The 55,013-nt window shown below is 67.3% G+C and carries 57 protein-coding genes and 1 tRNA gene (1 of these 58 running past the window's edge); 14 read left to right on the top strand and 44 right to left on the bottom strand.

Features of this window, described 5'->3' with window-relative positions; all coding sequences use genetic code 11:
- Nucleotides 1–122 precede the first annotated feature (122 nt).
- From BMY69_RS07695 to BMY69_RS07815, 25 genes are all read right to left on the bottom strand, one after another.
- The gene (locus BMY69_RS07695) at nt 123–1,217 is read right to left on the bottom strand and encodes a flagellar hook-length control protein FliK (protein WP_090176726.1); all 1,095 of its coding nucleotides are present in this window, start codon (nt 1,215–1,217) and stop codon (nt 123–125) included.
- 45 nt (nt 1,218–1,262) lie between these two features.
- Entirely contained in the window at nt 1,263–1,697 is a 435-nt protein-coding gene (gene fliJ, locus BMY69_RS07700; protein ID WP_090176729.1) for a flagellar export protein FliJ, read from the bottom strand.
- Nucleotides 1,697–3,058: a flagellar protein export ATPase FliI gene (fliI, locus tag BMY69_RS07705; protein WP_090052101.1), complete on the bottom strand. Its 1,362-nt coding sequence runs from the start codon at nt 3,056–3,058 to the stop codon at nt 1,697–1,699. The genes fliJ and fliI overlap by 1 nt, the downstream gene beginning before the upstream one ends.
- Complete coding sequence (locus BMY69_RS07710) at nt 3,055–3,714, bottom strand: FliH/SctL family protein (RefSeq protein WP_090176731.1); 660 nt, start codon at nt 3,712–3,714, stop codon at nt 3,055–3,057. Before BMY69_RS07710 ends, fliI begins: the two co-directional genes overlap by 4 nt.
- A complete protein-coding gene (fliG, locus tag BMY69_RS07715) occupies nt 3,714–4,703 on the bottom strand; it encodes a flagellar motor switch protein FliG (RefSeq protein ID WP_254779213.1) in 990 nt (329 codons plus the stop codon). The genes BMY69_RS07710 and fliG overlap by 1 nt, the downstream gene beginning before the upstream one ends.
- A 13-nt stretch (nt 4,704–4,716) precedes the next feature.
- Complete coding sequence (fliF, locus tag BMY69_RS07720) at nt 4,717–6,426, bottom strand: flagellar basal-body MS-ring/collar protein FliF (protein ID WP_090052095.1); 1,710 nt, start codon at nt 6,424–6,426, stop codon at nt 4,717–4,719.
- Nucleotides 6,427–6,463: 37 nt separating this feature from the next.
- Entirely contained in the window at nt 6,464–6,793 is a 330-nt protein-coding gene (gene fliE, locus BMY69_RS07725; protein ID WP_090176733.1) for a flagellar hook-basal body complex protein FliE, read from the bottom strand.
- A 68-nt stretch (nt 6,794–6,861) separates the two neighbouring features.
- Nucleotides 6,862–8,280, bottom strand: a complete 1,419-nt coding sequence (locus tag BMY69_RS07730; protein ID WP_090052092.1) for a sigma-54 dependent transcriptional regulator — start codon at nt 8,278–8,280, stop codon at nt 6,862–6,864.
- A 287-nt stretch (nt 8,281–8,567) separates the two neighbouring features.
- Complete coding sequence (locus BMY69_RS07735; RefSeq protein WP_090176736.1) at nt 8,568–9,149, bottom strand: PilZ domain-containing protein; 582 nt, start codon at nt 9,147–9,149, stop codon at nt 8,568–8,570.
- Between the two features lie 29 nt (nt 9,150–9,178).
- The gene (locus BMY69_RS07740; protein WP_090052088.1) at nt 9,179–9,472 is read right to left on the bottom strand and encodes a flagellar protein FliT; all 294 of its coding nucleotides are present in this window, start codon (nt 9,470–9,472) and stop codon (nt 9,179–9,181) included.
- A complete protein-coding gene (fliS, locus tag BMY69_RS07745; protein ID WP_090176738.1) occupies nt 9,469–9,885 on the bottom strand; it encodes a flagellar export chaperone FliS in 417 nt (138 codons plus the stop codon). Before fliS ends, BMY69_RS07740 begins: the two co-directional genes overlap by 4 nt.
- 24 nt (nt 9,886–9,909) lie before the next feature.
- Nucleotides 9,910–11,283 carry a flagellar filament capping protein FliD gene (fliD, locus tag BMY69_RS07750; RefSeq protein ID WP_090176740.1) on the bottom strand — a complete coding sequence of 458 codons (1,374 nt, stop codon included), beginning with the start codon at nt 11,281–11,283 and terminating at the stop codon, nt 9,910–9,912.
- 143 nt (nt 11,284–11,426) lie between these two features.
- On the bottom strand, nt 11,427–12,854 hold the full coding sequence (locus tag BMY69_RS07755) for a flagellin N-terminal helical domain-containing protein (protein WP_090176742.1): 1,428 nt from the start codon (nt 12,852–12,854) through the stop codon (nt 11,427–11,429).
- Nucleotides 12,855–13,196: 342 nt separating this feature from the next.
- Nucleotides 13,197–14,393 (bottom strand): flagellar hook-associated protein FlgL, encoded by a 1,197-nt coding sequence (gene flgL / locus BMY69_RS07760; protein WP_090176745.1) that lies wholly within the window; start codon nt 14,391–14,393, stop codon nt 13,197–13,199.
- Between the two features lie 2 nt (nt 14,394–14,395).
- Complete coding sequence (gene flgK / locus BMY69_RS07765) at nt 14,396–16,270, bottom strand: flagellar hook-associated protein FlgK (RefSeq protein ID WP_090176748.1); 1,875 nt, start codon at nt 16,268–16,270, stop codon at nt 14,396–14,398.
- Nucleotides 16,271–16,297: 27 nt separating this feature from the next.
- Nucleotides 16,298–17,293 carry a flagellar assembly peptidoglycan hydrolase FlgJ gene (gene flgJ / locus BMY69_RS07770; protein WP_090176751.1) on the bottom strand — a complete coding sequence of 332 codons (996 nt, stop codon included), beginning with the start codon at nt 17,291–17,293 and terminating at the stop codon, nt 16,298–16,300.
- A 1-nt stretch (nt 17,294) separates the two neighbouring features.
- Complete coding sequence (locus tag BMY69_RS07775) at nt 17,295–18,410, bottom strand: flagellar basal body P-ring protein FlgI (RefSeq protein ID WP_090176988.1); 1,116 nt, start codon at nt 18,408–18,410, stop codon at nt 17,295–17,297.
- Between the two features lie 8 nt (nt 18,411–18,418).
- Nucleotides 18,419–19,099: a flagellar basal body L-ring protein FlgH gene (gene flgH / locus BMY69_RS07780; RefSeq protein WP_090052077.1), complete on the bottom strand. Its 681-nt coding sequence runs from the start codon at nt 19,097–19,099 to the stop codon at nt 18,419–18,421.
- A gap of 8 nt (nt 19,100–19,107) precedes the next feature.
- Nucleotides 19,108–19,893, bottom strand: coding sequence for a flagellar basal-body rod protein FlgG (flgG, locus tag BMY69_RS07785; RefSeq protein ID WP_090052075.1), 786 nt, complete (start codon nt 19,891–19,893; stop codon nt 19,108–19,110).
- 63 nt (nt 19,894–19,956) lie between these two features.
- On the bottom strand, nt 19,957–20,697 hold the full coding sequence (gene flgF, locus BMY69_RS07790) for a flagellar basal-body rod protein FlgF (RefSeq protein ID WP_090176753.1): 741 nt from the start codon (nt 20,695–20,697) through the stop codon (nt 19,957–19,959).
- Nucleotides 20,698–20,754: 57 nt separating this feature from the next.
- On the bottom strand, nt 20,755–21,981 hold the full coding sequence (flgE, locus tag BMY69_RS07795; RefSeq protein ID WP_090176756.1) for a flagellar hook protein FlgE: 1,227 nt from the start codon (nt 21,979–21,981) through the stop codon (nt 20,755–20,757).
- Nucleotides 21,982–22,000: 19 nt separating this feature from the next.
- Nucleotides 22,001–22,645: a flagellar hook assembly protein FlgD gene (locus BMY69_RS07800; protein ID WP_090052069.1), complete on the bottom strand. Its 645-nt coding sequence runs from the start codon at nt 22,643–22,645 to the stop codon at nt 22,001–22,003.
- Nucleotides 22,646–22,655: 10 nt separating this feature from the next.
- Nucleotides 22,656–23,069, bottom strand: coding sequence for a flagellar basal body rod protein FlgC (flgC, locus tag BMY69_RS07805; protein ID WP_090052067.1), 414 nt, complete (start codon nt 23,067–23,069; stop codon nt 22,656–22,658).
- Nucleotides 23,066–23,485 carry a flagellar basal body rod protein FlgB gene (gene flgB / locus BMY69_RS07810; RefSeq protein ID WP_090052066.1) on the bottom strand — a complete coding sequence of 140 codons (420 nt, stop codon included), beginning with the start codon at nt 23,483–23,485 and terminating at the stop codon, nt 23,066–23,068. Before flgB ends, flgC begins: the two co-directional genes overlap by 4 nt.
- Before the next feature lie 184 nt (nt 23,486–23,669).
- Nucleotides 23,670–24,587, bottom strand: a complete 918-nt coding sequence (locus BMY69_RS07815; RefSeq protein WP_090176759.1) for a chemotaxis protein — start codon at nt 24,585–24,587, stop codon at nt 23,670–23,672.
- A gap of 153 nt (nt 24,588–24,740) precedes the next feature.
- Between BMY69_RS07815 and BMY69_RS19760 the strand changes: the two genes are divergently transcribed.
- From BMY69_RS19760 to BMY69_RS07840, 5 genes are all read left to right on the top strand, one after another.
- The gene (locus BMY69_RS19760; RefSeq protein ID WP_090176761.1) at nt 24,741–26,048 is read left to right on the top strand and encodes a methyl-accepting chemotaxis protein; all 1,308 of its coding nucleotides are present in this window, start codon (nt 24,741–24,743) and stop codon (nt 26,046–26,048) included.
- Nucleotides 26,045–26,746, top strand: a complete 702-nt coding sequence (flgA, locus tag BMY69_RS07825; RefSeq protein ID WP_090176764.1) for a flagellar basal body P-ring formation chaperone FlgA — start codon at nt 26,045–26,047, stop codon at nt 26,744–26,746. Before BMY69_RS19760 ends, flgA begins: the two co-directional genes overlap by 4 nt.
- Before the next feature lie 106 nt (nt 26,747–26,852).
- Nucleotides 26,853–27,161, top strand: coding sequence for a flagellar biosynthesis anti-sigma factor FlgM (gene flgM / locus BMY69_RS07830; RefSeq protein WP_090052061.1), 309 nt, complete (start codon nt 26,853–26,855; stop codon nt 27,159–27,161).
- Nucleotides 27,158–27,601, top strand: a complete 444-nt coding sequence (locus BMY69_RS07835; RefSeq protein WP_090052059.1) for a flagella synthesis protein FlgN — start codon at nt 27,158–27,160, stop codon at nt 27,599–27,601. Before flgM ends, BMY69_RS07835 begins: the two co-directional genes overlap by 4 nt.
- Before the next feature lie 54 nt (nt 27,602–27,655).
- A complete protein-coding gene (locus tag BMY69_RS07840) occupies nt 27,656–28,930 on the top strand; it encodes an EAL and HDOD domain-containing protein (protein WP_090052058.1) in 1,275 nt (424 codons plus the stop codon).
- 4 nt (nt 28,931–28,934) lie between these two features.
- Here the strand turns inward: BMY69_RS07840 and BMY69_RS07845 are convergent, their stop codons facing one another.
- The 8 genes from BMY69_RS07845 to rsmD form a co-directional block, all read right to left on the bottom strand.
- Nucleotides 28,935–29,345, bottom strand: a complete 411-nt coding sequence (locus BMY69_RS07845) for an MAPEG family protein (RefSeq protein ID WP_090176767.1) — start codon at nt 29,343–29,345, stop codon at nt 28,935–28,937.
- Between the two features lie 11 nt (nt 29,346–29,356).
- Nucleotides 29,357–30,409 (bottom strand): TMEM43 family protein, encoded by a 1,053-nt coding sequence (locus BMY69_RS07850; protein ID WP_255364491.1) that lies wholly within the window; start codon nt 30,407–30,409, stop codon nt 29,357–29,359.
- A 10-nt stretch (nt 30,410–30,419) separates the two neighbouring features.
- Nucleotides 30,420–31,283: an MBL fold metallo-hydrolase gene (locus tag BMY69_RS07855; protein WP_090176770.1), complete on the bottom strand. Its 864-nt coding sequence runs from the start codon at nt 31,281–31,283 to the stop codon at nt 30,420–30,422.
- Between the two features lie 10 nt (nt 31,284–31,293).
- On the bottom strand, nt 31,294–32,994 hold the full coding sequence (gene ggt / locus BMY69_RS07860; protein WP_090176773.1) for a gamma-glutamyltransferase: 1,701 nt from the start codon (nt 32,992–32,994) through the stop codon (nt 31,294–31,296).
- 53 nt (nt 32,995–33,047) lie between these two features.
- A complete protein-coding gene (locus BMY69_RS07865; RefSeq protein WP_090055532.1) occupies nt 33,048–33,305 on the bottom strand; it encodes a YfhL family 4Fe-4S dicluster ferredoxin in 258 nt (85 codons plus the stop codon).
- Between the two features lie 97 nt (nt 33,306–33,402).
- Entirely contained in the window at nt 33,403–33,906 is a 504-nt protein-coding gene (locus BMY69_RS07870) for a hypothetical protein (protein ID WP_090052052.1), read from the bottom strand.
- 17 nt (nt 33,907–33,923) lie between these two features.
- Nucleotides 33,924–34,427, bottom strand: a complete 504-nt coding sequence (coaD, locus tag BMY69_RS07875) for a pantetheine-phosphate adenylyltransferase (protein ID WP_090052050.1) — start codon at nt 34,425–34,427, stop codon at nt 33,924–33,926.
- Nucleotides 34,428–34,454: 27 nt separating this feature from the next.
- Nucleotides 34,455–35,027 carry a 16S rRNA (guanine(966)-N(2))-methyltransferase RsmD gene (gene rsmD, locus BMY69_RS07880; RefSeq protein WP_090176776.1) on the bottom strand — a complete coding sequence of 191 codons (573 nt, stop codon included), beginning with the start codon at nt 35,025–35,027 and terminating at the stop codon, nt 34,455–34,457.
- A gap of 64 nt (nt 35,028–35,091) precedes the next feature.
- On the opposite strand from rsmD, the gene ftsY reads away from it, so the two are divergent.
- The 5 genes from ftsY (at nt 35,092) to BMY69_RS07905 (ending at nt 38,771) form a co-directional block, all read left to right on the top strand.
- Nucleotides 35,092–36,243 (top strand): signal recognition particle-docking protein FtsY, encoded by a 1,152-nt coding sequence (ftsY, locus tag BMY69_RS07885; RefSeq protein WP_090176779.1) that lies wholly within the window; start codon nt 35,092–35,094, stop codon nt 36,241–36,243.
- 12 nt (nt 36,244–36,255) lie between these two features.
- The gene (locus BMY69_RS07890) at nt 36,256–37,311 is read left to right on the top strand and encodes an AsmA family protein (RefSeq protein WP_090176781.1); all 1,056 of its coding nucleotides are present in this window, start codon (nt 36,256–36,258) and stop codon (nt 37,309–37,311) included.
- A complete protein-coding gene (gene mutY, locus BMY69_RS07895) occupies nt 37,308–38,354 on the top strand; it encodes an A/G-specific adenine glycosylase (RefSeq protein ID WP_090176784.1) in 1,047 nt (348 codons plus the stop codon). The genes BMY69_RS07890 and mutY overlap by 4 nt, the downstream gene beginning before the upstream one ends.
- On the top strand, nt 38,351–38,629 hold the full coding sequence (locus tag BMY69_RS07900; protein WP_090052042.1) for an oxidative damage protection protein: 279 nt from the start codon (nt 38,351–38,353) through the stop codon (nt 38,627–38,629). Before mutY ends, BMY69_RS07900 begins: the two co-directional genes overlap by 4 nt.
- A gap of 66 nt (nt 38,630–38,695) precedes the next feature.
- A tRNA-Phe gene (locus BMY69_RS07905) sits at nt 38,696–38,771 on the top strand.
- 328 nt (nt 38,772–39,099) lie between these two features.
- Here the strand turns inward: BMY69_RS07905 and BMY69_RS07910 are convergent.
- From BMY69_RS07910 to BMY69_RS07935, 6 genes are all read right to left on the bottom strand, one after another.
- Nucleotides 39,100–39,615 (bottom strand): nuclear transport factor 2 family protein, encoded by a 516-nt coding sequence (locus BMY69_RS07910; RefSeq protein ID WP_090176786.1) that lies wholly within the window; start codon nt 39,613–39,615, stop codon nt 39,100–39,102.
- Nucleotides 39,616–40,224: 609 nt separating this feature from the next.
- Nucleotides 40,225–41,046, bottom strand: coding sequence for an SDR family NAD(P)-dependent oxidoreductase (locus BMY69_RS07915; RefSeq protein ID WP_218143138.1), 822 nt, complete (start codon nt 41,044–41,046; stop codon nt 40,225–40,227).
- Between the two features lie 257 nt (nt 41,047–41,303).
- Nucleotides 41,304–41,486: a DUF3606 domain-containing protein gene (locus tag BMY69_RS07920; protein ID WP_090052037.1), complete on the bottom strand. Its 183-nt coding sequence runs from the start codon at nt 41,484–41,486 to the stop codon at nt 41,304–41,306.
- Between the two features lie 145 nt (nt 41,487–41,631).
- Nucleotides 41,632–42,099: an Hsp20 family protein gene (locus BMY69_RS07925; protein WP_090176993.1), complete on the bottom strand. Its 468-nt coding sequence runs from the start codon at nt 42,097–42,099 to the stop codon at nt 41,632–41,634.
- A gap of 249 nt (nt 42,100–42,348) precedes the next feature.
- Nucleotides 42,349–45,408: a TonB-dependent receptor gene (locus BMY69_RS07930; RefSeq protein WP_090176791.1), complete on the bottom strand. Its 3,060-nt coding sequence runs from the start codon at nt 45,406–45,408 to the stop codon at nt 42,349–42,351.
- 363 nt (nt 45,409–45,771) lie between these two features.
- Nucleotides 45,772–46,236: a hypothetical protein gene (locus tag BMY69_RS07935; RefSeq protein WP_090176794.1), complete on the bottom strand. Its 465-nt coding sequence runs from the start codon at nt 46,234–46,236 to the stop codon at nt 45,772–45,774.
- A 153-nt stretch (nt 46,237–46,389) separates the two neighbouring features.
- Between BMY69_RS07935 and BMY69_RS07940 the strand changes: the two genes are divergently transcribed.
- The gene (locus BMY69_RS07940) at nt 46,390–47,220 is read left to right on the top strand and encodes an endonuclease/exonuclease/phosphatase family protein (RefSeq protein ID WP_090176796.1); all 831 of its coding nucleotides are present in this window, start codon (nt 46,390–46,392) and stop codon (nt 47,218–47,220) included.
- Between the two features lie 84 nt (nt 47,221–47,304).
- Here the strand turns inward: BMY69_RS07940 and BMY69_RS07945 are convergent, their stop codons facing one another.
- The gene (locus tag BMY69_RS07945) at nt 47,305–47,835 is read right to left on the bottom strand and encodes a hypothetical protein (protein ID WP_090176799.1); all 531 of its coding nucleotides are present in this window, start codon (nt 47,833–47,835) and stop codon (nt 47,305–47,307) included.
- Between the two features lie 126 nt (nt 47,836–47,961).
- Here BMY69_RS07945 and BMY69_RS07950 point away from each other — a divergent pair, with 126 nt between their 5' ends.
- The gene (locus BMY69_RS07950) at nt 47,962–49,014 is read left to right on the top strand and encodes a proline iminopeptidase-family hydrolase (protein WP_255364492.1); all 1,053 of its coding nucleotides are present in this window, start codon (nt 47,962–47,964) and stop codon (nt 49,012–49,014) included.
- A 191-nt stretch (nt 49,015–49,205) separates the two neighbouring features.
- Nucleotides 49,206–51,446: a DNA topoisomerase IV subunit A gene (gene parC, locus BMY69_RS07955; protein WP_090176802.1), complete on the top strand. Its 2,241-nt coding sequence runs from the start codon at nt 49,206–49,208 to the stop codon at nt 51,444–51,446.
- Nucleotides 51,447–51,790: 344 nt separating this feature from the next.
- Here parC and BMY69_RS07960 read toward each other — a convergent pair whose 3' ends face one another.
- Nucleotides 51,791–52,279 (bottom strand): NUDIX hydrolase, encoded by a 489-nt coding sequence (locus BMY69_RS07960; protein WP_090052025.1) that lies wholly within the window; start codon nt 52,277–52,279, stop codon nt 51,791–51,793.
- Between the two features lie 106 nt (nt 52,280–52,385).
- Here BMY69_RS07960 and BMY69_RS07965 point away from each other — a divergent pair, with 106 nt between their 5' ends.
- Entirely contained in the window at nt 52,386–53,201 is an 816-nt protein-coding gene (locus BMY69_RS07965; RefSeq protein WP_090176804.1) for a phosphodiester glycosidase family protein, read from the top strand.
- Between the two features lie 13 nt (nt 53,202–53,214).
- On the opposite strand, the gene dapE is transcribed toward BMY69_RS07965, so the two are convergent.
- The 3 genes from dapE to dapD form a co-directional block, all read right to left on the bottom strand.
- Nucleotides 53,215–54,348 (bottom strand): succinyl-diaminopimelate desuccinylase, encoded by a 1,134-nt coding sequence (gene dapE / locus BMY69_RS07970; protein ID WP_090176807.1) that lies wholly within the window; start codon nt 54,346–54,348, stop codon nt 53,215–53,217.
- Between the two features lie 94 nt (nt 54,349–54,442).
- On the bottom strand, nt 54,443–54,796 hold the full coding sequence (locus BMY69_RS07975; RefSeq protein WP_090052019.1) for a Spx/MgsR family RNA polymerase-binding regulatory protein: 354 nt from the start codon (nt 54,794–54,796) through the stop codon (nt 54,443–54,445).
- A gap of 3 nt (nt 54,797–54,799) precedes the next feature.
- Nucleotides 54,800–55,013, bottom strand: partial view of a 2,3,4,5-tetrahydropyridine-2,6-dicarboxylate N-succinyltransferase gene (dapD, locus tag BMY69_RS07980; protein WP_090055529.1) — the 3' portion only. It continues 614 nt past the right edge of the window; the window shows 214 of its 828 coding nt (coding positions 615–828); the start codon falls outside the window, past its right edge; the stop codon is at nt 54,800–54,802.

Here is a 55,013-nt window from a genome sequence, read left to right on the forward strand (position 1 = left end):
CTGTGGGAGCGGACCTGGCCGCGACGGCTCTTCGCCGAACGCCACAGGCCCTGTTGCTCTTCGCGAAAAGATGTCGCGGCCGGGGCCGCTCCCACAGCGTCCGGGCGGGCCCGGTGCTCTGGTCATGCCACCTCGTCGACCAGGCCACGCGGCGAGATGCGCGTGGTGGTGACGACGTCGGGAGCGGAACCCTCGATATCGCCGCCCTGCCCAGCCGCGCCATTCTGGCCGTCGGCGCCCTGCCCCGCCTGGCGCTGCCCGACGTCGGCCTGGCCGAGGGAGAGCCCGTGGTGCGCGAGCATGGTGTCGAGATGCGACAGCGTCTGCTGGACGGCGTGAACCGCCGCCGGATGCTGCGCGATGATCGCGACGTTGACCTTGCCGCCATCCATGTTGACGCGCACGTCCATGCTGCCGAGCTCCTCGGGATGCAGCTTGATCCGCGCCTCCTTCACCTGGCCCGAGCCCATCCACGCGATCTGGTCGCCCAGTTCCTGCGCGAACTGCGGCGATGTGGCCGCCTGGGTGGCCTGCATCTGCACGACGGGCGCGGCGCCATGCGCCATCGGCTGGCCATGCACGAGCGGCATCGGGCTTCCGTTCGCCATGTCGATCGCCGAACCGGGATCGTCCTTCCCGATGGCGGCACCGCTCGCCTGGGCGGCCATCAGCGCGTCGAAAGGCGATGCCGTCGCCGCCGGCGCCACGGCAGCCGCCGCGAGCGCACCGCCCGCGTCGGCCGCCGTCGCCAGAAGGCCGGCCTCGGCGTTCTGCGGCTTCGCCGCGTCGCCGGGCAACAGCGCCGCAAGGGCAGCCGTCGCACCCAGGGCGCCGTCCACGGGACCTGCGGTCGCGCCCTTCACGGCGCCCAGGACGCTCGTCGCGGCCTCCGTGACCTTCACGGGCACGCCGATGAGCGAAAGCATCGTCGCGGCGATCGACGGGTCGCCGGTGACCGCGGTGTCGTCTTTCTTGTCGGCCGCCTTTTCGTCGACGGCGGCGTCCTTCGCGGGCGGCGCCTTCGGCGGAGGAGCCGCTTTATCGGTGCCCGTCGCCGTCGACGGATGCTGCGTCTGGCGCGCGTCCGCGTGAGCGGCGTCGAGGGCGGCGTCGAACCGCTTCGACGGTGCCGCGTCGTCCTGCACGCGCGGGCCCGTGGGCGTCGGGGACGCAGCGGCAGCGTGTGCGGTCTGGAGGGCGAGCGTGGCGTTGTTCATGGGGGGGGTGATCCGTTCGTTTCGTTCGGTGATGGGCCAGGCGCGTCAGCCGTCGTCGCGCGGCGCGCGACGGTACTGCGAGCGCTCGTCGGCCTGCTCCTGCTCGCGGCGATCCTGCTGCTTGCGCTCCTGGTCCCGGTATTTCGTGGCGACGGAATCCAGCGCCTTCGCGCGACCGCGCGCCGTCGCCCAGTCGTCGCGCGCGCGCTCGAGCGCCTTGCCGCGCCGTTCCACTTCGCTCATCTGCTGGACGATGGCCATGTCGATCTTCTGCAGGAACTGCTGCCGGTTGAGCAGCGCCGTGACCCCGATGCCGTCCGGCATGCCCGCATACTCGTTGCGATAGCGGCGCAGTTCCGACAGCTGGTGCTCGGCATCCGCCACGGCGCGCTGGTGGGTGGCAAGCGCGAGCGTCGCCTTCTCCGCGCGCTCGGCGGCGAGGTCGACGACGGGTTGCAGACGGTCGGCGCGGGAAGGCATCAGCCGGCCTGCGTCGTTTCGGCGAGACCCGCTTCGGCCTCGTCGAGATTCACGGGCACGTCGGTCTCCTGCTGCAGGAACGCCGACAGACGCGGATACAGCGCGATGGCCTCGTCGGTGCGGGGATCGCTGCCCTTCTGGTACGCGCCCACGGCGATGAGGTCGCGCTGCTGGCGGTAGGCCGAATAGACCTGGCGGAAGCGCTGCGCAGAGCGCATGTGCTCCTTCGACACCACCGCCGGCATGACGCGGCTGATGGAGGCCTCGATGTCGATCGCCGGATAGTGTCCGGCCTCGGCCATGTCACGCGATAGCACGATGTGGCCATCGAGGATCGCGCGCGCGGAGTCGGCGATCGGATCATGGCGATAATCGTCGCCCTCGGTGAGCACCGTGTAGAACGCGGTGATGGAGCCGCGGCCCTCGGCGTCGTTGCCGGCACGCTCGACGAGCGCCGGCAGCATGGCGAACACGGACGGCGGATAGCCCTTGGTCGCAGGCGGCTCGCCGATCGCGAGCGCGATCTCGCGCTGCGCCTGCGCGTAACGCGTCAGGGAGTCCATCAGCAGCAGCACACGCTTGCCCTGGTCGCGGAAATGTTCCGCCACGGCGGTCGCCACCTGCGCCCCGCGCAGGCGGGACAGCGGCGGCGCGTCGGCCGGCGCGGCGATGACGACCGCGCGGCGGCGGCCTTCCTCGCCCAGCGTGTGGTCGACGAATTCCTTCACTTCGCGGCCGCGTTCGCCGATCAGCCCGACGACCACGACATCCGCGTCCGTGAAGCGGGTCATCATGCCCATGAGCGTGGATTTACCCACGCCGGAGCCGGCGAACAGGCCGATGCGCTGGCCGCGACCGACGGTCAGCAGCGAGTTGATGGCGCGGACCCCGGTGTCGAGCGGCGTGTCGATCGGCTGGCGCAGCATCGGGTTGATCGGATCGCGGCGCAGCGGGACGCGCTCGCGCGCGTGGAGCGGCCCCTGTCCGTCCAGCGGCGCGCCATCCGGACCGATGACGCGTCCCAGCAGCGAATCGCCCACCGGGATGCCCGAGACGGCCGCGACCGGCGTCACCCTGGCGTTCGGCAGGACGCCGTGCATTTCACCCGTGGGCATGAGCAGGAGACGGCCGTCGGAGAAGCCGACGACCTCGGTTTCGAGCTGCTTGCCATCGGCGCCGGCGACCATGCACCGCGCGCCCACCGGGGCTTCACAGCCGACGGCCTCGAGCGTGAGGCCCACCACGCGGCGCAGCTTGCCTTCGGCCTGCATCGGCCGGACGTGCTCCGCGCCGGCGCGCTGGGCGGCGAGCGTCTCGCGCCAGCGCGCGTTGCGCGACGCGACGTGCTGCTCGGCGTTCACGGAGCGACGACCTCGTCGTCGTGGAGTTCGGGCTGCCCCTGCAACACGCTGTCGATGACGGCAGCCATGCGCGTGCGCACGCGACCGTCGAGGCGCGAGTGTCCGCTTTCGAGACGCACGTCGCCACGCGATAGCGCGGCGTCGTCGACGACGGTCCCTTCGTGATCGAGCGACGAACGATGCTCGCGAACCAGCGCCGCGTCGGCGGGATGCAGGTGGATCTTCAGGTGTCGGGTCGCCGCCGGCAGCGCGTCGACCGCCTGGCGCACCACGTCCACGATCATCTCCGGTCGCGTCGCGATCTCGTAGCCGAGGACGCGCTCGGCGATCACCGTCGCTAGCTGCGCGAGGTCGCCCGCCACCTCGTCGTCGAGGTCGGCGAAGGGACGCTGGACCGCAGCGACCAGCGCGTCGAGGCGCGCGACCTGCTCGGCGAGCTCACGCTTCGCCATCGCGCGGCCTTCCGCGAGGCCGGCGCTGAAGCCCTCCTCGCGCGCCTGCCGTTCGATCGCCTCGATCTCGGCGACGGTGGGCCGATGCGGCCCCTCGTCGTCCTGCCCCGCGGGATCGGGCGCATCGACACCGCCGACGACCGGGAGCTCCCAGCGCTCGAACTGTGCGACGCTCTCGCGGGCGAGGATCGAGGTCAGGCTCATCAGACGAATTCTTCCCCGCCACCGGCGAGATTGATCTGGCCGGCGTCGGCGAGACGCCGCGCGGTGGCCAGCACTTCTTTCTGCGCCGCATCCACTTCGGACAGACGCACCGGACCCTTGACCTCGAGGTCGTCGCGCAGCATGTCGGCGGCACGCTTGGACATGTTCGAGAAGATCTTCTCGCGGATGGCGGCCTCCGCGCCCTTGAGCGCGGTGATCAGCCGTGCCGACGGCACTTCGCGCAGCAGCGTCTGCATGCTGCGGTCGTCGAGATCGGCGAGATCGTCGAAGACGAACATCAGCTCCTCGATGCGCTCGCCCAGGCCCGAATCGATGCCGCGGATCGACGCCATCAGCTCCGCCTCGCGCGAGGTCTCCATCGCGTTGAGGATGTCGGCGGCGGCCTTGAGGCCACCCACGCTCGCGGATTTCAGCTTGTTGGAATTGCCCGAGAACTGGCGCTCCATGATCTCGTCGAGTTCGTTCAGCGCGTGCGGTTGCACGCCGTCGAGCGTCGCGATGCGCATGACGACGTCGCTGCGCGTGCGCGCCGGCAGGTAGCCAATGACTTCGGCGGCCTGGTCGGACTCGAGGTGCGCCATGACGAGCGCGATGATCTGCGGATGTTCCTGTCCGATCATCTCGGCGATCGCGCGGCTCTCCATCCACTTCAGCGACTCCAGGCCCTTGCTGCTGCGGCCGAGGAGGATGCGGTCGATGAGGCCGCCGGCCTTGTTCTCGCCCAGCGCGTTGACCAGGATGCGGCGGATGTATTCCTCGGTGCCGACACCGATGGAGGTGTGCTGGCCGACGTCCTCCTGGAGGCGCGTCAGGACCTGATCCACCTGCTCCTTGCTCACGTTCTTCAGCGCGGCCATCGCCGTCCCCACGGCCTGCACGTCGCGTGCGCCGAGGTGCTTCAGGATCGATGCCGCGTCTTCCTCACCGAGCGTGAGGAGCAGGATCGCGGCGCGCTGCGCGCCCGTCAGGGCTTCCTTCTGCTCAGCCGCCATCGTCGGACACCCAGCTCTTCACCACTTGCGCCACCTGCTTCGGATTCTCGGCGGCCATGCGCTTGGCGAGGCCCACCTTCTGTTCATAGGCCAGCAGCGCGGGCGAACCGAGCTGTGCCTGGGAGCCCGTGCTGACGCGATCGGGCGTCATGTCGTCGTCGTCGACCATGACCGACACGGTCGGCATGGGGCCGGCGAGCGCGACATTGTTCATGGCCAGCGGCGCCGGCTTCAGCAGGCCCTTGAGGATCGGGCGCAGCACGAAGAAGCCGACGATCAGCGCGATCATCACGCCGAGGCCCTGCTTGATCAGGTCGAGCATGCCCGGGCGTTCCCAGAACGGCGTGCTCTGGGGCGCCTCTTCGGCCACGTTGCCGTGGAAGGCCTCGTTGATCACGCTGACGCTGTCGCCGCGCGCCGCGCTGAAGCCGACGGCATTCTTGGTCAGCTCGGTCAGGCGCGTGAGCTCTTCGGGCGTGAACGGCACGCTCTTCGTCTTGCCGTCCTTGTCGGGCACCTGTTTGTTGTCCACCACCACCGCGACGGAGAGGCGCGCAACCTTGCCGGCCGGATCGGTGACATGGCTGACGGTGCGGTCCAGCTCGTAGTTGCGTGTCGCGTTCTGCGTCTGCTGCGTGGGCGTCTGCGTGGCCTGCGTGCTGGCCGTCTGCGCGCCCGCCTTGCCACCGGCGGCGGGATTCGCCGCCGTGGCGTTGGCGCCGGTGTTCGGCGGCTGGTTGCTTAGCGCGCCCGGCACGCCGCCGTTGTTCGCCGGCTCCGTGCGCGTGTCGCTGCTGGTCTGTTCGCTGCGCAGCGCGGGATTGTCGTGGTTGAACGTTTCGCTCGCCTTTTCGGTCTGCGAGAAATCGAGATCCGCGAATACCTGCGCGCGCACCTTGCCCGCGCCGACCAGCGGCGTCAGGAGGTCTTCGACGCGCTGGGTGTACGTCGCTTCGATGCGGTTCGACAGGCGCAGCCGACTATCGCCGATCGCCGAGGCGCTGTCGGGATCGCTGACGGTGAGCAGGTTGCCGGCCTGGTCGATGACCGACACCTGGCGGGTGTCGAGATCCGGAACGCTGGCCGCGACCAGATGGACGATCGCGGCGACCTGGCCCTGGTCGAGCTGGCGACCGGGATACAGCGTCACGACGACGGACGCGCTGGCGGGCTTGTTGTCGCGGATGAACGCCGACGGCTTGGGCAGCGCGAGGTGGACGCGCGCCGCACGCACGGACTGCAGCCCGGCGATGGTGTTCGAAAGATCGTTTTCCAGCAGCGACTGGTAGCGGGAGCGCTCGGCCATGTCGCTCATGCCGAACGGCGAATCCGTCTGCGGCACGGCGCTGGCCGCGCTGCCCTGCGGGAGGCCCTGCCCCGCGAGCTTCAAGCGGACGCCAGCGACGTCGGCCGCGGGCACGAAGATGGAACTGCCGTCGGTGCTCAGGGTGTACGGGGTATTGCCCGCCTGGAGCGCCTGCGTGACGGCGGCGGCGTCCTTCTGCTCGAGGCCGCCGTAGAGCAGACCGTAGTTCGGAGCGCGGGACCACATCACCGCGGCGATGCCGATCGCGACGGCGCCGGCGATGCCGGCCAGCATGAAGAGCTGGCGGGCCGCCGGCGTCTGCGCCAGCGACTTCAGCGAATCCATGCGTGACGCCGTGTTGCTATCCGTGGTGGCTACGCCGTTGTCTGCCATGGTTCGGGTCGAATCCTGTCGGTGGGATCAGCGTCGATCAGATCGACATGTTCATGATTTCTTTGTACGCATCGACCATCTTGTTGCGCACCTCGGTGAGGGCGCGGAACGAGAGGTCGGCTTTCTGGCCCTGGATCATCACCTGCGCGAGATCGATGCCGGGATCGCCGCGCTCGAACGCCATCGCCATGTCCTTCGCCTTGCCCTGCTGCTGCGAGACGCCTTCGATCGACTGCTTCAGGAGGTCGCCGAAGGCACCCTTCTCGGCCGCCGCCGTTTCGCCGACGCCCCGGATCGCGGGCATCTCGGTCTGCGCGCTGATGCGGCGCATCTGGAGCAGGAGGCTGTTGACGTCGATCGTGGTCATGACGGTTTTCCAACGCTTGCATCGGGTTTACGACACACGATGCACGACCTGTGCCAACCGACGCGGCATCAGCCCGCCTGCACGGTCTCGGACAGGCCGTACTTGCGCAGCTTCTCGACCAGCGTCGTGCGCTGGACGCGCAGCAGCTTAGCCGCGTGGGCCACGACACCATTGGCGGAGTTCAGGGCCTGACGAATGAGACCGATCTCGATGCCGGCGAGGTGATCCTTCAGATCGAGACCGCCCTGGGGAAGGACCGAGGGATCGCCCTCGCCGATGAAGGCGAAGGACTCCGTGACTTCCGGCTCGGCCTCCATCATGGCGATCAGTGCGGCGCCGGAGACCTCTTCCACCGGCAGCGCGCCGCGGTACTTCTCCGGCAGGTCGGCGGCGCGGACTTCGCCGTGCGGCATCAGGATCGCCATGCGCTCCACGAGGTTGGACAGCTCGCGGACGTTGCCCGGCCACGAATAACGGCACAGCGCGCCCACGGCGCTCGGCGAGAAGCGCACCGAGGACAGGCCGCGCTGGACGAGGCGGTGGTTGAATTCGGATACGAGGGCGGGAAGGTCTTCGAGGCGCTGGCGCAGCGGCGGCATCTCGAGCGGGAAGACGCTCAGGCGGTAGAAGAGATCCTCGCGGAAGCTGCCGCGCTCGATGGCGCCTTCGAGATCGCGGTGCGTCGCGGCGATGATGCGCACGTCGCAGCGCTGCGGACGGTTGCCACCCACGCGCTCGAAGACACGTTCCTGCAGCACACGCAGCAGCTTCACCTGCATCGGCAGGCTCATGTCGCCGATCTCGTCGAGGAACAGCGTGCCGCCCTCGGCCATCTCGAAGCGTCCCTTGCGGGTGCTGATGGCGCCGGTGAACGCACCCTTCTCATGGCCGAAGAGTTCGCTCTCGAGCAGTTCGGCCGGGATCGCGCCGCAGTTGATCGCGACGAACGGCTTGTCGCGACGCGGCGAGCAATCGTGGATGGTGCGCGCGACGAGTTCCTTGCCGCTACCCGATTCGCCCAGCACGAGCACACTGGAATCGAACGGCGCGACCTGGCGGATCAGCGCGTTCACGCGCTGCATCGGACCCGACTGGCCAACGAAGCGGCGGCTGGACGCCGGCGGCTCGATTCGCGACTGCAGGCTGCGCAGCGCTTCCGACAGGCGCTCGTAGCGCAGCGGCATGTCGATCAGTTCGACGTTGCTGCTGCGGGTGTCGTCCGCGATCAGCGAGGTGGCCAGCGGTGAATCCGCCGCGACCAGCATGGGAACGTTGCGGCCGCCGCGACCGAGCGACGCGAGGTGCGCTTCCAGCTCGTTCTCGTCTTCGACCGTGCCGACATACACCCCCCGCCAGCTCTCGGCGACTTCACCGACCGGCATGCGGCCGGCGACGACGGGACGGTAGCCCAGGAAGGCCAGCGCCGAGACGATGGTTTCGGCGCGCGTGGCGTCGGATTCGACGACAAGAAAGTGGGAAGACTTCACCTGGGATACCTCGCTTCATGCGTGTGATCGAAGTGCCTGGCAGGTTCCGCGATGGAATCCCGTCGGCTTCGTTGCAAGGTATCAATCAAGGAGCGTGCCAACGGCGGAATTCCGCCGCGCGAAGGCGGAAATTTACGTCGCGGTGCGGCGGAAAGGCGTCGCGGCCGGTCCCTACCGTCCGTGAGTGGAGCCCGCCGTGAAGGTCCGAAGCGTCAAGCGTGACGACAGGCGTCACGAATGTGACGCGGGGCGCCATGCGACGTTTCTACGTCACGTGACGTAAAAGGTCACATGCCTTCGGAAGAGCTTTCGACTGGCCGGGAATGTGCACGCGCTTCGGCCACCTGGCGCCGGTGCTGGCGGAAAACCAGGCGCTCGATGCCGTCGCGGACGGCCTCCGTCAGCCCTTCGAAGACGATGAACCCCTTCCCGTCCGTGGGGCCGGCGGTGCGCACGCCCGGCAGTTCGAGCGGCAGCGCCCGGCAGACGTCGAAATGGATCTTGAGCAGTACCGGCTGACCGACCGGCGGAAGGCCGGCCCAGGGCAGGACCGCGCCGATGGCGTTGAAGCGCAGGTTCAGACGCGAAGGCAGGCCCGCCTGCGGGAGCAGCAGCCGGTTCACTATCTCCATCAGAACGTTGAGCTTGGCGTCGAGCCGGGCCACTTCCTGGGTCAGCGGGCTGTCGTCCTCGGAGGTGTCGCTGCGCCGGTCCATCAGCGCCGACACCGCGACCAGCACGCTGGTGTTCCGGTCGTTGATCAGGGCGAGGGCCGCTCCGTCGGGTCTCGCGACGCTTTCGACGGTCGCGTGGAAGGCGGCATCCCAGGCCACCCGGTCGGAAAAAGCCTTCCAGCCGTCGTCACTCATGCGCCCTGCCCCCTGCCGAGAGATTGCGGTCAGAACGAACTATACGCGGCCACGGCGCGACGGACGCGACGCGACGCTTCCCAGGCGATCGCCGCTTCGTCGCGGGCCACGGCGACGAGGTCCTTGATCAGGCCGTCGAGGAGCATGATCGACTTGAGCGACTCCAGCGTTTCGGGCGCCGGCCGCATGGTTCCGGTGCGGAGCACGGGGTCGCGCTCTGCTTCGAGCTCGACCAGGTCGTCCCAGCGCGAATCGCTGGCCGCGGCGTGCATCGACTCGGTCAGAGCCAGGGCCCGCGGCAGGTCGCACCAGACGTCGGTCATGCGCCGGCTCCGGCCACCTGGCGCGCCGCGACGGGAATCGCGACCCAGCTGTCACGTACCTGCCCGAGCAGGCGGGTGACCTCGTCGAGGGCCTCGGTGTCGTTGTTCAGGTTGGCGTGCAGGAGACGACGGCTCAGGTAGTCGTACAGGCCATCCAGCTGACCGACCAGCGGCGTCTCCACCTCGTGGTTCAGGCCCGCCTGGAGCGCGCCGACGATCTCGATCGCCTTGGAGATGGCCTCGCCCTTGGAGGCGACGTTGCCCGTGGCGATGCACGCCTGCGCGAGGCGGATGCGCTCGAGCGCACCGTCCATGAGCATGGTGACGAGACCGTGCGGATCGGCGGTTTCGAGGCCGCCCTGCGTGCGGATCTGCTGGTAGGCGCCTGCGCCCTGGGAATATCCGAGTGCCATGTCTGCGTGTCCTGGAGTCGTGCGTTACTTGCTGGCCGTCAGCGCGTCGAACTGCTGCTGGAGGTAGCTGCTGGTCCCGGCCAGCTTGGTCATCATCGCGTCGAGCGCGCTGTACTGTTTGGTCAGGCGCTTCGAGTAATCGTCCATCTGGACGTCGAAGGCGGCCATTTCGTCCTTGATGTCCTTGGCCTTGTTCTGCAGGTTGGCCGTGCGCTGGGTGAGGATGCCGTTCGAAGCCGTCCACCCCGCGATCAGCTTGTCCAGTTTCGGCGCGACACCGTTGTCTCCGCTCAGGAGGCTCTGCGCCTCCTTCGGGTTGTTCGCCATCACCTTCGTGAGCTTGTTGGTGTCGAGCTTGAGCGTGCCGTCGGTCTGAAAGGCCACGCCCAGGTCGCTCAGCGAACGCGGCCCTGACGTGTTCCCCGCGAACTGCGAGCCCAGCACCGTCGCCACCTGGCTCTTGATCGAGTTGACCGTGGCGTCGCCGATCAGGGCGCCGACCTGCTGGTTGGTCTGGTCGTACTTCGTGAGCTGCTTGTAGGTCGCGATGAACGAGTTGTAGGCCGTGACGAGCGAGTTGAGCGCGGTCGTGACCGCACCGGGATCGTTCGTGATCGTCAGCGTCGTCGGCTGGTCCGGATTCGTGGGGGTGACCGCCGTCAGCGAAAGCGTCACGCCATCGATCGCCGACGTCGCCGTATTCGACGCGCTCGTCGCCTTGACTCCGTCGACCCAGAAGACCGCGTCCGCCGCGGGCGTCTGCGCGGTACCGGTGGCCGGATCGAAGTCGAGCTGAGCCAGGCCGCCATCACCGCCGCTGGTCGTGACCGTGAACGCGTTGGCGGCGCCGGTCGACACGGACGTCAGCACCAGGTGGGCGCCGTCCGAACCAGTGACGATGCTGGCGGTGACGCCAGGATTGTCCTTCGCCTTGTTGATGGCGTCGCGGACGTTCTCGAGGGTGTTGGCGCCGGAAGCGACATCGAGACTCATCGACTTGTCGCCGATCGCGATCTTGAGGGTGCCCGTACCGATCGCCGTCTTGCTGTCGCTGAACGCGCTCGACATCGTCTTTTGCGCGGTCGCCAGCTGATCGACCTTGATCTTGTAGGTGTTGGGCTGCGCGGTCGAGTCGACCGTCGCGGTGAGCGCCTTGCTGTCGCCCACGCTGACTTTCTGCGTTTTGAACGCCGTGCCGTCCGTCAGCGCCTTGATGGCGCTCTGCAGGCTCGTCAGCGACGAGGTGAAGTTACCGACGGCCGAAATCTGGGTGGTGTTCGCCTGCGAGTCCGCGGCGTATTTCGCGTCCTGCGCCTTGCGCTTGTTCGCGACGAGGTTCGTGACGATCGACGCGACGTCGATCGAGCTGGAACCGATGTTGACGGGACTGGTGGCCATGAAGCTCTCCTGGAAGACGCCTCACTGCCCTGGGCGCCAATTTGTCGACGGCTGGCCCCCTTTCGAGAGCCAGCCGTGACAACTAAGCAATTACCCTGCCAAACCCCGGGAAATCTCCCCGGGGTCCGGTGAGCCCTTCCCCGTTACTGGAGGAGCTTCTGGACGATCTGCTGGCTCTGGTTCGCCTGGGCGAGGACCGAGACGCCGGCCTGCTGCAGGATCTGAGCCGAGGACATGTTCGCCGTTTCCTGGGCGAAGTCGGCGTCGGTGATGGCCGACTTCGAAGCCGTCAGGTTCTGCGAGATGTTCTGCAGGTTCGAGATCGTGGACTCGAAGCGGTTCTGCACCGCGCCGAGGTTGGAGCGCAGATCCGAGATCGACTGCAGGGCGGCGTCGACGCGATTGATGGTGTCGTTGGCGCCATCGACCGTCTTGATGCTCGAGTCGGCGAGCGTGGACGTCGTGGAGACGTCGATCGCACCGGCCGTCAGGCCCGTCGTCGTCAGGTCAGCCGCCGCGCCGGACACCGTGATGGTGGAGGCCGAGGCGAACTTCACGGCGCCGTCGGAACCGACGTAGGCGTTGATGCCGTCGCCCGACTTGGCGTTGATGGCGTCGGCCAGATCCTGCGCCGTGTTGAACGTGCCACTGAGCTTGAACGCGGTGCTGCTGCCGACCTGCAGCGAAACGTCGGTCAGGGTGAGCGGCGCGGTCGAACCGGCGTCCACACCGGCCACCGTCTTCAGCTGGCCAAGCTGGGCGGCGCCCGCACCGGCGATCAGAGGAGCGGCCGAGTCCTTGCCCGTAGTGCCGGCGGTGAACACGAGGTGGTTCGTGGCGTCGAAGCTGGCGGTGACACCCGAGGTACCGGCGTCCAGCGACGTGTTCAGGGCGGCGAGGAAGCTCGTCTGGTCGGTCGCGCCGGTGACGCTGGCAGCCTGGCCACCGACCGTGATGTTGAAGTTGGCCGTGTAGTCGGCGATGACGCTGGAAGCGGTGGTGACGCCCGCCGTGTCGGCAGCAGCCTTGAAGCCGCCGATCGAGCCGGTGGCCAGCTGACCGACCTGGTTCGCCTTCACGCCCTTGTCGAGGCCCACGGTGATGACTTCACCGACGTTGGCGCCGACCTGGAAGCTCAGTTCCTTCGCCGAACCGTCCAGCACCTTCATGCCGTTGAAGTTCGTCTGCGTGGCGATACGCGTGACTTCCGACAGACGCTCCTGCACTTCGGCGTCCAGAGCGGCGCGGTCGCTGGAGGAGTTCGACGCGTTGGTCGACTGCACGGCCAGCTCGCGGATGCGCTGCAGGTTGTTCGTGACTTCGTCGAGGGCCGACTCGGTCGTCTGCGACAGCGAGATGCCGTCGTTGGCGTTGCGCACAGCCTGGTTCAGGCCGTTGATCTGCGTGGTGAAGCGGGTCGAAATGGCGAGGCCGGCGGCGTCGTCCTTCGCGCTGTTGATGCGGTTACCCGACGACAGACGCTCGATGGCGGACGACAGCTTCGTCTGCGAGGTGCCCAGGTTACGCTGAGCATTCAGCGACATGATGTTGGTGTTGATGGTCAGAGCCATGGGATTGATCCTTGGTAAGCGGAACCGAAATGCCGGATTGATGTGCGGCGTAGTCCGGCGGGGTTCCGTTAGGAAAGCCTTCCGCCTCAGAGAGGTTTACGGCACGCCGGGGAGAAACTTGAGGACTTTTTCTACCTGTCAACCACTTTTCGATCAGCGCCCGCCCCGAAAGCCCGTGCCGGCCGCTGTCAGGGTTATTTATCGGCACACCCGGCGAGGGGTTTAGGCCTTTTTTCAAGGAATGCAATGCCGCAATACGGCAAGGTCGAGGCCTACCCGGCGCCTATAAAAAAAGGCGGCCCTAAGGCCGCCCCAAGCACGTCGCCGCGCGTCTCGACGTTCTTATTTGAGGTAATTGAACAGCGTGAGGCCCTGCATCTTCACGAAGGCCTGCTGCGCGGCATTGAGTGCCGTCTGCTGCTGCGCGAACTTGCTCGACGCACTGGCGTAGTCGAGCTCGGTGAGGTTCGACAGCGTGCTGGCGTACTGCAGGCTGACGTCCGCGCCGATCTGCGTCTGCTGATCGAGCGTGTTCATGCGCGCGCCGATCTTCGTGCGCGTGTCGAGAAAACTCGTCGCGGCCTGATCCAGGTTCTGCAGCTGCGCGTTGATCTGGTTGTTCATCGGGGCGCCACCACCCGGTGTCTCGAACGCGGCGATGATGCCAGCCACCGTCGAGAAGACGTCCTGCGATGACGACGGCGCGACGGCGAAGGTATCGCCCGTCGCGGGCGTGCCCGTGAGGTTGAGCTGCGTACCCTTGAAATTGATGGTGCCGGTTTCGCCGGTGTAGGTGCCGGTGGAGACGGGTGGCAGCGTCGCATCGGTCGCATCGCGCACTTCGTACGTGGTCGGCGACGTGAACGTGATCGAATACTTGCCGCCATCCCACGCGGAGGCGTCGGTCACCGATGTCGCGCCCACCACCGCGGTACCGGTATTGGCCGCGCCCGCCGACGTGATGAAGGTGCCGTTGCCGCCACGGATCTGCATGAAGACGTCCGAACCGCTGTCGCCCGTCGCCACCTGCATGCCGGCCGCTGCGGCGACCATGCGCTGGTTCTGGTCGCCGCCATAGCTGACGCTGAGGTCGTCGATCGTGAAGGGCTGCGTACTGGTCCGGCTGCCGGCGAAAATGTACTCGCCCTGCCCGTCGCGGGTGTTGGCGAGGGCCACGAGTTGCTTGAGCGTCTGGCGCAGCTCGGTGGCGATGGACTGACGCGACTCGTTGGTCTGCGTGCCGTTCATGCCCTCGAGCGTGATCGAGCGGATGCGATCGAGGATGTCGCCCGCGGAGTTCAGTGCCTGCTCCTCGGTCGACAGGCGCGACGTCGCGGACTGGATGTTGCGCGTGTACTGGTCGTTCTGCGCGGCGGCGGAACTGGTATCCACCGCGCGCGCGGCGGCGGCGGGATTGTCGGAGGGCGACTGGATGGCCTTGCCGTTGCCGAGCGCCAGCTGCGTCTGCGACAGCTGGTACTGGCGATCGAGCATCGTGTTGACCGCCTGCTGCTGGCCCCAGGACGTTGAAATGCGCATCGTCAGCCTCGTACCGCGCTCAGGAGGGAATCGAAAATGGTGTTGGCCGCGTTGATCACCTGCGCCGACGCCGCGTACGCCTGCTGGAAACGAAGCAGGTTGGAGGCCTCTTCGTCCAGGTTGACGCCGGAAAGGCTCTGCTGCGACGCCATGGCCTGATCGAGGATGCTCTGTTGCGCGTCGAGCGCGGTGTTGGCCTGCGCGCCTGCCGTGCCCACCTGGGCGATCAGCTGGCTGTAGGACTTGCCCACCGTCGTGACGCCGTTGTCCAGCACGCCCTTGTTGGCGACGTCCGCCAGCGCGAGCGCGTTCCCGTTGTCGCCGCTGGCCGAACCCGCCGGCTTCACGGAGAACGTGTCGTTAGCGGCAGGAACACCCGACAGCTTTAGCGTCCAGCCGTTTCCGGTGATCGTGTCGCCGTCCGTGTAGTTCTGCAGTGGGCCTCCATTGACCCGGTAGGTGGTGGGCGATTCGAAGACGATATCGACGGGCGTCCTGAAGTTCGGATCCGCGACGTCCGTCACCGTCAGCTTGCCGGGGACGCCCTTGCCCGTATTGGTCGATGCCTTGGTGGCCGCCAGCGGACCGGAGGCCGCGATCTTGTTGGTATCGGACACAACCACGCTGATCGTGGAGGCCGCGTTGCGCGTGGGCTGGATCTGCACGCTGTCGCCGGCCTGCGGGGTACCGGAGGGCACCGTGATCGCGAGGCCGTCGATGAGGATCGGGTCGCCGGGCGCGCCGGTACCCGTGGAAGGCACCGTGACGCCCGCGGTGGTCGACACCACCCACTTGGCACCGTCGTAACGCACGATGTAATCGGAGGCACCGAGCTTGCCGACGTCGGTGACGGTGGCCGTGACCTGCGCGTTGCCCTTGTTGTTGCTGTTGTTGAGCACCGCCGGATCGGCGATGTCGAAGAACTTGCCGCCGGCGTCGCCATTGAGGTCGATGCCCTGCGCGTGCTGCTTGTTGAACGCGTCCGTCATCGCGATCGCCGCGCGCCCGAGCTGGTTCCTCGCTGGATCCAGCACGTTCGTGCGGAAATCGAACGTGGCGCCCAGCGAGCCGGAACCGAGCTGGCTGCTGATGATCGAACCGCTCGGGCCGACCACTTCGAGGCGGGACGCGTCGTACGGGTTGTTGGCGGTGGAGAGCTGGGTGGACGCCGTGCCGTTCACGAGCGGCAGGCCGTTTCCTACCGAGACGGTGACCATGTTGTTGCCGGCATCGCTGACGTTGACGCCGACGATCTGCGAGAGCTGCGAAATCGCCTGGTCGCGCGCGTCGAGAAGGTCGTTCGGCGCCGCGCCGCCGACGGACGCGCGCTGGATCTGGCCGTTGAGGTCCGCGATGCTCTTGGCGAGGCTGTTGATGGAGTCGACGGACGTGCTGATCTGCTGGTTGGTCTGCTTGTCGATCTGCTGGAACTGCGACGACAGCGAGCGGAACGTGGCCACCAGCGTGTTCGCCTTGCCGATCAGCGCCTGGCGGCTCGCCGTGTCGATGGGCGCGTTCGCGACGTCGCTGACCGCGCCGAAGAAACCATCGAGCGCCGTCTGCAGGTTCGCCGAGCCGCTGACCGCATTGTTCGCCGCGGCCGTGAAACCGGCGTACTGCACCGCCCTGCTCTGCCCGGAACTGGCCGACCAGACGGCTTGCGTCAGGAACTGGCTGTACGCGCGCTGGACACTGGTCGCGTCGGCGCCCTGTCCGATGTAGTAGCCGCCGCTGAACTGCGGGGCCCGCGCGTTGAAGGTCGTCGTCTGCCGCGTGTAACCCGCGGTGTTGACGTTGCTGATGTTGTGTCCGACGGTCGACAGGCCGACTTGCGAGGCAAGCAGGCCCGAAATTCCGGTGGAGAGCAGATCGGCCATCGTCGTTATCCTTTACCTTGCGTTCCGTCAGAGGTCTTCGGCGAAGCGTTCCAGCGCCGCGAGCGCCTGCTTCATGACGGGACCGTTGGCGATATCGGTGAGCTTCTTGGCGTAGCTGGGATCGGTCGCGTAGCCGCCCTTGACGAGCGCGTACGCGAAACCGGCCACATCGTCGCCGCGTCCCACGGCCGCCGCGTAGCGGGGACTGCTCGAAACCATGTCGGCGTAATCCTGGAAGGATTCGGACGGCGAGTCGTACGCGCGGAAGCTGTCCTTCCTGCGCACCGCCACGCCGTCTTCGTATTCCAGCGTCGGGACGTTGACGCGCTTGCCGTCCCAGCTGCTGCCCGCCTTGATGCCGAACATGTTGAAGCTGGTGGTGCCGCCCTGGGCGGGCATGTGCTTGCCCCAGCCGGTCTCGAGCGCCGCCTGCGCGAGGAGCGCGCGCACGGAGACGCCGAGCTTCTTCGCCGCCTCGATCGCGTGCGGCGCGAGCTTCTGGACGAAATCCTCGGGGCTGGTCATCTTGCCCACCGCGTTGGCGACCGCGTTGGCTCCCTCGCCGACGGCGCGCCCGGCGCGACCGATCATGCGCTCGAGCGAGTTCATCAGGCCGCTTTCCTGGTCCGACGGCGACGACACCGCGGCCGCCGTGCTGGCGTCGCCGGTGACGCCGGCGAAGAGGTCGGCGGACCCGCCGGTCGACGGCGCGGCGCCGCCGAGCTGGCGGATGAGCATGTCGGCGATACCGATGCCCTTGCCCTGCGACAACGTCAGCGAGAGCTGGTGGTCGAACATGTCGCGGTAGGCCGTGCCGGCCTGCGATCCCATGATGTCGTCGCCCATGGCCGCGCTCGCGTCGCGCATGGACTTCAGCATCATCTGGGTGAAGATCGATTCGAACTGCTTCGCGACGACCGGAAGGGCCGTCTTCGAATCCGTCTGCGCGGCCGAGCGCAGGCCGGCGAACGCGGACATGTCCGTGTAGGTACCGAGCCGCTGGTTGTCGACCGTGATCGCCATGTCAGATCACCACGAGTTCGGCGTGCAGGGCACCGGATTCCTTGAGCGCCTGCAGGATGGAGATGAGGTCGCTCGGCGACGCCCCGACCTGGTTGACCGCTCGCACGATGGCGTCGAGGCTGGTGCCCGGGCCGAACTTGAACATGTGGCCGCCCTCTTCGCTCACGGCGACCTGGCTGCTCGGGACCACCGCCGTCTGCCCGCGGCTGAACGGCGCCGGCTGGCTGACCTGCGGCTGCTCGCTGATCGTGACCTGGATCGCGCCGTGGGCGACCGCGGCCGCCCCGACCTTGACGTCGGAACCGATGACCACCGTGCCGGTGCGCGAATTGACGATGATGCGCGCCGGCGCGTCGCCGGGCGTGACCTCCAGAGCCTGGATCGTCGACAGCCAGGACACGCGCTGCGACGGATCCATCGGCGCGCGCACCGCGACCGAGCCGGAGTCCAGGGCGTTCGCCGTTCCGGCGCCGAAGTTCTGGTTCACGGCCTGCGCGATGCGCGCCGCGGTGGTGAAGTCGGCCGTGTTGAGGTTCAGCATGAGGTCGCCACCCTTGTCGAAGGACGTGGCGACGCTGCGCTCGATGCTCGCGCCACCGGGAATGCGGCCGCTGGCGGAAATGTTCACCTGGACGCTGGAGCCGCTCTTGCCCTGCGCGCTGACGCCGCCGACGACGACGCTGCCCTGGGCGATGGCGTAGACCTGTCCATCGGCGCCCTTGAGGGGCGACATGAGCAGTTCGCCACCGCGGATGCTCTTGGCGTTGCCGATCGAGGCGACGGTGACGTCGATGCGCTGACCGGGCTTGGCGAACGGCGGAAGCTCGGCCGTGATGGTCACGGCCGCGGCGTTCTTCAGCTGCGGGCGGACGTTGGCCGGCACGTTGACGCCGAACTGCTGGAGCATGTTCTCCAGGCTCTGCGTCGTGAAGGGTGCCTGGCTGGTCTGGTCGCCGCTGCCGTCGAGGCCGACCACGAGGCCGTAGCCGATCAGCTGGTTGCTGCGGACGCCGCCAACCTGCACGAGATCGCGGATGCGGTCGGCGTGCGCCGGCACGATGGCGCCGAGCGCGAGCACGGCCGCGACGGTGCGCGCGATGGCGCGGAAGCGATGCATGGCGCTCATCAGAACGGCATCCACTTGGAGTCGAAGAAGCGCGACAGCCAGCCGCGCGTGTTCGAATCGGCGAGCGTGCCCTTGCCCACGTATTCGATACGGGCGTCGGCGACGCGGCTCGACGCGACGATGTTGTCGTTGCCGATGTCCTGCGGACGGACGATGCCCGAGATGCGCACGAGCTCCTCGCCCTGGTTGATCGTGAGCCACTTCTCGCCGCGCACCACGAGGGCGCCGTTGGACAGGCGCTGCGCCACCGTCACGGTGATCTCGCCGGTCAGCTGGTTGCTCTGGCTCGACGCGCCGTCGCCATCGAACGCGTTGTTGCTGGACAGCGCGCTGTCGGCGCTCTTGCCGCCGATGCGCAGACCCTGCCCGAGAATCGTGGGCGATGCGATGTTGTTGCCGTTCTTCTTGCTGGTGCTGGTCGCGGCCTTCTTGCTGGCCTGCGTCGACTCGACCAGCGCGATCGTCAGGATGTCACCGATGCGATGCGCGCGCGGGTCGGCGAACAGCTCCATCGACTGCTGATCGGCATAGATGGACCCGGTGGCGCGCGGCTGCGCGGCGGGCTCTTCGGGAAGCGTCGCCGTATACATCGGCTTCGGCGTGGGCGGCACGATCGCACAGCCCGCGAGCGTGGCGAGCGGCAGCGCGGCGGCGAGAAGGCGGACGAAGAAACGGTTCATGACGTGTCTCAGGTCTTGTTGGAGATGAACTGGAGCATCTGGTCCGCGGCGGAGATCGCTTTCGAATTCATCTCGTAGGCGCGCTGCGTCTCGATCATGTTCACCATCTCCTCGACCACGTTGACGTTCGACGTTTCGAGGGAGTTCTGCTGGATCGTGCCCAGGCCATTGAGCCCGGCCGTACCCGTCTGCGGGGCGCCGCTGGCGGCGGTTTCGAGATAGAGGTTGTCGCCGCGCGGCTCGAGACCCGCGGGGTTGACGAAGTCGGCCAGCTGGATGGTGCCGATCTGCTGCGAGGCCGCGCTGCCGGCCGTCGTCACGCTGACGGTGCCATCCTTGCCGATGCTGATCGTCGACGCGTTGGCGGGAATGGTGATCGCCGGCTCGATCGGATAGCCGTCGTTGGTGACGATCTGGCCGTCCTGGTCGCGCTTGAGGCCACCGTCGCGCGTGTAGCCGACGGTGCCGTCCGGCATCGTCACCTGCAGGAAGCCACGGCCGTCGATGCGGACGTCGAGGGGGTTGTCCGACTGCTGCACGCCGCCCTGCTCGAACATCTTCTGCGTGCCGACCACGCGCACGCCGGTGCCGATCATGAGGCCCGTCGGCGACTGCGTCTGTTCCGTCGTCTGCGCGCCGGCCTGGCCGCGGTTCTGGTAGGCGAGGTCTTCGAACTCCGCGCGCGAGCGCTTGAACGCGGTGGTGTTCGTGTTGGCCAGGTTGTTCGAGACGACGTCCATGCGCGTCTGCTGCGCATCGAGGCCGGTCTTGGCGATCCAGAGGGACGTGAACATCGTTGACTCCTGCGCGTGCGCGCTTGACGTGCCGGCGACGGGTTTCCGTCGCGGCGGCGGTGGTTACCCCACCTGTAGCAATTTCGATGCCGACTGGGCGTTTTCGTCGGCCGTCTTGATCGAGCGAACCTGCATTTCGAACTCGCGGGAGAGCGAAATCATCTTCACGAGCACGTCGGAAGGGTTCACGTTGCTGGCTTCGATGGCGCCGGAGACCACCTTCACGTCGGCGTCGGCCTGGGCCTGGCTGCCGTCCTTCATGTGCATCAGCCCGTCCGATCCGAGGCTGATCTGGTCGTTGCCGGGATTGACGAGCTTGATCCGGTCGGTCGTGGCGACCGTCGCGGGCGATTCGCCCAGCGGCACGATCGAGATCGTTCCGTCCGAGCCGATCTTCACGCTGGAGGCCTGCGGGATGGTGATGGGACCGCCGCCGCCCAGCACCGCGTTGCCGCGCGCGTCGGTCAGGAGGCCCTGGTCGTCGATGCGCAGGTTGCCGGCGCGCGTGTAGCCCTCGGTGCCGTTCGCCGTCTGCACGGCGATCCAGCCGTTGCCCTGCACGGATACGTCGAGGTCGTTGCCGGTCTGCGTCTGGGTGCCCTGCGTGGTATCCCATCCCGTGCCCTGCGCCACGCCGTTGATGCGCGTCTGCAGGCCATCGCCCTGCACCGGCACGCTCTGGAACGCGGACAGCTCCGCCTTGAATCCGGTGGTGTTGGCGTTGGCGAGATTGTGCGCCACTTCGGCCTGCGCCCGCATGATCTGCGTGGCGCCGGTCATCGCGACATATACGGAGCGGTCCATGGCGGGATCCCTGTCTGATGGGCGGTACGCGGCCTGTGCCGCGTACCGCCGTCACGCTTAGTTGCGGATGTTGATGATCGTCTGGGTCAGCTTGTCGTCGGTCGAGATCACCTGCGCGTTCGCCTGGTAGTTGCGCTGCGCCTTGATCATGTTGACCAGCTGGGCCGTGAGGTCCGCCGTGTTGGACGACTCCAGCGAGCCCGCGACCACCGTGCCGACGTCGCCCGAGTTCGCCACGCCACGGATCGGCTGGCCCGACTCCGAGGACGGCACCCAGTTGGTGTCGTTGAGCTGGCGCAGGCCCTGGTTGTTGGCGAACGTCGCGATGGCGACCTGGCCCAGCGGCGTGGTCACGCCGTTCGAATAGATGGCCGAGACGGTGCCGTCCTTCGCCACGTCGATCTTCGAGAACTTGCCGGCGGCGTAACCGTCGGTCGGGGCGGCGGTCGTGGCGAAGGTGTCGCCGAACTGCGTGACCTTGTTCACGTCGATCGTCAGGTCGATCGGGGCCGCGCCCGGATTCGGGGACGCCGCGCCGAAGTTGAGCTTGCCGCCGACCGGCGTGGTGATCGCGCCACCGCTGGTGAACGCGATGGGCTGCGCGCCGCCGACCTGCGTGCCGTCGACGGTCATGTACGCGTTCCACGTGTTCGGGTTGGTCGCGTCCTTCACGTAGTACACGTTGGTGGTGTGCGACGCGCCCAGCGAATCGTAGGCCTGGAACGTGGAGAGGTAGTTGTAGGTCTTGTCGTTCGTCGGATCGAACGCGCCGCCGGTCGGCGCCGTGGCGCTCGACGACAGGTTCGCGGTCAGCGAGACGGTCGAGCTGGCCTTCGCGGGGCTCGTGCCGGTGGTGATCTTCAGGTCGGTGAGCGAGCTCATGTCGAAGCCACCCGAGGCGGTCGGCGGATACGCCTGCACGTACTGGCCCGTGGCCGTGACGATGTTGCCCTTGTCGTCCGGATGGAAGTTGCCCGCTCGCGTGTACGAGTAGCCGGAACCGTCGCGGATCGTGAAGAAGCCCGCGCCGCTGAGCGCGAAATCGTACGAGTTGCCGGTCTGGGTGTTGTTGCCGTCGCTGAACTGCTGGGCGATGTTCGTCAGGCGGACGCCGCTACCGGCCGCGTTGGCCGAGAGGTTCTGTCCCGCCACCGAGTAGACCTGCGAGAACTCGGCGCGCGAGCCCTTGAAGCCGACGGTGTTGACGTTGGCGATGTTGTTCGCGGTGACCTCGAGGTCGGCGGACGCCGCGTTGATGCCGCTGAGGGCGATATCGAAAGGCATGGTGGATTCCTCGCTGTACTTACAGGATTTGCGCGATCTGACTGAGCAGGGCGCCGCCGTAGCCGGCCACCTGCAGGTACGTGCCGTCGGTGCCCGAAGCACCGACGCCTTCCACCTTGCCGCGAACGAACGTGTCGATCGCGGTTCCGCCGGAAGTCGCGGAAAGCTGGTAGACGCCGTCGGCGAGCTGCGTGCCGTCGTCGGACTTGCCGTCCCAGGTGAACTTGACGAGGCCGGCATCCGGCTGGCCGAGCGACATCGTGCGGACGACGTTGCCCGCCTGGTCCTTGATCTGCACGTTGACGTACGTACCGGAATTGCCGACGTTCACGGCGCCGCCGAGCGTGCCATCCGTCAGCTTCGCCGCCTTCGACGGCACCAGCACCTCGGTGCCGACGAGCGACGCCGCGCGCACGAACTGGTCGCCGCTGAGGTTGCTCGCCAGCGAGTCGAACGACTGCTGGAGCTGCTGCGTCGCGGCCACCTGCGAGAACTGCGCCAGCTGGGCGACAGTCTGGGTGGCGTCCATCGGCTTGGTGGGATCCTGGTTGGTCATCTGCGTGACGATGAGCTTGAGGAAATCCGACTGGCTCAGGGTCTGCTGCTGGAGCTGGCTGGACGACGAGGCCGCCGCGCTGCCACTACCGATGGAATCGACTGCCATGGGTTGGTCCTTACTTGCCGAGGTCGAGCGTCTTCTGCATGAGCTGCTTGGCGCTGTTCATGACTTCGACGTTGTTCTGGTAGGAGCGCGACGCGGAGATCATGTTGACCAGCTCGTCGACCGGGTTGACGTTGCTTGAATAGACGTAGCCGCTTTCGTCCGCGAGCGGATTGGAGGGCTCGAAGCGCGACTGGATGGGCGCCTGGCTTTCCGTCACCCCCATCGTGCGCACGCCCGCGTTCTCCATCTGGCCGTTGACCTGCTGCTGCACCGCGGAGAACAGCGGCTGCTTCGCGTGGTAGGCGGCCGCCTCGCTGCTGGCGACGCTGTCGGCGTTGGCCATGTTGCTGGCGGTGGTGTTCAGGCGCGCGGACTGCGCGGCCATGCCGGAGCCGGCGACGTCGAAAATCTTGATCAGGCTCATGAGCTGCTCCCGGTGATCGCAAGACGCATGGTGTGGATCTGGCCGTTGATGAAGCCGAGCGAGGCCTGGTAGTGGATCGCGTTGGCCGCGAACTGCGCCTGCTCGACCTGCGTGTCGACGGTGTTGCCGTCCATGGTGGGCTGGGTCTCGACCCGGTAGGCCATGCGGTCGGCGTCGGCGAGGGCCACCGCGGGATTGCCGCCGATGTGCCCCGACGAGGTCGCGGTCATGGGCAAGGCATTGCCCTCCACGGCGCCGGTCGCCGCGGCCATCACCTTGCGGAAGTCGAGGTCGCGGGCCAGGAAGCCTGGCGTATCGGCGTTGGCGAGGTTCGAGGAGATCACCTCGGCACGGCGCTGCCACAGGCCCAGGGCCTGCGCGTGGACGCCGAACAGCGAATCGGGTTTGTCGAGCATGGGTCCTGCCCCCTCGTGACCTTGGCGAAGAGGCAGGAGCAAGTCGCGTGCCATGCATGCGACGGCCACGAAAAACGGCGCCGTGGCGCCGTTTTCCGGGATCGGGGAGCGGGGTCGAACCGACTGGCGCCGGAATTCCGACGCGCCGTACGCGCTGTGACGACGGTGATCCGTCGCCCGGCGATCAGGCCGGGAGCAGTTCGAGGACGGTCGTCGCCAGGATGTCGGGCTGGAACTTGGCGATGAAGCGGTCGGCGCCGACGCGGTCGACCATCGCCTCGTTGAACACCCCGCTCAGGGAGCTGTGCAGCAGGACCTTCAGATGACGCAGCTGCGCGTCGTCGCGGATGGCGCGCGTGAGGGCGTAGCCGTCCATCAGGGGCATTTCGATGTCGGACACGACCAGCGCCACGCGCTCGTCGACCGGGCCCATGGCCAGGGTGCCGAGCACGTCCAGGCCTTCACGGCCGTCCTTCGCCACCACGCACTCGAGGTCCATCTTGCGGAACAGGTCGACCAGCTGCGTGCGTGCCACGAGGGAATCGTCGACCACCAGCACCCGGCGGTTGCGCGCGTGCTGGACCACGGCGGCCTGCTGGATGCGGTCCGAGAGCTCGACCGCCTGGGGGTCGACGCTCGCCAGCACCTGCTCCACGTCGACCACCGCGAGGAGGTCGCCATCGAGCCGCGTGACGGCGTTGACGCGGGCGCCGTAACCCAGCGCGGCGGGCGGCGCCGTCATGTTGGCACCGTCGACATGCACGATGCGGTCGACGTCGGACACCAGAAAACCCTGCACCGAGCGATTGAACTCGGTCACGATCAGGTGCGCCGTCTCCACCGCGGCGAGCGGTGGGTAGCCCATGGCGGCCGCGAGGTCGATCACGGGAATGGTGTTGCCGCGGTAGTCGAAGCTGCCCGCGACCAGCGCGTGCATGCTCGGCATGCGCTCCAGCCGCGGCCGGCGCAGCACTTCGCGCACCTTGAAGACGTTGATGCCGAAGGCCTGGCCGTCGCCCAGGCGGAACAGCAGCATCGCCACGCGGTTGTGCCCGGCCAGCCGGGTGAAGGTTTCGACGGTGTCGAGGAGCGGTCGGGCCATGGCTGCGCGGCGTCTGCGGATGGTGTCGCGAACCGTATCGGCCAGCCGGCGCGTTTCTGTAGCCGGGCCGTGGCATGTGGATTGCATGGCTCAAGATGTCACGCCCCCTGACGATCTACTGGGGCGACCACTAAAACAAGCGAAAGCGAAGCCATGACCCTCCTCTGGAGCCAGCACGTCCGTCTCATCGCCCACGCGGCCGCCAGCGGCGACGCCGCGCGCGTCCGTGCGCTGTCCGCCCAGTACCCGGCGGCCGCCAGCGCGCTCGGCGCGCTGCTCAAGCCCGCGGAACCGCGCACCGTGGCGGCGACCACCATCCAGGCGATCGAGCAGCAGGGGATGGTCCTGACGAACGCGCAGGCGCTCGGCGCGACGCTGCAGGAACTCGGCGCGGCCGTCGAGGGCGCCCGCGATACCGCCGGTCGTTTGACGGAAGCCGGCGCCAGGATTTCGACGGCCATCGACCAGGCCCACGCGGGCGTGGCCGGCATGGCCGACGCCGGCGGCCAGGGTCAGGCGACCTCGGCCGAACTCGACGGCCAGCTGCGTCTTCTGCGGAGCGCCCTGTCGGGCATGAGCCGCAACCACGCGCAGTTCTCCGAATACTTCACGGCCATCCGCAAGCTGACGGCCACGGTGCAGGACATCGCGCACCAGACCAACCTCGTCGCGCTGAACGCCGCGATCGAGGCGGCCCGCGCCGGCGAGGCCGGCCGTGGGTTCGCGGTCGTGGCCGACGAGGTCAAGCAGCTGGCCGAGAAGACCACGCAGGCCACCGCGGAGATCGACCAGGTCACGCAGGCGGTCGGCGAATTCGCCGGTCACCTGGACGACGCGGTCCAGACCAGCCTTCGCCGCCTCGACCAGTCCCAGGCGGGCATCGCGGGCATGCAGGCCTCACTGGGGCGCGTCGACGACGCGGTCCGCGGCGCCCGTGGCAGCCTCGACGCCGCCCGCGAAGGCATGTCCGCCCTCACGGGCCGTGTCGCCACCATCCAGTCGACGCAGGCCTCGCTGGGCCGTGTCACCAACGAGGCACGCCGTCAGGCCGACGCCGCCGCGCGCGCCGCGGTGCTCGCGCACCGGCTCGGCCTCGCCCGCCTGGAAACGGAAGGCAATCTCGACGCCGCCAGCCTCAGCCAGATGATCCGCGAAGCGAGCCAGGGCCTGCGCTACGCGCTCGAGCTCGCCTCGCGCGATCCGTCGGGCCTCGATCGTCGCTGGCTCGATACCACGCCGCTGATGCGCTGCATCGACCAGCTGCGCGCGTTGCGCCCGGACGGCACGGCCGATGGCGTCCGGGCCGCCGGCGAGCGCTTCTCCGTACTCGCATCGCAGTACGCGATCACGCTCGGCGAAGGGCGTCACGCCGACGCCAGCCATATGCTTCCGGGCCTGACGCGCGAGCTCGACGCCATCGCCCAGGGCCTCTCCGCCTCGCTCGCGGAGCGCGCGGCGTGATCCATCGTCTCCTCGCCGCCGGCGTCGTGCTTCCCGCGCTGCTCGCCTGCCCGCTTCCCGCGGCGGCGACGCAGTCGCTGGACGCCGTGCGCGCGCTGGCGGTGGACTGGCTGCAGGCGAACCGCAATCTTCCCGGTGCCCGCATGACTGCAGAAGCCGGTCCGCTCGACAACCGCCTGCGCCTGGCGGATTGCGCCGCCCCGTTGCAGGCGTCGCTGCCGGGCAACCGCCCGCTGGGCGCGCGTGCCAGTGTCGTCGTGCGCTGCCCGGTGCCCGGCGGCTGGACCGTCCGCGTGCCGGTCAAGGTGCAGATGTTCGCGAGCGTGCTGGTCACCAGCCGCCCGCTGGCGCGGGGCGACGGTCCGGGCGCGGCCGACGTGCATAGCGAGGAGCGCGACGTCGCCAGCCTCGCCTATGGCTACATCGCCAGCCTCGACCAGATCGGCGGCCGCGCACTTGCTCGGCCATTGAACGCGGGCACCGTCCTGACCCCTGGCATGCTGGCCGGACGCCAGGCCGTGCGTATCGGCGACGCGGTGAGCATGGAAGCCACCGTCGACGGCGTCACCATCCGTGCCGAGGGCGTCGCGATGGGCGCCGGCGACGCGGGCGCACGACTCAAGGTCCGCAACGCGTCGTCGGGCAAGGTGCTCGACGCCGTGGTCAGCGGACCCGGGGTGGTCGCGGTACTGCCCTGAACGAAACAGCGACACGGTCACATTCCCCGGCCCCGGGCCGGTTAAAGTTCGCCGACAGGCTGCCGTTAAAGGGTCTGACGGAACACAAGCTCCGAGGGAAACACCCATGACGACGACGATCAAACCCGGCATCCAGGCTCCCCAGCCGCAGGTGCAGCTGCGCACCCAGAATCCCGCGACCGGTTCCGCCGGTTCGGCGCAGGGCGCCGCCACGGTTCGTCCGACCGACGACAGCGTCAGCATCACCGATTCGGCCAAGGCGCTCGACGCCGCCAGCCGCGGCGAAGGCATCGACACGAAGCGCGTGGACGAAATCCGCGCCCGCCTCGCCGACGGCACGTACAAGCCCGACGCCCAGGCCATCGCCAGCAAGTTTCTCGCGCTGGAAGGCCAGATGGGTAGCGGCAAGGCATGAGCGCAGCGCACGGCGCCGATTTCGATGCCGCGCTGGTCGCCGTGATGGGCGACCTGGCGCGTGACATCGACGCCCTGCACGCCTGCCTCATCGAAGAACGCCTCGCGCTCGACGCCACGGATCCGCAGGCGCTCGACGCCGCGACCCGCGCGAAGGGCGAGCTGCTCGACCGCATCGAATCGCTCGACGTCGAGCGCCGCCAACTCAGCGAGGCGGCCAGTCTCGACAGCCTCGCCGACGCGCGCTGGGTCGTCGTCTTCGAGCGCCTTCGCGAATGCAGGCAGCTCAACGAAACCAACGGCCGCATCGTCGGCCAGCGCATCGGTCACGTGCGCCAGGCATTGGCCCTGATATCGGGCGATTCGCCCGGTGGATCGACTTACGGCCGCAACGGAGAGGCGAAGATAAACCTCCGTTCCGCGACGCTTGCACAGGTCTGATCCCGACAGAACAGCGACAATCAAGCTCACCCAAGACGGCGCAAGAAGGAAGCAATGGCAGCAACTCCCCAGCCGACAGCGGTGAACGACGACGGCATCCTTCCGATCGTCCGCATTCCCATCCTCGACAAGAAGCAGTCGCTGTTCGCCTACGAACTGCTCTTTCCGCGCCCGGTCGGCAGCGACATCGACGCCGCCTCCCTCGCACATACCCAGGCCACCCTGAGCGCCATCGCCGACGGCAGCCTCAAGCGCCTGGTCCGAGACAACCGCGCGTTCCTGCACATGTCCCGCGACCTGCTCATGGAGCACGCGGACATCCTCCGCCACAACGCGCGTCTCGGCGCCAGCATCAGCGCCGACGTCGGTCTCGACGAACAGCTGCTGGCGAAACTGCGCGAGCTGAAGGGGCACGGCTGCCTGTTCATGCTCGAGGACTTTAACCTCCCCGCCGATCCCGAGCATCGCGCCGGCGTCGACGCGCTGCTGCGCATCGTCCAGTTCGCCAAGATCGCGGTGGATCACCGCCATCCCGTCGCCGCGCGCGCACACATGGATTACGTCCACGCGTTCGGCGTGAAGGTGATCGTGACCGGCATCGACACGCACGAGACGTTCGTCGACTACGCCGACCAGGACGTCGATGGGTTCCAGGGCAAGTACCTGCTGCGTCCGGAACGCGTGGACATGCCACGCCTCACGCCGAGCAAGCTGGGCGTGCTGCGTCTCATGGGTGCGCTGCAGGATCCCGACAACGGTCCCGTCGAACTGGGCAAGATCATCCGCGACGACGCGATCCTCAGCTACAAGCTGCTCGGCTGCGTCAACTCCGCGTATTTCGCCCTGCCCCGCCAGCTCAAGTCCGTGGAACAGGCGGCCGTGTTCTTCGGCGTCAACCGCATGCGCAACTGGATCTTCACCATGGCCGTCTCGGGCATGGACGAACGTCCGCCCGAACTGCTCCGCCTCGCCCTCATTCGCGCGCACATGTGCGAGAAGCTCGCGCGTGCCATCAAGCCCGAGCTCCAGGAAATGGCGTTCACCGCCGGCCTGTTCTCGCTGCTCGACACGCTGATGAACGCCTCGATGTCCTACGTGCTCGAACACCTGCCGCTGGCGATCGAGATCCGCGAAGCGCTCCTGGACGGCACCGGACCCTTCGCCGCGATCCTCGACCAGATCCGCCATTGGGAGCAGGGCGAGCTTGAGAACGGCTCGACGCTCGACGAGGAACACGTGGCCAAGATGGCCACGGTGTACGTCGAGGCGGCCAGCTGGGCCGACCACGTCTACGCGTTCGCGGACGGCACGCAGACGGCGGAAGCCTGAGCGGTCAGACCCCGGACGCGGTGATCACGTGGATCACCAGGTATTGCCAGACGAGCAGCAATGCCATCGCCACCATGGCCAACAGGGTCAGGGCCGCGCCGATGGCGCGGCCCGCCGAGATCCCGGGTGAGCGCGACAGACCGAACGCGTGCAGCAGTCGCGCGACGATGAGCGCGATACCGAAGACATGCAGCAACAGCGGCATGGTCTGGTTGAGTTCGAGGATCAGCAGCAGGATCAGCGCCAGCGGGATGTACTCGATGGCATTGCCATGACTGCGGACCGCGCATGCCACCGTCCGGTCGCCGCCGTCGCCAAGGCCGATGCTGGTTCGCTTGCGCAGGAGCATGACGCGAACCGCCAGGCCCAGCGTGATGAGCACCAGCAATGCCGCATACAGTCCGGTGATACGCATGGACGACTCCCTCAGTGAACCTGCGCGGTGCGTTGTTGCACCCGCCAGATGGCGAGGCCTGCACCGAGTACCGCGAAAAGCAGCCAGACGCTGGCGGCCATGGCGTCGCCGGCGAGCCACATGACGCCTGCGACCGCCGACACGACGACAGCACCGATACCCAGGGCGAACAACGCGTCGCGTCGCATCCGGCCGGTGAGCGCGAGCAGCAGCGCGCCAGTGCTCGAGAGCAAGAAGGCGATGACGCGCAGCGGAAGCACGGCCTGCGGCGGCTCGGGAAGCGCCGGCACCACCTCCAGCAGGCTGCGTTCGCCGACCTGCACGTCGAATCCGGCGTCGCCCTCCTTCGCGGGCGCGGGGATCAGCGTGTCGCCGTCGATCCGGGCGAGCACGGTCATCGACTGCAGGGGAACAGCCTCCCAGCTGACGCGCAGGTCGCCCAGTCGCGGATGCGCGGGTTTGGCGCTGGTGACCAGCGCATCGTCCACGCGCTGGAACGTCGCGGCCAGATTGGCGGGCAATGTCTTTTCGTCCGGCGCCACGGTGGTACGGCCAGGGAATGCGCGGAGAATCTTCTCCGACAGTCTGAAATTGCCGAGCTTCACTTCGCCTGCCTCGAACTGCCTGCCCTGGATGGGGAAAGCGCCCGGGTTCACGTGGCCGGCCGGCCGGGCGAACGTCGAGGCATCGATCGGACGATCGACCCAGTCGAGCTCGTAATGCGTGGCACCGCCGACGGTGATTTCGCGCCACTGGAACATTTCGACATGGCGGACCAGGATCGGGGTGTCCGCGCGCACGTTGAATTCCGGGTCACGCGGCGCATCGACGATCTGCGGCATGCCGCTCACGCGCGTCTGCGAGCCGTACTGTCCGGCGGCCGGTCGGCCGGCGGCACCGAGATCGAGCACCGGCGCGCCATGCCGCTGGATCGCGGCGGCGTAATCCATCACCCGGCGCTCGTTCCACGCGATGAGGCCCAGCCCCGCGAGCAACAGCACGGCGCCCGCGAGGCGCGTGCCCCAGGCCATGCCGCCATGCTTCACCTTGTACGTCGACGTCATCCTGCCCCCGTCATGCGCCGGCGCGGGCCTCTAGCCCGTCCAGCCTATCCAGCGTATCGACCGCCGTGTAGCGGCCTTTAGCATCCTTTTCCACCGCCGCGAGCGCGCAGCCATGATCGTGCGTGAAAAAAAGCCTCACGCCCCGGGCCATCTTGTCGTCAAGGAATGTCTTTTTCTCGTCGATGAGTTTTTCCGGCCAGCGGTCGTATCCCATCGTCACCGGCAGGTGCACCCACGCACGCCCCGGAATGAGGTCGGCGCAGAAGACCACGCCACCCACCTCGGCGAGCATCAGTCCGGGCGTATGCCCTTCCGAAAATTCGAAGCGCACGGCATCGCCCAGCGACGACGGGACGCCGGCCTCGACCCGTTCCAGCCGTCCGCTCTCCTCGAGCAGGCGGATGATGTCCGGGATGAACGAGGCCCGGTCGCGCGGGTGCGGATCGCGCGCTCGCGCCCAGTGTTCCGCGCCCACCAGGAAGCGCGCATTGGGAAACAGCAGCCGCGGTGCCTCGCCCTCCGCCCATGGCGCGAGCAGTCCGCCGGCGTGATCGAAGTGCAGGTGCGAGAGCACCACGGCGTCGATGTCCTCGTGCGACAGGCCTGCCCCGGCGAGCGAATCGAGCAACACATGCCGATCCTCCACCACGCCGTAGCGCTCGCGCATCGCAGGTTCGAAGAAGGCGCCGATACCGGTTTCGAACAGCACGTTGCGCCCGTCGAGACCGGTCACCAGCAAACAGCGGCAGGCCAGCGGGATGCGATTGTGTTCGTCCGGCGCGATCCAGCGGGACCACATCGCGCGCGGCGCGTTGCCGAACATGGCGCCGCCGTCCAGCTGCTGGGAATTGCCGATCAAGGACCAGAGTTTCATCGCGACGACCTTATTGCACCTTGCCCAGACCGGACGGACGGCGCGGATCGCTCGCGGCATCCAGCGTGTTCGTCCGGTGATCCCACGTGACCACGTTCATGAAGCCCCAGGGCGAGCGGTTGCGCAGCACGTGTCCCATGTCGACCAGCGTCTTCGTCGTCGCTGCGTCGAACACGCCGTCTTCCACGTCGACGCGGTCCGGGAGGTACTGGTGGTGGTAGCGCTTCTGCGCCGTGATCTCGGAGGCGCTCTTGCCGTCCACGAAAGCGAGAATGCCTTCGAGCACCTGCGTGATGATCGTCGAACCGCCTGGCGAGCCGATGACGGCCGTGCGGTTCGCGCCCAGCACGAAGCTCGGCGACATCGACGACAGCATCCGCTTGCCCGGCTCGGGCGCGTTCGCGAGCGCGCCGCGCAGACCGAACGCGTTCGGCTGGCCCGGCACGAGCGCGAAGTCGTCCATCTCGTCGTTCAGCACCACGCCCGTGCCCTTCGCGACGAACGCCGAACCGAACTCGAGGTTCACGGTCAGCGTCGACGCGACCATGTTGCCGTCGGCATCGATCACCGAGAAGTGGGTCGTGTGCATGCCCGGCTCCGGCGCCATGGACGTCGGCAGCAGGTCGGAGGGCGTGGCCTTGTCCGGCGAGATGGTGGCGCGCAGCCCGTCGGCGTAATGGCGCGACAGCAGCATGTCGAGCGGCATCTTCACGAAATCAGGGTCGCCCAGGTATTCGTTGTGATCGCGGAACGCGCGCCGCATCGCTTCGATGGTGAGGTGCGTCGAATGCGCGAGGTCCATCTTCGTGAGGTCGAAACCCGAGAGGATGTTGAGGATTTCCGCGATGGCGACGCCACCCGACGACGGCGGCGGCGCGGTGACGATGCGGTAGCCCTTGTAGTCGACCGTGAGCGGCTCGCGCTCCTTCACCTTGTAGGCTTCCAGGTCCGCGGCCGTCCAGTTGCCACCGGCCTCGCGCGAGGCGGAGACCAGCAGCTTCGCGGTTTCGCCCTTGTAGAAGCCGTCCGCGCCCTTCGCGGCGATGCGCTCGAGCGTCTTCGCGAGGTCCGGCTGGCGCAGCGTCCAGCCCTGCGCCGGCACCTTGCCATCCGGCAGATAAAGGGCGGCGGAGGCGGGATAACGCGCCAGCGTGTCCTTGCGGTCGTCGATCGCACCGAGGAAACGCTTGTCGGGCTGGAAGCCTTCCTTCGCGATGCGGATCGCGGGCGCGAGCGACACCGACAGCGGCAGCTTGCCGTAGTGCTCCGCCATCCACGCGAGGCCGGCGGGCTCGCCAGGAATGCCGGCCGACAACGGTCCGTTGGTCGACACGTCGCGGTTCGGCTTGCCGTCCTTGCCGACGTACACCTTCATGTCGACGGCTTTCGGCGCGGTCTCGCGTGCGTCGATGAAGACGTCGCGCTTGTCGGACGCCCGGTGCAGCAGCGCCATGAAGCCACCGCCGATGCCGGAACTCTGCTGTTCGACGACCGCGAGGGTCGACGAGACCGCGATCGCGGCATCGAACGCGTTGCCGCCCTTGGCCAGCACTTCGAAGCCGGCATTGGTCGCGAGGAAATTCGCGCTGGCGATGGCGGCATGGCCGGGACCGCGCGCCGCGGAAAGCGCATCCTGGGCGGCGGCATGTCCGGCGCCGGCGACGAGGAACAGGCTCGCGGCGACGATGCGCCACGACGGGGCATGAACCATGGGGATGGATCTCCGGGAAATATCTTCAACCCCCGAGATTAACCCATGCCGCCTCAGGACGCCGCGCGGGCCATCAGGTGCTCGTACTTGAGCATGAGCTGCTCGTTCGTCTCGACGTGATCGGGATCGTGCGGAATGCATTCGACCGGGCAGACTTCCACGCACTGAGGGTTGTCGAAGTGGCCGACGCACTCGGTGCAGAGGTTCGGATCGATCACGTAATACTGCTCGCCCAGCGAGATGGCCTTGTTCGGGCACACGGGCTCGCAGACGTCGCAGTTGACGCAGGTGTCGAGGATCATCAGGGACATGGCCGGCATTTTAGCGCGGTACGGCCTTCCCTGCTGGCAGGCATGAAAAAGGGCGCCGCAAGCGGCGCCCTCCTTCGCGGCCGTGAATCCGGCCCGATTACATCGCGACGAAACGGAACGTCGCGCCGCTCGGCGCCAGCGCATCGGCCACGCGCTGCTGGTCGGCCTGGTCGCCGATGAACAGCACGATCACGTTCTTGAACGAGCCGGCGTTGGCGCCCTTGAACGCCTCGACGATCAGATCGGCCGTCTTGGCCGATTCCGGGCCACCGAACACGAGCATGTTGCCCGGGGTGACGCCGCGGGCGACGGTGCCCTGCACGTTCTCGAGCTGACGGGCGCGGCCGTCCTGACCCGCCTGGTCGTCGCCGGCCGGCACGAAGTACGGGAACGGACGGTCGGCCGTCATGCCCTGCATGTTCTTGCGCACGATCTGGCCGAAGTACTGGCTCCAGGCCTTCGTATCGGTCGGGTTGGTCGGCTTCGCGACGGCGGCTTCCTGCTGCGTGGCAGCCTGATCGGCGTCTTCCGACTTGTTGCAGGCCGTGAGGGCCAGGGCGGCGGTCAGGGCCACGGACGCGGCGAGGACGAACTTACGCATGATGATCACCTTTGTTTTCAAGAGTTGCGCCAACGCTGACGCATGGCCTGCTGCACCGCCGGATGCACGAAGCCGGAGATATCGCCACCCAGGCGACCGATTTCACGCACGAGCGAGGAGGAGATGAAGCTGTATTGCTCGGCCGGGGTCAGGAACAGCGTCTCGGCCTGGGGAATCAGGTGACGGTTCATGCTGGCGAGCTGGAATTCGTATTCGAAATCCGACACGGCGCGCAGGCCGCGAAGGATCACGCCCGCGCCGATCTCCGTGACGAAGTCGGCGAGCAGGCAGTCGAAACCGCGCACTTCCACGTTCGGCAGGTCGGCCAGCGCCAGCCTCGCCAGCGCGATGCGCTCGCCGAGGCTGAAGCCCGGACCCTTGCTGCGGCTCTCGGCCACGGCGACCACGATCCGGTCGAACAGCGGCGCCGCGCGCGACACGAGGTCGGCGTGCCCGTTCGTGATGGGATCGAACGTGCCGGGATAGACGGCAAGTCGCGGATTGGCCGGCGAGAGAGTCATGAAGGGACGGGTCAGGGAAAACGCGGGCTAGCTTAACGGATCGGCCGGTGTGCGGCGATAGAGGGTGTAGGCCACCTCCCCTGCCGTTCCCTGCCGGTGTGGCAGCCAGGTGTCGGGCAGGGCGAAGGCCGCGCCGCGCGGGGCTTCGACGTAGATCCACGCGCGCGGCGACAGCCAGCCGCCATCCTCCAGCGCCCGGGCCGTATCGGCCCACAGATCGAGCGCGAACGGGGGATCGAGGAAGACGAGGTCGAACGGCCGCGCGGCGCCGCGCAGCCAGCGGGCCGCATCGTCGCCGGCGACCTCGCCGCCCGTCGCCTTCAGGCGGACGAGGTTGGCCTTCAACGCCGCCACGAGACGCGGCTCGCGCTCCACGAAGGTGACGCCGGCCGCGCCGCGCGACAGCGCCTCGATACCGAGCGCCCCCGTGCCGGCGAACAGATCGAGGCAACGCGCCCCTTCCACCACGGGCAGCAGCCAGTTGAACAGGGTTTCGCGGACGCGATCCGTCGTGGGCCGCAGACCCGGCAGGTCGGGCACCTCGATCCGCGAGTTGCGAAGGGATCCGCCGATGACGCGGATGCGGCCGGGAGCGCTCATCGCTCAGCGGCCAGTGAGGGCGGGGGTGATAGCATTCGCCCATTGTCTTTGAATCCCTCGCGCAATGCTCAAGTTCTGGAAGAAGAAGCCCGCGGAACCCACGCCGACCGAATCGCCGGCGCCCGAGGCGCTCGTCGATCGATCCGCCGACCCGGCCTCCGCCGAACCCGGCCCGGCCATCGCCGAATCGCTGATCGAGACCGCCGCGCCGGAGCCGCAGGCGCCCGAGGTCGAGGCCGAGGCCGAGGAATCCGCCGTCGTGGACGCGGCCCGCGAGGCCGTCGCCGCACCGGAACAGCCGGTCAAGCGCAGCTGGCGCGAGCGTCTCTCCGGCAGCGGGTTCGCGAAGAGCCTCACGTCGCTGTTCGTCCGTCATCCGAAGCTCGACGACGACCTGCTCGACGAACTGGAAACCGCGCTGATCACGGCCGACGTCGGCGTCGATGCCAGCACGCGCCTCGTCGAGGACCTGCGCAAGCGCATGCACAAGCGCGAGTTCGCCGATGCGGGCGCGCTGCTGAAGGCCCTGCGCGAGGCCCTCGTGGCCTTGCTCAAGCCCGTCGAGCGCCCGCTCGACGTCAGTTCGCCCTCGCCTTTCGTGATCCTCACGGTGGGCATCAACGGCGTCGGCAAGACCACGACCATCGGCAAGCTCGCCCGGCGCTACTCCGACGAGGGCCGCAGCGTGATGCTCGCCGCCGGCGACACGTTCCGCGCCGCCGCCGTCGAGCAGCTGAAGACCTGGGGCGAGCGCAACAAGGTGCCCGTCGTCTCGCAGGGCCAGGACGCCGATTCGGCCAGCGTGATCTTCGACGCCCTGCAGGCGGCGCGTTCGCGCGGCGCGCAGGTGCTTATCGCGGACACCGCCGGCCGCCTGCACACGCAGGGCGGCCTCATGGACGAGCTGGGCAAGATCGGCCGGGTGATGAAAAAACTCGACGCCAGCGCGCCGCACGAGGTGCTGATGGTCATCGACGGCACCACCGGCCAGAACGCGATCAGCCAGCTGCGTCAGTTCCGCGACACGGCGGGCGTGACCGGCCTCGTCGTCACCAAGCTCGACGGCACCGCGAAGGGTGGCGTCATGTTCGCGCTGGCACGCGAGTTCGGCCTGCCCATCCGCTACGTCGGCCTTGGCGAAACCGCCACCGACCTGCGCGTCTTCGACGCGGAAGCCTTCGTCGACGGCCTGCTCCCGGCCACGCTTGGCGGCTGACCCGGCGTGCCGATGAACAGGCGGCTGCGGATCGGCCTGATCGCCGCGGGCGGCCTCGTGCTCGCGCTGGTGCTCGCCGCCTTCATCGCCACCTACGTCGTGCTGCAGCCGGACCGCTTCACGGCGATGCTGCAGTCGCGGGCGCGCGCCGCCGGACTCGAGCTGACGCTGGCCAGCCCGGCCAGCCCCACGCTGTGGCCGAAGCCCGCGCTGGAACTCGACGGCATGATCGTGCGCGCGAATGGCGCCGGCGCGCCGCTCATCGTCGCGTCGCGCGGCAAGCTGGTCCTGCCGTGGCATACGCTGCTCGGCGGCGACGCCCGCATTTCCCGTCTGGAGATCGAGGGCGCCCGCATCGATGTCGACGCCATTTCGGATTACCTGGACACCCTGCCCCCGCGCCCGTCGACCGCCGGCGCCATCCTGCCGACGATCGACGCCGGCTTCCGCGTATCGCGCGGCACGCTGACGCGCGGTAACCAGCTGCTGCTGTCCGATGTCGACATCGACGCCGGGCGCCTCGCGAACGGCCGGCCATTCACCCTGGCCTTCGCCGCGCATACGGCCGATACCACGCCCTACTCGCTGGACCTCGAAACCACGCCGACGCTGAGCCGCGGCGTGCTGACGCTCGGCGACGCCAAGGTCAACGTCGCCAGCGCCTCGCGCTTCGACGCGACGCTGCACGGAGAGGCCACCTGGCGCGGAGCGGCCGACGTCGGCGCTTCGCTCGCCGGCCGCGTCACGCGCGAAGCGGGTGCGCCCTACGACATCGTGCTCAACGTGACACCGGCCAACCAGCGGGATCCCCTCTACATCGCGCTCAAGCTCGACGGTGAAAACGACCACACCGACCTGCGCATTCCTCCGCTCGCGCTCGGCGAGTGGTGGGGCGGCATCCGTGCCGGTGGCCGGCCGACGCTCCCGCCGTTGCTCGGTACCGTCGAAGCGAAGACGCTCGACGTCGGCGGCGTGCAGGCGACGGGCCTGCGCATCCACGCCACCCCCAACGTGCCCGTGCCGGCCGGCACCGCGCCGGCGCCTGCCAGCACCAGCGCCACGCCATGAAGCCCTTCGCGCGCGAACTCCTGCGCTGGTACGACCACCACGGGCGCAAGGATCTTCCGTGGCAGCATCCGCGCGACGCCTATCGCGTGTGGCTTTCGGAGATCATGCTGCAGCAGACGCAGGTGGTCACGGTGATCGGCTACTTCCAGCGATTCGTCGATAGGCTGCCGACGCTGGCCTCGCTCGCGGATGCCGACGAAGACACGGTGCTCGCGCTGTGGTCGGGCCTCGGGTATTACCGCCGCGCACGCTTCCTCCATCGGGCCGCGCAACTGTGCGTCGAACGCCACGGCGGCGAGCTGCCGCGCGACCTCGACGCCCTGATGGCGCTGCCGGGTATCGGCCGCTCGACGGCCGGCGCGATCCTCGCGCAGGCATACGGACTGCGTTTCCCGATCCTCGACGGCAACGTCAAGCGCGTGCTCGCGCGCTACCACGGCATCGTCGGCTTTCCCGGCGAAAGCGCCATCGAGAAGCAGCTCTGGAAGCACGCGGACGAACACACGCCGTCCGAGCGCACCGCCGACTACACGCAGGCGATCATGGACCTCGGTGCCACCGTCTGCGTGCGCAGCAAGCCGCTCTGCCCGCTCTGTCCGCAGGCGGCGACGTGCGTCGCGCATCGCGACGGGCTGACCGCCGTGCTGCCCACCGCGAAGCCGGGCAAGAAAGTGCCGACGCGCGCGCTCGCGATGCTCCTGCTGCGCGATCGCAGCGGACGCGTCCTCCTCGAAAAACGCGGCCCCCAGGGCGTCTGGTCCGGCCTGTGGAGCCTGCCCGAAGCCGCGGACGCGGAAGCCGCTCCGCACGTGGCGGCGGGCTTCGCCGCGGTCGGCGACGCGAATCCCCTCCCCGCCTTCACCCACGTGTTCAGCCACTACAGGCTGGACGTATCGCCCATCCTGTTCGACCATGCGGCCCCGCTCGCCGCCGTGGCCGGACGCGACGACCGCCGCTGGTGCGACCGCGACGACATCGCCTCGCTCGGCCTCCCGGCGCCCGTCCGCACCTTGCTCGACCATCTTCCGGAGATCACCCCATGACGCGCATGGTCCATTGCGTGAAACTCGGCCGCGACGCCGAAGGCCTCGATTTCGCCCCCTGGCCCGGCGACCTCGGCAAGCGCATCTACGAGAACGTCTCGAAGGAAGCCTGGGCCCAGTGGCTCAGCCACCAGACCATGCTCATCAACGAGATGCGCCTCTCCCCGCTCGACCCGAAGACCCGTACGTTCCTGAGCGGCGAAATGGAGAAGTACTTCTTCGGCGGCGACGTCGTCCAGCCCGCCGGTTACGTCCCGCCCGAACGAGACGCTTGACGCCGACGCCCACACCCGATTTAATACGCGGCTCCACACGCCGCAACGCTCGTTGCAGGCACTCGTGGCTCGGTAGCTCAGTTGGTAGAGCAGGGGATTGAAAATCCCCGTGTCGGCGGTTCGATTCCGTCCCGAGCCACCATTTATTCAAGCGACTTAGGCCACCCTCGGTGGCCTTTTTCATTTGTGGCCGCGCTGTGGCCGCAGATTCCGCGTGGAAATTCCCGAAGCATCCCCAGGCCGGCGCCGCATGATTCTGTGTGTGGCCGCGAAGTAAGCTCAGGGCATGACAATGATGCGGCGCGCCACGAGCAGGCCTCGTCCGAACGGGAGGGCCTGTAAAAGGCGCTCCCCGTGGGACCACGAGTGCGGACCATCAAGCTGCTATAGCTCTCCCGCCCTGCACGCCGTAAAGACTCGGTGGATGGCGGTCAGGGAGCCGATGCGAGGATTCGGATGCCTGTTTTGACTCACCCTTGGGTCTTAGGCGGAAAATTAATGGAGTAGGCGATCGAGCTTATCTTCCAGCCTTGCTCTGTCTTAACCATGAGCCATGCCTCCTTGCCTAGGTTCGCAGGCTTTCCATCTGCCAGAAACGTAAAGTCGAATGACACAGCCGCCACCGTTCCGTCAGAGTCAATTTTGACATTGGAGAACTTTTCTTCTGCCGTCATTTTGAGCTTAGCCATCTGACCGGCAAATTTGCCGCCGGTCGAATCGAGCACCTTGGGAGCGTCTGCTTTCTTTGTTGCCCGCACGAACTCAAACGCCGCTTGGCTCGCAGCGCCCGTCACCGGCGCATCCGGGTTCGTAAAGAGTTTCGCGAGACCGCTCTCGCTCTTAGCCTTGAGCGCCTCCTGGAACTGAGCAATCACAGACTTGATGCCCGCTTCATCGCGGTCAGGCGTAGCGATGTTTTCGGCGCGGGCATGGGCGAAGATTGTCATGGCCGCAAGCACAGTCGTGGCCAGCACTAGTCGATTCATGCAGAGCTCCTAATTGGTCAGGAAGGGCTGTTCTAGGCACGGGATCGCAAACGCAATCTTAAGCGAAGCCATCCGTCCAAGTGAGCGTCTTGGCGCATACTCTTCCTGCCTGGTCGCGTCCTCTACCGAGGGGCGCAGATGGCAGAGGCGAACTGCGCGACGGTCATTCCCACAAAAGGCTGCGGTGCCTCTGCGAACGCGCCTGTTTGCGAAGGCTTCGCTGACGGACCTTGGTCATCGGTGGGATGGCGCTGTCCGCGGCTCCGTGCAGCAGCAAGACAAGCTGAGCATGGGTGTCGCGTCCTACCGGGGACAGTCTGCAATCGGCATTGGCTATGTGCATGGCTTCGAGAATGACCGCGTTGCCGTCGCCGTGAGTGGGGCGTTTGCGGGAGGGGGTTGCTCTCGCTGTCAGTGTGTCCGTCGGCCTCGGGCAGTAGAAACCCGTGGCCGGCGACTCCTTCGGGGCGCGGGTAGATCTGTGGGAAGGCCGGGAAGCAGTCTCCGCGAGGGGCCTGTTTTGTATGTCAGACGGCCGGCCGCATAAGTGGGTACCGGCCCGTGCGCTCCATCGACCATCCTCCATCACACCCACGAGCGCATTGGCGATCAGGCAATGGCACCGCCATCGGCGGTGATCGTGGCGCCGGTGATGATGTCTGCCGCGGGGCTTGCCAGGAAAGCCACCACGTTCGCGATGTCGCTCGGCTCCGCGAAGCGTCCCAGCGACGTGAGGCTGCGCTGGAAGTCGGCCCCCTCGCCATTAGCCGGATTCGCATCGGTGTCGGTCGCGCCGGGCTGAACCATGTTGACGGTGATGCCGCTCGGTCCGAGTTCTCTTGAGAGGCCACGGGTGAATGAGTTCAGCGCGGCCTTCGACATCGCGTAGGCCGTGATACCGGGGAACGGCACGCGCTCACCGAGTGCGGAACCGATCGTGATGATCCGGCCGCCTTGCCTGAGGTGCGGGATCGCTGCCTTGGCGAAGAGCACGGGGGCGCGAACGTTGATGTCCATGAGTGTCTGGAACGCGTTGATGTCGATATCCGCAATCGTTCCCGTGTGGCCGATGGCCGCGCTGTTGACCAGGATGTCGAGGCCGCCCAACGTGGAAATCGTTTCGTCGACCGCACGCGCGATGTCGGCAGGACTGGCGCTGTCGGCACGGATGGCGACGCCGCGGCGCCCCGACTGTTCGACCGCGCGCGCGATGTCTTGCGCCTTTCCGGACGCCTGCCGATAGGTGAACGCCACGTCGGCCCCCATCGCCGCCAGCGTCCTCGTGATGGCGGCGCCGATGCCGCGGGAGCCTCCCGTGATCAGGGCCCGCTTTCCGGTCAGATCTATCATGCCGTGTTCCTTGATTTCAGATGTTGGTGTGGAAGGCTGTGTGTCGCTCGTTCGATGCGACGTGCAGCCTTTCGACGGCATTCGGTGCCGCGTTTTCAACATCGGGGGCCTGTCCCTGGTCCGGTAGCCTCATCTCAGGGGCCACCTTGTCGCAGTTTGGGGAACGCCGAACGGCGTCATTCGCACGATGCCCGCTGGCGCGGGATCGCCGGTACGATCGGCTCCCACCGGAGCTGCCTTCGTGCGGGATCGCCGATGCGATCGGCTCCCACCCGACGAGAGTGGGCCGCCTATTCAGTTCGAGGGGGCAGGCCTAGGCTCGTGCGGGGCCGAAGTGGTCAGTGGCGGCGACGGAGGTGGGCGCGCACGTCCTCGGCGATCGGACCGACCCGCTTCACGGCTTCGGTCAGCTGTTCGCGGGAAATGCCGAGTTCCTTGGTCCAGTACTGGACTTCGTAGTCTTCGTTGACGTTGATGCGCTTGGCGTCGGCCGGGCCGCGCTTGGTCTTGTCGTCGGACATGTGTCTGCTCCCGTGTTCGTTGCTGGAAGCGTGGTACCGCGGGTGTTGAGAGGTTGCGAAGGAATCGTGGGGTTTTTCGGCTTCGGGATGGCTCGCGGCGCGATGGCCGCGAGCCAGGCTTTCGCCGAACGCCTTGTCCGGAGGATCAGGCCGCTTCGCTGTGCAGCTGCTTCACCGTCGACGTGGATGCGCCGGCGCTGTCGATCGCGATGCGCCGCGGCTTCATCGCCTCGGGCACCTCGCGCTTGAGCTCGATCGAAAGCAGTCCGTTGGCGAGTCGCGCACCGGTCACGTAGATGTGCTCGGCGAGCTCGAACCGGCGACTGAACGCGCGGTTCGCGATGCCACGATGCAGGAACTCGCCCTCGGGATCGGTCTTGTGCTCGCCGCTCACCAGCAGGAGGTTGCCCTGCGCGGAGATGCTGAGCTCATCTTCCGTGAAGCCGGCGACGGCCATGGTGATGCGATAGGCGTCGTCGCTCAGCTTGACCGAGTCGAAGGGAGGGTAGTTGTCGCCCTGCTGCGTGCGGGCGGCCGATTCCAGCAGGTCGAACACGCGATCGAAGCCGATGCTCGAGCGGTGAAGCGGGGTGAAGTCGAGAAGAGTACGCATGGCCATATTCTCCTTGAAGCAACATGGAATGGGTTCTCAGCGCCGCCGTCGCCCGGCGGCCAGGCCAGTCCCGAAGCGGCTGGCGGGAGAAATAATAGGGCGGCGTCGCGGCGTTTCAAGCCCCTGCTTTCAGCCATCGTTTAGGCGAAATCGGCGCATAAAAAACGCCGCCTGTAGGAGCAGGCGGCGATCTGGGGATGCATGCCCCATCCCTGGGGCTTTGTTCTTGTCGTAAGCGTGAGGCGTGTATCAGAAGTCGTACGTGGCGGTGAGGCGCGCGTAGCGAGGCGTCTGGTAGAACTGGCCCAGGTCGTAGTTGTTGTTGACCGTGACCGGGCCCGCTTCGTACGTCGAGAAGCTGTTCAGCGGCTTGCGCTCGTTGGTCACGTTGAACACGCTGAGACCGAAGGCGAGCTTGCCGTCGAAGTAGTTCGGACGGTAGGTGACGGCGAGGTCGAGCTGGCGGTACCACGGGTTGCGCTTGTCGCCCGGGTGCGACGGCATGCCGTTGCAGTTGTGGTACGACGAGCCGTAGCCCAGCGGATCCGGATCGGCCTCGGCATCCTCGAAGCCCAGGCACGACTTCGGCGCACCGGAAGCGAGGCGGAGGTTGCCCGAGACCATCCATTCCGGCGTGAACTGGTACGCGCCGTACGCCTTGATCTGGTGCGTGCGGTCGTTCGACAGCAGGCCGTTGGCGTAGCGCATCAGTTCGGCCGAATCCCAATCCTGCGTCTTGGAGATGTCGGTCTGGCCGATGTCGGACTTCGTCTGGCCTTCGGTGTTGCCGTAGCTACGCGAGAACGTGTAGTCGACGCGACCCTGCCACTTGCCGTCGAACGGATGGTCGAGGTACAGGTCGAGCGCGTAGTAGTTGCGCTTGGCCTTCTGCGTGAAGCCCCAGTCCTGCTGGTTCATCTTCACTTCGGTGCGGCCGCCGTCGACGTTGGCGAGGCTGAACGTGTTGGTGGCGCCCGGGTTGAAGATCACGCAACCGGGGATGATCACGTTGTCCGGATTGCCGCCGTCCGCGGCGATCTTCTCGCCCAGCAGGCCCGTGTCGCACACGTCGTCGATCGCGCTCTTGAGCTTGCGCACCGTCACCTTCGCACCGGTGACCCAGCCATCGCCCAGCGTCTTGTCGAAGCCGAGGATGCCTTCGTCCTGGTACTGCGACTTCAGGTCACGCGCGCTGACCGCGATCGGATCGACCGGCTGGCCGTACTCGCCATCGGGCGACACCGCGCCCGGGCTGATCTCGGTCAGGCCCGTCGGACGGCCGAGCGAATCGATGCCGGTATAGGTGTAGAACACGTCCGTGTACGTCGACGGCGATGCGCCGCGCACGGCCACGTTGTTCGGCAGTGCGAGGTAGTAGCGACCGAGGTTGCCGTAGATCTTCAGCGACGAGTCGCCGAACACGTCCCAGCTCGCGCCGATACGCGGGGCCCACTGCGGGCCGCTGTTCACGTACGGACGGTTCTTGTCGTTGAAGTTCTTGAAGCTGTCGTTACGCACGCCGACGCTCAGCAGGAAGCGGTCGGTGATCTGCCAGCGGTCTTCCAGGTACTGGGCCTTCTGGTCGAGCGACATGCTCGTGACGGTGGAGAAGATGCGCTCCGTCACGTAGTAGCCGTCGCCACCCGGCGCGCCGACCCCCTGCGACGGACGGATCGGCACGTTCTCGTTACCCTCGGACGCGCGGCGATAGCGCAGGTAGTAACCCGGGCCGCTGGTGTCCTGGCCTTCGTTGCTGGCCGAGTAATGCATGTTGTCGATACCACCGGCGAGGTGGTGATCGCCCAGCTGCCACTCGAGGTCGAGGCGCAGGCCGTGCGTCCGGCTGCCGGCGTTGGGGGCCTGCGTCGTGGACGACGTGTTGAGGTTGGTGATCGGCGTGCCACCGTTCAGCGCCGGGTTCTGCAGGAACGGGCTGTCGATGTACGGCTGCTGGTCGAGGCCGGGCGTCGGGTTGTGCAGGTAGTCGGTCGTCCAGCCCTTGCCGTACGTGGCGGTGAAGGTCAGGTCGTCCGTGATGTAGCTGGTGTACTTGGCGATCGCGTACTTCGAGGTGAGCTTCGACGTATCGGCGTTGGAGCCCAGCGGGCCGCCGACGGTACGCGTGTCGTAGTCGTAGTTGTAGTACGTGCCGCGCTGCTCGTCGGTGGAATGGATGCCCGTGAGCTCGAGGATGTTCGAGTCGGTGATGTTCCAGTCGACCTTCGCGTAGTACTTCGGCAGGTTGTACGTGTAGTGGTTGTTGGCGACCGGGTTGGCTTCCACCGACGCCGTGCTGACGCCCTCGCTCTTTTCCGCTTCCGCGGCGACGAAGAAGAACAGCTTGTCCTTGATCAGCGGACCGCCCACGTACGCGCTGTACGTCGTGGTCCACTTGGTGTTGTCTTCGCGATTGCGATAGATCGAACCGACGAGGCTCGGATCGGCGTAGCCGTAGCCCGGAGGCAGGGCCTTGTTGCCGTAGTAGATGCTGCCGGCGGTGGAGGAGGCGAACTTCGGCTCCCACAGCACCTGCGCGCCGAAGTGCCAGTCGTTCGTGCCGCGCTTGCCGACCTGGCTGATCACGCCGCCATCCGAACGGCCGTACATGGCGCTGTAGCCGCCGGTGTAGACCTCCTGCTGGTCGATCGCGCCGTACGGCAGGCCGACGCCGCCGAGGTTACGGTACGGATCGGACGTATTGTAACCGTTGATGTAGTACGCATTTTCGGACGCGCCCGAACCACCGAACGACACCGTGCGGTAGCGGCCGTTGCCGAGGTTGCTCGAACCCGGCACCGCGCCCGGCGCCAGCAGCGCGATCGCTTCGGCGTTACGGCCGAGCGGCAGGCGGGCGAGGGTCTGGGCCGTGACGATCGTGCGCGAGTCGACGGCGGTGGTGTCGATCGGCGGCAGCGTGTTCGCGGTCACCGTGACCTGATCGAGCGACTGGGCGCTGGCGGACGTGGTGGCGGCGGCGAACGAAACGTCCGTGGCGCCACCGACCTTGAGCTGCACGCCCTTGCGGGAGTCGACGACGGCGCCGTTGCGAAGCAGGTTGACGTCGTACGAGCCCACCGGGAGGTTACCGATGCGGTAACGGCCCTGCTCGTCGACGGCGACGGAACGGGTCAGACCCGTGCTGCTCGTGACCTGGACGGTTTCGCCGGCGGCCGCGGGCACCTGGCCGAAGATGTCGGCGGTGGTGGACTGCGCGAAGACCGGAGCGCTGGCGCCGAAACCGACGGCCAGGGCGACTGCCAGCAGGGACGGCCGAAGCCCTCCGCGGTGGCGGATGGAATGAAACTGCATGGATATCTCCCCAGAACGACCCAGTGCATGGGCCACCGAAATGGCCATGACCGCCGGCGCGTCGACGCGTGCTGCGAGGAAGTCCTGCCGATGCGGCACCCACTCCCCCGAGCGGTCGTGCCGTTCCCCCGTAGCACAGCGAAGAAGCCGTGCAGTCACGGTGTCGCGAGCCCCGATCAAATGATGGGGTATCACTCGCGACAGACGAAACTTAGGGGGCTTTGATGCACCGTGTCAACGAAAATTTGAGCTTTTACTCAAAAAAGTTTCCCTGACACGTTTTCGCAAGAAATCGCGCTGAAATGAACGACCTGGCTCGTCTTACCGAATGCAAACGCTCGCGGCCGCATACCGGTTACGGGCTCAGATGTCCACGTCCCTTCCACGCTGGGCCTCGCATTGCCGCAACGTCGTCGCCAGGACGCCGGCCTCGTCGGGGTTCCTGTCCGACCCGCCTTCGCGAAGGATAAGCACGCGGACCTCCATCGCCTTGCGCAGGTTGTCGCGCGCTTCCTGGCCGCAGGGCGTGCGCGGCTTCCACGACGACAGCGCTTCACCGCGCTCGACGAGCCGCCCGAGCACCGTGGCGCGATCCCCGGCGGCGGCCCTGCCCGCCTCGTCGACCTGTGCCTGCCATTCGCTCACCACGCCACGCAGGTCCGCCGTGTCGGCCGCCAGGGCTTTCGCATCGGCTTCCCGGGCGCTGTGCGAGGCCGTGAAGGCGAGCATGGCCGTGGTCGCCGATGCCAGGAAAGCGACCACGACGACGCCGATCGCGGCCTTGCGTCCGCTGGTACCACTGGAGCTTTTGTCGTTTCCGGCCGTCATGGACACCTCGATGCGTGATCGCACTATTCTGCCCCAGCGACGCGTCCGGGGCGGCACGATGCGACAACGACGCATGGTCGCAGGACGCCTGTCACGACAACGATGTCGTTACGTCGATATAGTCGGGCGCTCACCCAAACGAAGCCGGAGCCCATGACTCGTCTCTCGCGCATTGCGTTCACGCTGATCGCCGCCGCCATCGCCCTCCCCGCCACCGCCGACGACCTGAAGGTCATGTCGTTCAACGTCCGCACCATGACGGGCAACGACGGAGCGAACGGCTGGGAGCATCGACGCGACCTCTTCGCCGACACCATCCGCCAGCTGCACCCGGACGTGATCGGCACGCAGGAGCTCTACAAGCAGCAGGGCGACGACACGGTGGAGCGCCTCCCCGAATACGTCTGGTTCGGTCGCGATCGTTACGGCAAGCACACCGACGAGCACATGGGCATCTTCTACCGGAAGGACTCCCTCAAGGTGATCGAGACGGGGGACTTCTGGCTTTCGGACACGCCCGACAAGGTCGCCAGCATCACGTGGGGCAACATCTTCCCGCGCATGGTGAACTGGGCCCTGTTCGAACGCCTCTCGGACCACAAGCGCTTCTACCTGCTCGACACGCATTATCCCTATCGCGACCAGGACGAAGACGCGCGCTCGCGCAGCGCCCGCGAGATGGCGGCATGGGTCGCGAAGCTGCCCAAGGGCGTGCCGGTGATCATCACGGGCGACTTCAACACGGGCCCGGACAGCGAGGCGCACAAGGCCCTGACCGCCACGTTCAAGGACGCATGGGACACCGCGCCGAAACGCGAAGGCCCCGCGGAAACCTTCCACAACTTCACCGGCCAGGCGAACAAGCGGATCGACTGGATCCTTTATCGTGACATCAAGGCGATCTCGGTTCAGACCGTCACCACATCGAAGGACGGCCGCTACCCGTCGGACCATTTCCCGGTGCAGGCGGATTTCGCGCTCTGAGTCAGGCCATCGTACCGAGCGAGCTTCCGGCGACGCCGGAGGCTCGCGCGATGCTTACGGAATGTGCAATGAGTTCGCTGCCTGCTACGGCAGGCCCGAAAATATGCGGACTTCCGCACACCGAAGTCCGGCCCCATCCTCTTCGCACGGACGGAAGCTCTGGATGAAATTGCGAATGTGTTGGCCGGCCATGGAGTCCCCGCTAGCCTCGACATGCACGTCGAGATACTCGCCGTCTCTCCCGTACAAAAGATCGATGGATGTCCGGGATCGCACCATCGAGCATTGGTCGGTGGTGCCACCTTGCCGGCATGGCGAAGCACGCTCGAATCGCGATTTATCAGGATTGTAGCCGCTGTAAATCCTGGCTTTCGCACCGTCCGAAAGCGTCACGTCGTACAGGACGTAATCGTGCAGCGGGGAAGTTACGACCTTGCCGCCGCGCCCTATGCCAAAGCAGGCATTCGCCGTGTAGACGTTGCAGTACGGGAAAACGGTCCTGGCGTTCGCCGAACTCCTCAGGACCGAGCTGCATCCCGCGACCAGCGGTGCCAAGAACAGAAGCGCACAGACCGGGCGTGCAAGCCAGCGCACGGCAACGAGTGTCGGATTCATGGGCCTTTCCTTTGCTCCGTCGACGCGTAAGATTGCACGATCCCCGTAGCGCGACAACGTGCGTCCCCGTCGCCCGCCGGCAGGCCATGCGGCGGGAAGGGGCCGCCCACGCAGAGAGGAACACCGATGTTTCGCAAGCCCATGGCCCTTCTGCTGCTGGTCGCCGCCAGTCTGCTGACCTCGATACCGGCGCTGGCCGCGTCACCCAGGCCCGGCGCCCAGACCTCCTATTTCGACAACACCGGCCGCGACGACGTGCTTTCCGGCGGGCAGAAGACGATCGTCATCGACACGCCCAAGGGCAAGTTCAAGGTGTGGACCAAGCGGGTCGGCAACAACCCGACGATCAAGGTTCTGCTGCTGCACGGCGGGCCGGGCGCCACGCACGAGTATTTCGAGGCGTTCGACAGCTATTTCCCCGGCGCGGGCATCGAGTACTACTACTACGACCAGCTCGGCTCGGGGTTCAGCGACAAGCCCACCGATCCGTCGCTGTGGGATATCCCCCGTTTCGTCGACGAGGTGGAGCAGGTGCGCCAGGCGCTGCATCTGGATAAGGACAACTTCTTCGTCCTGGGCCATTCCTGGGGCGGCGTGCTGGCGATCGAGTACGCGCTGAAGTATCCGCAGCACCTCAAGGGCGTGATCATCTCCAACATGATGGACAGCATCCCCGCGTACAACGCGTACGCGAACAAGGTGCTGATGCCGGCGATGGATCAGAAGAAGCTCGCGGAGGTGAAGAAACTTGAAGCGGAGAAGAAGACCTCCGATCCGCGGTACATGGAGCTCCTGATGCCCATGCACTACGAACAGCACGTGCTGCGCATGCCGGCGGCACAGTGGCCCGAGCCCGTCGAGCGCTCGTTCGCGCACCTCAACGAGCAGGTGTACGTGATGATGCAGGGCCCGAGCGAACTGGGTGCCAGCGGCAAGCTGCTTCACTGGGATCGCAGCAAGGACCTGAAGAACATCACCGTGCCCACGCTGGTGATCGGGGCGAAGTACGACACGATGGATCCCGCGTACATGGAAGCCATGGCGAAGAAGCTGCCCAACGGGCGGTTCCTGCTCTGCCCGAAGGGCGCCCATATGGCGATGTACGACGATCAGGCGACGTATTTCACGGGGCTGATCGGGTTCCTCAAGGATGTGGATGCGGGCGAGCCGATGAAGTGAGGGTCCTTGCTGTCGTGGGAGCGGCCTTGGCCGCGATGGGGGCTTGCGGCTAGCACCCATCGCGGCCAAGGCCGCTCCCACAGGGTTCGCCGCTGTCATATGTGCTGGCAGTCTTCGCTCCTGAGACGGCTTTCTGGCAACATCGCCCGGTTAACGACGCGCCGTGGCGCGCCTGCCGGATGCCGAAACCCATGAATCTGCAAGCCAATTACGAACAGATCCCGCTCAAGGACTACGCCGAGCGGGCCTATCTCGACTATTCGATGTACGTGGTGCTGGATCGCGCCCTGCCCTTCGTGGGCGACGGGCTGAAGCCGGTCCAGCGCCGCATCGTGTACGCCATGAGCGAGCTGGCGCTGGGCGCCACCGCCAAGCCGAAGAAGTCCGCCCGCACCATCGGCGACGTGATCGGCAAGTTCCATCCCCATGGCGATTCGGCCTGCTACGAGGCGATGGTCCTCATGGCGCAGCCCTTCTCGTACCGCTATCCGCTGGTGGACGGCCACGGCAACTTCGGCTCGCCGGACGATCCGAAGAGCTTCGCGGCCATGCGTTACACGGAGTCGCGCCTGACGCCCATCGCCGAGGTACTGCTGTCCGAGCTGGGTCACGGCACGGTGGACTGGGTCCCGAACTTCGACGGCACGATGGACGAGCCGTCGTGGCTGCCGGCCCGCGTGCCGCACGTGCTGCTGAACGGTTCGATGGGCATCGCGGTCGGCATGGCCACGGACATCCCGCCGCACAACCTGCGCGAGGTCGCCAGCGCCTGCATCCGCCTGCTCGACGATCCGGACGCCACCATCGCGGACCTCTGCGAGCACGTGCACGGCCCGGACTACCCGACCTCGGCCGAGATCATCACCCCGCGGCGCGAACTCGCGGCGATGTACCAGAACGGCACGGGCTCCGTGCGCGCCCGCGCCATCTACGAACGCGACGACGGCAACATCGTCATCACGGCCCTGCCCCACCAGGTCTCTCCGTCGAAGATCCTCGAGCAGATCGCCGCGCAGATGCGCGCGAAGAAGCTGCCGATGATCGAGGACCTGCGCGACGAATCCGACCACGAGAACCCGATCCGCCTCGTCCTCGTCCCCCGCTCTAACAGGGTGGATGTCGAGGAGATGATGCAGCACCTTTTCGCCACCACCGATCTGGAAAAGAGCTTCCGCGTCAACCTGAACATGATCGGCCTCGACGGCCGGCCGCAGGTGAAGGATCTCAAGACGATCCTCGGCGAGTGGCTGCGCTTCCGCACCGATACGGTCACGCGCCGCCTGAACCACCGCCTCGGACGCGTGGAACGCCGCCTGCACTTGCTCGAGGCGCTGCGCATCGCCTACCTCAACATCGACGAGGTGATCCGCATCGTCCGCACCGAGGAAGAACCGAAGCCGGTGCTCATCGCCCGCTTCCGCCTCGACGACGAGCAGGCCGATTACATCCTCGAGACGAAGCTGCGCCAGCTGGCCCGCCTCGAGGAAATGAAGATCAACGAAGAGCGCGACAAGCTCGAGGAAGAGCGCGCGCGCATCAACGTGCTGCTGAAGTCGCCGGCGAAGCTGAAGGGCCTGATCAAGGAAGAACTGCGCAGCGACGCCGAGAAATACGGGGACGAACGCCGTTCGCCGCTGGTGGAGCGCAGCGCCGCGCAGGCGCTCGATGAAAGCGCGCTGGTCGCGTCCGAACCGGTGACCGTGGTGCTCTCGCAGAAGGGCTGGGTGCGCGCAGGCAAGGGGCACGACGTCGACGGCGAGGCGCTGTCTTACCGCGAGGGCGACAGCCTGCTGGCGATCTCGCGCGCGCGCACGACGCAGCAGGTCGCGTTCATCGACTCGACAGGCCGCGCCTACACCACGCCGGCGCACACGCTGCCGTCGGCACGCGGCAACGGCGAGCCGCTGACGGGTCGATTCAGCCCGCCGGCCGGCGCGCGCTTCGACGCGGTCGTGACCGCCGACAACGACACCCGCGTGATCCTCGCCACCGACTTCGGCTACGGCTTCGTCACGCGTTTCGAAGCCCTCACGGGCCGCCAGAAGGCGGGCAAGCAGATCATCTCGCTGAGCGACGGCGCGCGCGTGCTGGCGCCCGTCATCACCGCCGATCCGTCGCGCGACCGCGTGGTCGTGGTCACGGGCGAGGGGCATCTGCTCATGTTCTCGGTCGCCGAACTGCCGGAACTCGACAAGGGCAAGGGCAACAAGCTGATCGAGATTCCGAAGGCGAAGCTCGCCTCGGGCGAGGAACGCGTGGTCGGCGTCGCCGTCGTGGCCGAGGGCAAGGGCGAAGTCACCCTGTATGCCGGGCAGCGCAAGCTCACGCTGAAGTGGGCCGATCTCGTGGAATACGGCGGCAACCGCGCCACGCGCGGCGGCGTGCTGCCACGCGGCCTGCGGCGCGTGGAGCGGATCGAGACCACCGGATGATCGCCACCTCGTAGGAGCGCGCCCTGCGCGCGACATGTTCTGGAGCCGAATCCACGAGCTGGCGCGCCAGCCCGCTGACCGAGGCGCAGAGCTGTCGCGCGCAGGGCGCGCTCCTACCCGACGACGGTGCGCCAGAGCCGGGTGTAGTTCCAGCCGTCCTTGTATGGCATCACGCCGTGGAAGGCGCGTGGAGCGGATCGAGACCACCGGATGATCGCCACCTCGTAGGAGCGCGCCCTGCGCGCGACATGTTCTGGAGGCGAACGCGAGCTGGCGCGCCAGCCCCGCGGACCGGGGCGCAAAGCTGTCGCGCTCAGGGCGCGCTCCTACCTGAAGACGGTGCGTCAGAGCCGGGTGTAGTTCCAGGACACCATCCGGCCGTCCTTGTACGGCATCACGCCGTGGAAGGGCCGGGGGTCGGCATCGAACACCAGTGGGAGGAAGTGACGGTCGCCCTCCCACATCGGCAGCGTGTCCAGGGCGTCGACGGGAACCCATTCGAGCGCGCCTTCGGGATTCGACTCCAGCGGCGTGCCCTCGTAGCGCGTCACCACGAAGATGAAGCCCAGCCAGTCCTCGCCGTGCTTGCCGAAGCCCGGCCAGTTCAGCGTGCCGCGCAGGCGCATCTCCAGGCACTCGATGCCGGCTTCCTCGCGGATTTCCCGGCGCATGCACGCCGCGATGTCTTCCTCCGGCTCCATCTTTCCGCCCAGGCCATTGTACTTGCCCAGGTGATGATCGTCCTTGCGGGCGTTGCGGTGGATCATGAGCACGCGCTTGCCGTCCGGGGACAGCACGTAGCCGAGCGTGGCGACGATGGGCGTATAGGGCATGGCGTTGGAGGGAATCGGTTAAAAGCGCCGGAGTTTACGCCCTCCACGCGAAGAGCGCGTCGCCGCCCCCTTGCGCCGCCCGCCTGCCCCGGCGAACATCCGGGACATGCTGTTCCCTCGCCTCCCCCGTTTCATCCGTCGAACCCTTCCCCGCCTCACCATCGCCGCGGCACTGGTCGCGGCGGCCGGCGCATGCGCCGACGCCGCCGACGCACTGGAAGGCCACGACATCGTGTTCGACAGCCAGTCGTATTTCACGGTCAGCGTGGATCTGACGCGGGAAGACATCGAGCTGCACTGGCGCAATCCCGACAACGGCCAGCCGTTCGCCACCATCGAGACGCTGCGGACCTGGACGGCCGGCAAGGGTCGCCCGTTGGTCTTCGCGACCAACGCGGGCATCTACGATCGGGATTTCAAGCCGCTCGGGCTCTACGTGGAGGATGGCAAGACCGTCGTGCCGCTTAACCTCGCGCACGGCAATCCCCGCTCGGGCAATTTTTCGCTGCTGCCCAACGGCGTCTTCGCGATCTACGACGACGGCACGGCCGACGTGCACACCAGCGACGCGTTCCGCGCCGCGGCCCGCAAGCCGCGCTGGGCCACGCAGTCGGGGCCGATGCTCGTCATCGACGGACAGATCAACACGCAGTTCGAGAACGGCTCGGACAGCATGAAGTGGCGCAGCGGCGTCTGCGCGCGCACGCCTCGCGAGGTGGTGTTCGTCGTCAGCCGGACGCCCGTCAACTTCCATAGTTTCGCGCGGCTGTTCCGCGACGAGATCGGCTGCAAGGACGCCCTGTTCCTCGACGGCACGATCTCGCAGTTCTACACCCCCGACGACGGCTACGTCGGCGCTCCGGCGTTCATGACCAAACCCTACGCCGGCATGGTCGCGGTGTACCCGAAACAGCGGCGCTGACGCGCCGCTGTCTTCAACCGGCGAGCATGCGCTCGCAGATCGCCTCGTAGAGATCCGGCAGGCGTTCCAGGTCGGCGATGCTGACGCATTCGTCGACCTTATGGATCGTGGCGTTCACCGGCCCCAGCTCGATCACCTCGGCGCCCATCGGCGCGATGAAGCGTCCGTCGGACGTGCCGCCGCCCGTGCTCTGTTCCGGATCGATGCCGCAGAGATCGCGGCAGACGGCGGCCACGACCTCGCGCAACCGGCCGCCCGGCGGCGCCAGGAACGGGTGGCCCGACAGGTGCCAGTCGATGGCGAAATCGACGTCGTGCGCGCGCAGGATCGCCTCGGCGCGCTCGCGAAGCGCGTCGGCCGTGCTCGCCGTCGAGAAACGGAAGTTGATCAGCGCCACGAGCTCGCCGGGGATCACGTTGTTGGCGCCCGTGCCGGCGTTGAGGTTGGACACCTGGAACGAGGTCGGCGGGAAATCGGCGTTGCCCTCGTCCCAACGCTCCGCGGCCAGCGCGGCGAGCGCCGGTGCGAACGCGTGGATCGGGTTCTTCGCTTTTTCCGGATAGGCGACGTGGCCCTGCACACCGCGAACGGTGAGCGTGCCCGAGAGCGAGCCGCGCCGCCCGACGCGGATGAGGTCGCCGAGCCGCTCCTTCGCCGAAGGCTCTCCCACGACGCACGCGTCGATGCGCTGGCCCGTCGCGGCGAAGTGTTCCACCACCTCGCGCACACCGTGCAGCGCCACGCCCTCCTCGTCGCTGGTGAGCAGCAGGCCGACGGTACCGGCGTGCAAGGGGTGCGCGCCGACGAAGCGCTCCAGCGCCACCACCATCGCGGCCACCGATCCCTTCATGTCCGCCGCGCCGCGCCCGTAAAGCATGCCCTCGTGCTCCGTCGGCTCGAAGGGCGGAAAGCGCCAGCGATCCTCGGGGCCGGTGGGCACGACATCGGTGTGGCCGAGGAAGGCCAGCACGGGGCCCTCCGTCCCGTGGGTGGCCCAAAGGTTGTCGACGTCGCCGAAGCGCAGGTGCTCGATACGGAAGCCGAGCTTTGCGAGGCGCGCCGCGATGAGCGGCAGGCAGCCGGCGTCCTCGGGCGTGACCGAACGGCGGGCGATGAGGTCCTTGGTGAGGGCGAGCACGGGGGTCATGGCTGGATCGTTACCTGGGAAGCGTGGTCGCGAAAACCGCGCGTTCCGCCGTGGGCACCGGCGTGCGCCGGTGCGACGGGTGTGGCTGGCCGGATCACTTTCCGAACCGCTTCTTGAACGCGTTATCGGAAAAACCGACCGACACGTCGTCGCCATCAACGACGACGGGCCGCTTGATCAGCGCCGGGTATTCCTTGAGCAGCAGGGTCCACTCGGGATCGGTGCGCGGATCCTTGCGCTGCGGGAGCAGCGTCCGCCACGTGGTCGACGCCTTGTTGATCAGCTTTTCCCATCCGCCGAGTTTCTCCGCCCACGCCTTCAGCGTGGCCGCGGGCACCGGGTTCGCGCGATAGTCGACGAACGTGTACCCGACGCCGAAGCGGTCGAGCCAGTTCCTCGCCTTCTTGCAGGTGTCGCAGGTCGGCAGGCCATAGAGCGTGATCGTCATGGATCAGTCGCCGCTGCGCAGGAGTTCGTTGATGCCGGTCTTCGAACGCGTCTTCTCGTCCACCTGCTTGACGATCACCGCGGCGTAGAGGCTGTGGCTGCCGTCCTTCGAGGGCAGGCTGCCGGAAACGACGACGCTGCCGGCCGGGACGCGGCCATAGGTCACCTCGCCCGTCGCGCGGTTGTAGATGCGGGTGGACTGGCCGAGGAACACGCCC

Source organism: Luteibacter sp. UNC138MFCol5.1, assembly GCF_900110505.1.
In the GTDB taxonomy this organism is placed as follows: domain Bacteria; phylum Pseudomonadota; class Gammaproteobacteria; order Xanthomonadales; family Rhodanobacteraceae; genus Luteibacter.

Bases quoted from the DNA above. Each gene is read 5' to 3' on its own strand.
- BMY69_RS07695 (WP_090176726.1), bottom strand. From the start codon at position 1,217: ATGAACAACGCCACGCTCGCCCTCCAGACCGCACACGCTGCCGCTGCG.
- fliJ (WP_090176729.1), bottom strand. From the start codon at position 1,697: ATGCCTTCCCGCGCCGACCGTCTGCAACCCGTCGTCGACCTCGCCGCC.
- BMY69_RS07710 (WP_090176731.1), bottom strand. From the start codon at position 3,714: ATGAGCCTGACCTCGATCCTCGCCCGCGAGAGCGTCGCACAGTTCGAG.
- fliF (WP_090052095.1), bottom strand. From the start codon at position 6,426: ATGGCAGACAACGGCGTAGCCACCACGGATAGCAACACGGCGTCACGC.
- fliE (WP_090176733.1), bottom strand. From the start codon at position 6,793: ATGACCACGATCGACGTCAACAGCCTCCTGCTCCAGATGCGCCGCATC.
- BMY69_RS07735 (WP_090176736.1), bottom strand. From the start codon at position 9,149: ATGAGTGACGACGGCTGGAAGGCTTTTTCCGACCGGGTGGCCTGGGAT.
- BMY69_RS07740 (WP_090052088.1), bottom strand. From the start codon at position 9,472: ATGACCGACGTCTGGTGCGACCTGCCGCGGGCCCTGGCTCTGACCGAG.
- fliS (WP_090176738.1), bottom strand. From the start codon at position 9,885: ATGGCACTCGGATATTCCCAGGGCGCAGGCGCCTACCAGCAGATCCGC.
- fliD (WP_090176740.1), bottom strand. From the start codon at position 11,283: ATGGCCACCAGTCCCGTCAACATCGGTTCCAGCTCGATCGACGTCGCG.
- BMY69_RS07755 (WP_090176742.1), bottom strand. From the start codon at position 12,854: ATGGCTCTGACCATCAACACCAACATCATGTCGCTGAATGCTCAGCGT.
- flgL (WP_090176745.1), bottom strand. From the start codon at position 14,393: ATGCGCATTTCAACGTCCTGGGGCCAGCAGCAGGCGGTCAACACGATG.
- flgK (WP_090176748.1), bottom strand. From the start codon at position 16,270: ATGGCCGATCTGCTCTCCACCGGAATTTCGGGCCTGCTTGCCTCGCAA.
- flgJ (WP_090176751.1), bottom strand. From the start codon at position 17,293: ATGGCGATCACGGTCGACAACCAGCGGCTCGGTACCTACACGGACATG.
- BMY69_RS07775 (WP_090176988.1), bottom strand. From the start codon at position 18,410: ATGCATCGCTTCCGCGCCATCGCGCGCACCGTCGCGGCCGTGCTCGCG.
- flgH (WP_090052077.1), bottom strand. From the start codon at position 19,099: ATGAACCGTTTCTTCGTCCGCCTTCTCGCCGCCGCGCTGCCGCTCGCC.
- flgG (WP_090052075.1), bottom strand. From the start codon at position 19,893: ATGTTCACGTCCCTCTGGATCGCCAAGACCGGCCTCGATGCGCAGCAG.
- flgF (WP_090176753.1), bottom strand. From the start codon at position 20,697: ATGGACCGCTCCGTATATGTCGCGATGACCGGCGCCACGCAGATCATG.
- flgE (WP_090176756.1), bottom strand. From the start codon at position 21,981: ATGCCTTTCGATATCGCCCTCAGCGGCATCAACGCGGCGTCCGCCGAC.
- BMY69_RS07800 (WP_090052069.1), bottom strand. From the start codon at position 22,645: ATGGCAGTCGATTCCATCGGTAGTGGCAGCGCGGCGGCCTCGTCGTCC.
- flgC (WP_090052067.1), bottom strand. From the start codon at position 23,069: ATGAGCCTGATCAAGATTTTCGACGTCGCCGGCTCCGGCATGGCCGCG.
- flgB (WP_090052066.1), bottom strand. From the start codon at position 23,485: ATGCTCGACAAACCCGATTCGCTGTTCGGCGTCCACGCGCAGGCCCTG.
- BMY69_RS07815 (WP_090176759.1), bottom strand. From the start codon at position 24,587: ATGGCCCGACCGCTCCTCGACACCGTCGAAACCTTCACCCGGCTGGCC.
- BMY69_RS19760 (WP_090176761.1), top strand. From the start codon at position 24,741: ATGACCCTCCTCTGGAGCCAGCACGTCCGTCTCATCGCCCACGCGGCC.
- flgM (WP_090052061.1), top strand. From the start codon at position 26,853: ATGACGACGACGATCAAACCCGGCATCCAGGCTCCCCAGCCGCAGGTG.
- BMY69_RS07835 (WP_090052059.1), top strand. From the start codon at position 27,158: ATGAGCGCAGCGCACGGCGCCGATTTCGATGCCGCGCTGGTCGCCGTG.
- BMY69_RS07840 (WP_090052058.1), top strand. From the start codon at position 27,656: ATGGCAGCAACTCCCCAGCCGACAGCGGTGAACGACGACGGCATCCTT.
- BMY69_RS07845 (WP_090176767.1), bottom strand. From the start codon at position 29,345: ATGCGTATCACCGGACTGTATGCGGCATTGCTGGTGCTCATCACGCTG.
- BMY69_RS07850 (WP_255364491.1), bottom strand. From the start codon at position 30,409: ATGACGTCGACGTACAAGGTGAAGCATGGCGGCATGGCCTGGGGCACG.
- BMY69_RS07855 (WP_090176770.1), bottom strand. From the start codon at position 31,283: ATGAAACTCTGGTCCTTGATCGGCAATTCCCAGCAGCTGGACGGCGGC.
- ggt (WP_090176773.1), bottom strand. From the start codon at position 32,994: ATGGTTCATGCCCCGTCGTGGCGCATCGTCGCCGCGAGCCTGTTCCTC.
- BMY69_RS07865 (WP_090055532.1), bottom strand. From the start codon at position 33,305: ATGTCCCTGATGATCCTCGACACCTGCGTCAACTGCGACGTCTGCGAG.
- BMY69_RS07870 (WP_090052052.1), bottom strand. From the start codon at position 33,906: ATGCGTAAGTTCGTCCTCGCCGCGTCCGTGGCCCTGACCGCCGCCCTG.
- coaD (WP_090052050.1), bottom strand. From the start codon at position 34,427: ATGACTCTCTCGCCGGCCAATCCGCGACTTGCCGTCTATCCCGGCACG.
- rsmD (WP_090176776.1), bottom strand. From the start codon at position 35,027: ATGAGCGCTCCCGGCCGCATCCGCGTCATCGGCGGATCCCTTCGCAAC.
- ftsY (WP_090176779.1), top strand. From the start codon at position 35,092: ATGCTCAAGTTCTGGAAGAAGAAGCCCGCGGAACCCACGCCGACCGAA.
- BMY69_RS07890 (WP_090176781.1), top strand. From the start codon at position 36,256: ATGAACAGGCGGCTGCGGATCGGCCTGATCGCCGCGGGCGGCCTCGTG.
- mutY (WP_090176784.1), top strand. From the start codon at position 37,308: ATGAAGCCCTTCGCGCGCGAACTCCTGCGCTGGTACGACCACCACGGG.
- BMY69_RS07900 (WP_090052042.1), top strand. From the start codon at position 38,351: ATGACGCGCATGGTCCATTGCGTGAAACTCGGCCGCGACGCCGAAGGC.
- BMY69_RS07910 (WP_090176786.1), bottom strand. From the start codon at position 39,615: ATGAATCGACTAGTGCTGGCCACGACTGTGCTTGCGGCCATGACAATC.
- BMY69_RS07915 (WP_218143138.1), bottom strand. From the start codon at position 41,046: ATGCCGTCGAAAGGCTGCACGTCGCATCGAACGAGCGACACACAGCCT.
- BMY69_RS07920 (WP_090052037.1), bottom strand. From the start codon at position 41,486: ATGTCCGACGACAAGACCAAGCGCGGCCCGGCCGACGCCAAGCGCATC.
- BMY69_RS07925 (WP_090176993.1), bottom strand. From the start codon at position 42,099: ATGCGTACTCTTCTCGACTTCACCCCGCTTCACCGCTCGAGCATCGGC.
- BMY69_RS07930 (WP_090176791.1), bottom strand. From the start codon at position 45,408: ATGCAGTTTCATTCCATCCGCCACCGCGGAGGGCTTCGGCCGTCCCTG.
- BMY69_RS07935 (WP_090176794.1), bottom strand. From the start codon at position 46,236: ATGACGGCCGGAAACGACAAAAGCTCCAGTGGTACCAGCGGACGCAAG.
- BMY69_RS07940 (WP_090176796.1), top strand. From the start codon at position 46,390: ATGACTCGTCTCTCGCGCATTGCGTTCACGCTGATCGCCGCCGCCATC.
- BMY69_RS07945 (WP_090176799.1), bottom strand. From the start codon at position 47,835: ATGAATCCGACACTCGTTGCCGTGCGCTGGCTTGCACGCCCGGTCTGT.
- BMY69_RS07950 (WP_255364492.1), top strand. From the start codon at position 47,962: ATGTTTCGCAAGCCCATGGCCCTTCTGCTGCTGGTCGCCGCCAGTCTG.
- parC (WP_090176802.1), top strand. From the start codon at position 49,206: ATGAATCTGCAAGCCAATTACGAACAGATCCCGCTCAAGGACTACGCC.
- BMY69_RS07960 (WP_090052025.1), bottom strand. From the start codon at position 52,279: ATGCCCTATACGCCCATCGTCGCCACGCTCGGCTACGTGCTGTCCCCG.
- BMY69_RS07965 (WP_090176804.1), top strand. From the start codon at position 52,386: ATGCTGTTCCCTCGCCTCCCCCGTTTCATCCGTCGAACCCTTCCCCGC.
- dapE (WP_090176807.1), bottom strand. From the start codon at position 54,348: ATGACCCCCGTGCTCGCCCTCACCAAGGACCTCATCGCCCGCCGTTCG.
- BMY69_RS07975 (WP_090052019.1), bottom strand. From the start codon at position 54,796: ATGACGATCACGCTCTATGGCCTGCCGACCTGCGACACCTGCAAGAAG.